Source organism: Melghiribacillus thermohalophilus, from assembly GCF_004342905.1.
GTDB lineage: Bacteria > Bacillota > Bacilli > Bacillales > Alkalibacillaceae > Melghiribacillus > Melghiribacillus thermohalophilus.
Genome location: NZ_SMAN01000024.1, coordinates 1 through 43,593 on the forward strand (window position 1 = coordinate 1; position 43,593 = coordinate 43,593).

Annotated in this window: 48 protein-coding genes and 1 riboswitch; of the genes, 20 read left to right on the top strand and 28 right to left on the bottom strand. The window is 41.3% G+C overall.

What is annotated here, in order from left to right; all coding sequences use genetic code 11:
* Nucleotides 1-771: 771 nt before the first annotated feature.
* The 6 genes from EDD68_RS13265 to EDD68_RS13285 form a co-directional block, all read right to left on the bottom strand.
* Entirely contained in the window at nt 772-2,163 is a 1,392-nt protein-coding gene (locus EDD68_RS13265) for a hypothetical protein (RefSeq protein WP_132372776.1), read from the bottom strand.
* A gap of 191 nt (nt 2,164-2,354) precedes the next feature.
* Nucleotides 2,355-2,732: a MaoC family dehydratase gene (locus tag EDD68_RS13270; protein WP_132372777.1), complete on the bottom strand. Its 378-nt coding sequence runs from the start codon at nt 2,730-2,732 to the stop codon at nt 2,355-2,357.
* Between the two features lie 579 nt (nt 2,733-3,311).
* Nucleotides 3,312-3,476 (bottom strand): hypothetical protein, encoded by a 165-nt coding sequence (locus EDD68_RS15345; protein WP_165902190.1) that lies wholly within the window; start codon nt 3,474-3,476, stop codon nt 3,312-3,314.
* The gene (locus EDD68_RS13275) at nt 3,473-4,342 is read right to left on the bottom strand and encodes an SPL family radical SAM protein (RefSeq protein ID WP_132372778.1); all 870 of its coding nucleotides are present in this window, start codon (nt 4,340-4,342) and stop codon (nt 3,473-3,475) included. Before EDD68_RS13275 ends, EDD68_RS15345 begins: the two co-directional genes overlap by 4 nt.
* Nucleotides 4,343-4,441: 99 nt before the next feature.
* Complete coding sequence (locus tag EDD68_RS13280) at nt 4,442-4,906, bottom strand: NUDIX hydrolase (RefSeq protein WP_132372779.1); 465 nt, start codon at nt 4,904-4,906, stop codon at nt 4,442-4,444.
* Nucleotides 4,907-4,908: 2 nt separating this feature from the next.
* Nucleotides 4,909-6,552, bottom strand: a complete 1,644-nt coding sequence (locus tag EDD68_RS13285; protein ID WP_132372780.1) for a DUF2339 domain-containing protein — start codon at nt 6,550-6,552, stop codon at nt 4,909-4,911.
* Nucleotides 6,553-6,719: 167 nt separating this feature from the next.
* Here EDD68_RS13285 and trhA point away from each other — a divergent pair, with 167 nt between their 5' ends.
* Nucleotides 6,720-7,355, top strand: coding sequence for a PAQR family membrane homeostasis protein TrhA (gene trhA, locus EDD68_RS13290; protein WP_132372781.1), 636 nt, complete (start codon nt 6,720-6,722; stop codon nt 7,353-7,355).
* 183 nt (nt 7,356-7,538) lie between these two features.
* On the opposite strand, the gene fadH is transcribed toward trhA, so the two are convergent.
* On the bottom strand, nt 7,539-8,306 hold the full coding sequence (gene fadH / locus EDD68_RS13295) for a 2,4-dienoyl-CoA reductase (protein ID WP_132372782.1): 768 nt from the start codon (nt 8,304-8,306) through the stop codon (nt 7,539-7,541).
* Nucleotides 8,307-8,481: 175 nt separating this feature from the next.
* Between fadH and EDD68_RS13300 the strand changes: the two genes are divergently transcribed.
* The 4 genes from EDD68_RS13300 to EDD68_RS13315 all read left to right on the top strand — a co-directional run bounded on the left by EDD68_RS13300 (nt 8,482) and on the right by EDD68_RS13315 (nt 11,110).
* Complete coding sequence (locus EDD68_RS13300) at nt 8,482-9,354, top strand: metallophosphoesterase (RefSeq protein ID WP_243646872.1); 873 nt, start codon at nt 8,482-8,484, stop codon at nt 9,352-9,354.
* Between the two features lie 225 nt (nt 9,355-9,579).
* Entirely contained in the window at nt 9,580-9,795 is a 216-nt protein-coding gene (locus EDD68_RS13305) for a hypothetical protein (protein ID WP_243646873.1), read from the top strand.
* 196 nt (nt 9,796-9,991) lie between these two features.
* Nucleotides 9,992-10,582: an SCO family protein gene (locus tag EDD68_RS13310; protein WP_132372783.1), complete on the top strand. Its 591-nt coding sequence runs from the start codon at nt 9,992-9,994 to the stop codon at nt 10,580-10,582.
* 63 nt (nt 10,583-10,645) lie between these two features.
* Complete coding sequence (locus EDD68_RS13315; RefSeq protein WP_132372784.1) at nt 10,646-11,110, top strand: YkyB family protein; 465 nt, start codon at nt 10,646-10,648, stop codon at nt 11,108-11,110.
* Between the two features lie 168 nt (nt 11,111-11,278).
* Here EDD68_RS13315 and EDD68_RS13320 read toward each other — a convergent pair whose 3' ends face one another.
* The 3 genes from EDD68_RS13320 to EDD68_RS13330 all read right to left on the bottom strand — a co-directional run bounded on the left by EDD68_RS13320 (nt 11,279) and on the right by EDD68_RS13330 (nt 12,347).
* Nucleotides 11,279-11,593 carry a YbjQ family protein gene (locus tag EDD68_RS13320; RefSeq protein ID WP_132372785.1) on the bottom strand — a complete coding sequence of 105 codons (315 nt, stop codon included), beginning with the start codon at nt 11,591-11,593 and terminating at the stop codon, nt 11,279-11,281.
* A gap of 19 nt (nt 11,594-11,612) precedes the next feature.
* Nucleotides 11,613-11,831 (bottom strand): PLDc N-terminal domain-containing protein, encoded by a 219-nt coding sequence (locus EDD68_RS13325; RefSeq protein WP_132372820.1) that lies wholly within the window; start codon nt 11,829-11,831, stop codon nt 11,613-11,615.
* Nucleotides 11,832-11,951: 120 nt separating this feature from the next.
* Entirely contained in the window at nt 11,952-12,347 is a 396-nt protein-coding gene (locus tag EDD68_RS13330; protein ID WP_132372786.1) for a hypothetical protein, read from the bottom strand.
* Nucleotides 12,348-12,528: 181 nt separating this feature from the next.
* On the opposite strand from EDD68_RS13330, the gene EDD68_RS13335 reads away from it, so the two are divergent.
* Complete coding sequence (locus tag EDD68_RS13335) at nt 12,529-13,455, top strand: DMT family transporter (protein WP_132372787.1); 927 nt, start codon at nt 12,529-12,531, stop codon at nt 13,453-13,455.
* Between the two features lie 171 nt (nt 13,456-13,626).
* Here EDD68_RS13335 and EDD68_RS13340 read toward each other — a convergent pair whose 3' ends face one another.
* Nucleotides 13,627-13,767 carry an FbpB family small basic protein gene (locus EDD68_RS13340; RefSeq protein WP_132372788.1) on the bottom strand — a complete coding sequence of 47 codons (141 nt, stop codon included), beginning with the start codon at nt 13,765-13,767 and terminating at the stop codon, nt 13,627-13,629.
* A 112-nt stretch (nt 13,768-13,879) separates the two neighbouring features.
* On the opposite strand from EDD68_RS13340, the gene EDD68_RS13345 reads away from it, so the two are divergent.
* Nucleotides 13,880-15,037: an aminotransferase A gene (locus tag EDD68_RS13345; RefSeq protein WP_132372789.1), complete on the top strand. Its 1,158-nt coding sequence runs from the start codon at nt 13,880-13,882 to the stop codon at nt 15,035-15,037.
* Nucleotides 15,038-15,131: 94 nt separating this feature from the next.
* Here EDD68_RS13345 and EDD68_RS13350 read toward each other — a convergent pair whose 3' ends face one another.
* Together EDD68_RS13350 and EDD68_RS13355 are read right to left on the bottom strand one after the other, a co-directional pair.
* Complete coding sequence (locus EDD68_RS13350) at nt 15,132-15,356, bottom strand: aspartyl-phosphate phosphatase Spo0E family protein (RefSeq protein WP_243646874.1); 225 nt, start codon at nt 15,354-15,356, stop codon at nt 15,132-15,134.
* A gap of 75 nt (nt 15,357-15,431) precedes the next feature.
* The gene (locus EDD68_RS13355) at nt 15,432-15,620 is read right to left on the bottom strand and encodes an aspartyl-phosphate phosphatase Spo0E family protein (RefSeq protein WP_132372791.1); all 189 of its coding nucleotides are present in this window, start codon (nt 15,618-15,620) and stop codon (nt 15,432-15,434) included.
* A gap of 239 nt (nt 15,621-15,859) precedes the next feature.
* On the opposite strand from EDD68_RS13355, the gene EDD68_RS13360 reads away from it, so the two are divergent.
* Nucleotides 15,860-16,669, top strand: a complete 810-nt coding sequence (locus tag EDD68_RS13360; protein ID WP_132372792.1) for an ATP-grasp domain-containing protein — start codon at nt 15,860-15,862, stop codon at nt 16,667-16,669.
* A 111-nt stretch (nt 16,670-16,780) separates the two neighbouring features.
* Complete coding sequence (gene lepB, locus EDD68_RS13365; RefSeq protein ID WP_132372793.1) at nt 16,781-17,287, top strand: signal peptidase I; 507 nt, start codon at nt 16,781-16,783, stop codon at nt 17,285-17,287.
* 45 nt (nt 17,288-17,332) lie between these two features.
* Here the strand turns inward: lepB and EDD68_RS13370 are convergent, their stop codons facing one another.
* The 3 genes from EDD68_RS13370 to EDD68_RS13380 all read right to left on the bottom strand — a co-directional run bounded on the left by EDD68_RS13370 (nt 17,333) and on the right by EDD68_RS13380 (nt 18,165).
* A complete protein-coding gene (locus EDD68_RS13370) occupies nt 17,333-17,467 on the bottom strand; it encodes a YvrJ family protein (RefSeq protein WP_132372794.1) in 135 nt (44 codons plus the stop codon).
* A gap of 201 nt (nt 17,468-17,668) precedes the next feature.
* Complete coding sequence (locus tag EDD68_RS13375) at nt 17,669-17,884, bottom strand: DUF2922 domain-containing protein (RefSeq protein WP_132372795.1); 216 nt, start codon at nt 17,882-17,884, stop codon at nt 17,669-17,671.
* Nucleotides 17,885-17,943: 59 nt separating this feature from the next.
* Complete coding sequence (locus EDD68_RS13380; RefSeq protein ID WP_132372796.1) at nt 17,944-18,165, bottom strand: DUF1659 domain-containing protein; 222 nt, start codon at nt 18,163-18,165, stop codon at nt 17,944-17,946.
* Nucleotides 18,166-18,720: 555 nt separating this feature from the next.
* Between EDD68_RS13380 and EDD68_RS13385 the strand changes: the two genes are divergently transcribed.
* The 5 genes from EDD68_RS13385 (at nt 18,721) to EDD68_RS13405 (ending at nt 24,342) form a co-directional block, all read left to right on the top strand.
* On the top strand, nt 18,721-19,884 hold the full coding sequence (locus EDD68_RS13385; RefSeq protein ID WP_132372797.1) for a zinc-ribbon domain-containing protein: 1,164 nt from the start codon (nt 18,721-18,723) through the stop codon (nt 19,882-19,884).
* 15 nt (nt 19,885-19,899) lie between these two features.
* On the top strand, nt 19,900-21,093 hold the full coding sequence (locus EDD68_RS13390) for a S1C family serine protease (RefSeq protein WP_165902191.1): 1,194 nt from the start codon (nt 19,900-19,902) through the stop codon (nt 21,091-21,093).
* 100 nt (nt 21,094-21,193) lie between these two features.
* Nucleotides 21,194-21,949: a sulfite exporter TauE/SafE family protein gene (locus EDD68_RS13395; protein WP_132372799.1), complete on the top strand. Its 756-nt coding sequence runs from the start codon at nt 21,194-21,196 to the stop codon at nt 21,947-21,949.
* Nucleotides 21,950-22,102: 153 nt separating this feature from the next.
* On the top strand, nt 22,103-22,498 hold the full coding sequence (locus EDD68_RS13400; protein ID WP_132372800.1) for a FixH family protein: 396 nt from the start codon (nt 22,103-22,105) through the stop codon (nt 22,496-22,498).
* Nucleotides 22,499-23,145: 647 nt separating this feature from the next.
* Nucleotides 23,146-24,342, top strand: coding sequence for a hypothetical protein (locus EDD68_RS13405; RefSeq protein WP_132372801.1), 1,197 nt, complete (start codon nt 23,146-23,148; stop codon nt 24,340-24,342).
* A gap of 60 nt (nt 24,343-24,402) precedes the next feature.
* Here EDD68_RS13405 and EDD68_RS13410 read toward each other — a convergent pair whose 3' ends face one another.
* On the bottom strand, nt 24,403-25,215 hold the full coding sequence (locus tag EDD68_RS13410; RefSeq protein WP_132372802.1) for a GNAT family N-acetyltransferase: 813 nt from the start codon (nt 25,213-25,215) through the stop codon (nt 24,403-24,405).
* A gap of 219 nt (nt 25,216-25,434) precedes the next feature.
* Between EDD68_RS13410 and EDD68_RS13415 the strand changes: the two genes are divergently transcribed.
* The 4 genes from EDD68_RS13415 to EDD68_RS13430 all read left to right on the top strand — a co-directional run bounded on the left by EDD68_RS13415 (nt 25,435) and on the right by EDD68_RS13430 (nt 30,295).
* Nucleotides 25,435-27,174 (top strand): B12-binding domain-containing radical SAM protein, encoded by a 1,740-nt coding sequence (locus EDD68_RS13415; RefSeq protein WP_132372803.1) that lies wholly within the window; start codon nt 25,435-25,437, stop codon nt 27,172-27,174.
* 178 nt (nt 27,175-27,352) lie between these two features.
* A riboswitch (cyclic di-GMP riboswitch) is annotated at nt 27,353-27,437 on the top strand.
* A 206-nt stretch (nt 27,438-27,643) separates the two neighbouring features.
* Complete coding sequence (locus EDD68_RS13420) at nt 27,644-28,096, top strand: chemotaxis protein CheW (protein ID WP_165902192.1); 453 nt, start codon at nt 27,644-27,646, stop codon at nt 28,094-28,096.
* A gap of 27 nt (nt 28,097-28,123) precedes the next feature.
* Nucleotides 28,124-29,878: a methyl-accepting chemotaxis protein gene (locus EDD68_RS13425; RefSeq protein WP_243646875.1), complete on the top strand. Its 1,755-nt coding sequence runs from the start codon at nt 28,124-28,126 to the stop codon at nt 29,876-29,878.
* 294 nt (nt 29,879-30,172) lie between these two features.
* Nucleotides 30,173-30,295, top strand: coding sequence for a YjcZ family sporulation protein (locus EDD68_RS13430; protein WP_132372805.1), 123 nt, complete (start codon nt 30,173-30,175; stop codon nt 30,293-30,295).
* A gap of 55 nt (nt 30,296-30,350) precedes the next feature.
* Here EDD68_RS13430 and EDD68_RS13435 read toward each other — a convergent pair whose 3' ends face one another.
* The 3 genes from EDD68_RS13435 to EDD68_RS13445 all read right to left on the bottom strand — a co-directional run bounded on the left by EDD68_RS13435 (nt 30,351) and on the right by EDD68_RS13445 (nt 34,435).
* The gene (locus EDD68_RS13435) at nt 30,351-32,321 is read right to left on the bottom strand and encodes a sensor domain-containing protein (RefSeq protein ID WP_132372806.1); all 1,971 of its coding nucleotides are present in this window, start codon (nt 32,319-32,321) and stop codon (nt 30,351-30,353) included.
* A gap of 24 nt (nt 32,322-32,345) precedes the next feature.
* Nucleotides 32,346-33,710, bottom strand: coding sequence for a TrkH family potassium uptake protein (locus tag EDD68_RS13440; RefSeq protein WP_132372807.1), 1,365 nt, complete (start codon nt 33,708-33,710; stop codon nt 32,346-32,348).
* A gap of 302 nt (nt 33,711-34,012) precedes the next feature.
* Nucleotides 34,013-34,435 (bottom strand): YwpF-like family protein, encoded by a 423-nt coding sequence (locus tag EDD68_RS13445; RefSeq protein WP_132372808.1) that lies wholly within the window; start codon nt 34,433-34,435, stop codon nt 34,013-34,015.
* 131 nt (nt 34,436-34,566) lie between these two features.
* Here EDD68_RS13445 and EDD68_RS13450 point away from each other — a divergent pair, with 131 nt between their 5' ends.
* The gene (locus tag EDD68_RS13450) at nt 34,567-35,313 is read left to right on the top strand and encodes an SDR family NAD(P)-dependent oxidoreductase (protein WP_132372809.1); all 747 of its coding nucleotides are present in this window, start codon (nt 34,567-34,569) and stop codon (nt 35,311-35,313) included.
* 115 nt (nt 35,314-35,428) lie between these two features.
* The gene (locus tag EDD68_RS13455) at nt 35,429-36,004 is read left to right on the top strand and encodes an FAD-dependent oxidoreductase (protein WP_132372810.1); all 576 of its coding nucleotides are present in this window, start codon (nt 35,429-35,431) and stop codon (nt 36,002-36,004) included.
* 214 nt (nt 36,005-36,218) lie between these two features.
* Here the strand turns inward: EDD68_RS13455 and EDD68_RS13460 are convergent, their stop codons facing one another.
* The 8 genes from EDD68_RS13460 to EDD68_RS15440 form a co-directional block, all read right to left on the bottom strand.
* Nucleotides 36,219-36,821, bottom strand: a complete 603-nt coding sequence (locus EDD68_RS13460; RefSeq protein WP_132372811.1) for an anthranilate synthase component II — start codon at nt 36,819-36,821, stop codon at nt 36,219-36,221.
* Between the two features lie 27 nt (nt 36,822-36,848).
* The gene (gene trpA / locus EDD68_RS13465) at nt 36,849-37,646 is read right to left on the bottom strand and encodes a tryptophan synthase subunit alpha (protein WP_132372812.1); all 798 of its coding nucleotides are present in this window, start codon (nt 37,644-37,646) and stop codon (nt 36,849-36,851) included.
* Nucleotides 37,643-38,839 (bottom strand): tryptophan synthase subunit beta, encoded by a 1,197-nt coding sequence (gene trpB, locus EDD68_RS13470; protein WP_132372813.1) that lies wholly within the window; start codon nt 38,837-38,839, stop codon nt 37,643-37,645. The genes trpA and trpB overlap by 4 nt, the downstream gene beginning before the upstream one ends.
* Entirely contained in the window at nt 38,826-39,476 is a 651-nt protein-coding gene (locus EDD68_RS13475) for a phosphoribosylanthranilate isomerase (RefSeq protein WP_132372814.1), read from the bottom strand. The genes trpB and EDD68_RS13475 overlap by 14 nt, the downstream gene beginning before the upstream one ends.
* Nucleotides 39,473-40,234, bottom strand: a complete 762-nt coding sequence (gene trpC / locus EDD68_RS13480) for an indole-3-glycerol phosphate synthase TrpC (protein ID WP_132372815.1) — start codon at nt 40,232-40,234, stop codon at nt 39,473-39,475. Before trpC ends, EDD68_RS13475 begins: the two co-directional genes overlap by 4 nt.
* Nucleotides 40,224-41,255 (bottom strand): anthranilate phosphoribosyltransferase, encoded by a 1,032-nt coding sequence (trpD, locus tag EDD68_RS13485; protein WP_132372816.1) that lies wholly within the window; start codon nt 41,253-41,255, stop codon nt 40,224-40,226. Before trpD ends, trpC begins: the two co-directional genes overlap by 11 nt.
* A 15-nt stretch (nt 41,256-41,270) precedes the next feature.
* A complete protein-coding gene (gene trpE, locus EDD68_RS13490) occupies nt 41,271-42,776 on the bottom strand; it encodes an anthranilate synthase component I (RefSeq protein ID WP_424399170.1) in 1,506 nt (501 codons plus the stop codon).
* A 628-nt stretch (nt 42,777-43,404) separates the two neighbouring features.
* Nucleotides 43,405-43,593, bottom strand: a 189-nt coding sequence (locus EDD68_RS15440; RefSeq protein ID WP_207902592.1) for a hypothetical protein, incomplete at its 5' end; no start/stop codon positions are given.

Consider the following 43,593-nt stretch of genomic DNA (forward strand, 5'->3'; position numbering starts at 1 on the left):
ACTTCCTCTCTATCGGTATTGGTTGGTTACTATTAACGATAGAGGAAGATTCTGCATTTTTCAATTTTCAACACACTTCATTGGGGAGAGCCAAACAATGGCTATTTTTTTTACTATACTAGATTTTGTTTTATAGTTAAACAGGATCATCATGAATTTATCTGAAATCATGTCTGGCCTTATGGATCTAATCCCGGGTATGTTTATGGAGCCTGACTGACACCCGCGGCAGTCCAGCAACATGAGTCCGGACATCGTTTCAAACTAGAATATTTTGGAATAACAAATTGATGGAGATAACGGCCAAGGAAGACGAAGAGATGATCGGTCGGGTATCCTGAAAGGGGCTGATACGCACCTGGAAGATGGAACCTTCTGGAAAATCGATCAAAGACAACATCAACATAACAGAATGATTGATTTGAAAAAAATCTATCGATGTAATCTGTGCAGCCAACACCAACAAAGAAGGAAAAGCGTTATATGCTCTCCCGTTATCAGAAAAGTCCGTTTCCGGCTTCCGAGAATGTCCAGGAGGAAAAATGGAGAAGGCGAATCCCCCAAACACGTTTCCATTACGGAATTGCATGAAGAACTAAGGTCTGTCTTCAACCACAGAGCATGACACACCTTCCGATCAGATCATCACGTAGATGAAGGTGAAATCGTGGAAGGAAATCCTCTTCCGTTAGAACATGATTTTTGCACGTTTGGAGGTCGACGCCATTTTTCATAGCATCTCTGTCGCTCAGATTTATAACTTTTGAATCATCAGTTTGTATGATTTTCCTCGGGTATTTCAAATGTACCTTTCCAGTCTGTAACGATTTCATAGTAGAGGTGGCTAACTTCAACGAATAGTTTTTCCGAGTTTTCTATATACTCTTTTTCAATATAGAAACCGTAATTCTCGACATCCGCAAACCTGCTGCCAAATTCAGGTGTCTCTCCTTTTTCGTTTTCGATATGAAACATAATCTTTGAAAATGTGTCATCCCGTACTTCATCTGAATGAACAGGCATGCCGCCGACAAGTTTCATATAGGGGACGTCCGCATGATCTGGCAGTTCGTAGGAAATAAATATTCCCATGTCTTCTTCTCGAAAAGTACTATTCAGGAAAATATCCGTATTTTTTATCGTCTCCAGAAATCGATTGATTTCGGGGACTTCATCAGTACTATTGTTTAAAAATGTCTTATAGGGTTCTGTATCCACTTCGAAGCTAAATTCATCTGATCCGACCATGGTGACTCCTTTCAGTTCAAGATCAATCGTATTCGGCCAGTGGTTAAAGGGATGAGTTTGAATAACATATGATCCGTCTTCGGTTTGTTCTATTCTGGCTCCAGCACTGTAATCCCGTATTTCTCCTTGATCAGTATTCATAACCAGTTGAATTCGATTCCCTAATCGATCTTCTGCAGGTTCAAAATGAAAATATAGCCGGTTATTCGTCGTGCCGAGTTCAAGCATTTCCCAGGTTAGTGTATGTCCCATTACCTCCACTTCCCGGTTTAAATCAATCGTTTTTACAATCTCATCATTTTCGTCAAAATGGACTGGCAGGCGAATGTCATCCAGTTCATAGTTTTCATCACCGATCCGTATCATGGCACCCGACAGGATGAGTTCTTCCATCGAGGAGATCCGTTCGTACCCTTCATCCGTTCTCTTGAGAAATTCCGGAAATTGGATTTGATGATACAGACGATTTTGATAGACTATCCCTTCAGTGATAGACCACCTTCCCCGTGAACTGCCCAACATGATTTCCTGATCATTGTCAACTAAACCCGGACTGATTATGAGCTCCGGAAAGTTTTCTTCAATATGTTCCCTGGTGAGGTTGAACCCATCCTCACCGAGATCAATACTGTAAAACAGATAGGAAAAATCTTTAGTAAACCAGATTTCATCTATGGACAACGTCCGGTTCGTGCCCGGAACATCGATTTTTATATCTTCATAATGGCGTGTAAGTCCCAGTTTTTCCGCTCGTTTGAGACCTGGAGTTTTTTCATATTGAAAGGCTTTGACATCTTCCCAGCTGTCAGCTACATATATTTCCGGTTCAACCCTGTCCCTGCTGCTATCAACATATACAATAATGATAAAAAGCAAAAATCCGATGATTCCTGCCATCCATTTCTTTTTCCTCATGTCCCAACATCCTCTGTCCTGTTTTATCTGTATTATTTTCGAATCGATCATCTACTTGTGGGAAAGGATCAAAATTGTGATGGGTTCTTTTATAGTGTCGTTGCACCCATTGGTGTTGGCCAAAAATAGAATGATCCCGACAAAGGCTAAGAAACACTTCTGTAAAATAAGATCCACCCTTCCCGGCCACATCAATCTTTGATGATTCCATGACTCGTCCCGGTTAAAACCTCTTTTCCGTCCTGATTGCGAAAAATAGATTTCATTGAAAGTTTTTTATACGTATCCCTTTGCTCGATATCAGTTATGGTTATTTCGCAGGTGATGGTGTCTCCTGAAAAAACAGGTCGCACATACTCAAAATTCATATTTCTTGCAATATAGTTTAAATCACCTCCAATTTTGGTTGCAATACTGGATGTTAGCAACCCGTGCACCATTAATCGTCCATGTTCATCCCGACTCATATGATGTTCCCCTTTGTCACCGGTCAGCTCCGCAAATTGCAGAATTTCCTCATCGGTAAACGTCCGCGTCCAGGTAAACACATCGCCAGCTTTCAGAACCATCCTGATCAACCCCTTTGTAAAATATGGAATTATACTATAACTATATCATAGGACCAGGAATAAATGAATAGTCATTCATTTTGCTAGAAGTTCCCAGCAGGGAGCACTCCAATTGAACTTTTCAACAAAAGATATCAGAGTTCGCACCCAAAAAATCAGGGCTTAAGCACGAGATATCAGGACTCAGATCTCAAATATCAGGGTTCACGCAAAAAATATCAGGACTCAGATCCCAAATATCAGGGCTCACGGAAAAATATCAGAGTTCAGATCCCAAATATCAGGGTTCACGTGTGCGATATCAGAGTTCGCACCCAAAAAATCAGGGCTTAAGCATGAGATATCAGGGTTCTGCTCCGAAATATCAGAGTTCACGCAAAAAATATCAGGACTCAGATCCCAAATATCAGGGCTCACGTGCGCGATATCAGGGTTCGCGCGTGAAAAATCAGGGTTCTGCTCCGAAATATCAGAGTTCACGTAAAAATATCAGGGTTCAGCACGAAACACCATCTCCCTCCTCTTTGAACTTAAAGAAGAGGTGGGATAAACGTGTAAGGTAAAAAATCCGAACGAGCTTCATTCGTACATGAACTCGTTCGGATTTTTCTTTTTGTCAATTTGCATCGCATCCCGCGAGGCTGCATGGGGCAGCTCATTCCTTTCTCTTTCAAAATTTCCCCGCTGGAGTCTACGCATGTCTGGTTCGTTTTTTTTATCTTGCATGATTGATTTAGCAATCATTCTTTCTGATCGAACGTTCCTTTGGTTTTCGATCCTATTCCATCACTGACCGGAGGCAAAAAGCCTTCCTGACTGATATAAATCTGGTCTTCATGAAAATACTCTTTAAACTGATCGAGGACTTTTTTGTAAGCTTCCGGGTGGAACCAGTCTTCTAGTCCGATTTTCTTATAAAGATCATAAACGCCGAGATTGCTGGTACGTTTTCCCCCGCTTCCATCCCCCATAAAATAATCATCGATGGTCACGCGGTCAACGACTGAATGGAGTTTGCCGGCAAATTCCCGGGAACAGGGCAACACTGGTGATACAGCTGCCTGTGCGGGAATTCCTACTTCTTTCAATTCAGCAAGGGTCCGCAGTCGTCCTGCAATTGGCGGAGCCTTCGGGGTAAATTGTTTGCGGATATCCTCCCTGTCGGTTTCTACTGTGATGCTGACGAGAAGACGATCTTTTAATGCCTGCAGAATGTCCATATCCCTGGTCACCAGTGGGCTTCTCGTTTGAAGCAGCAGAAAGTCCGGGGGAATCTCAACCATTGATTTCAGAATAGATCGGGTAATCCGTTCCTGAACTTCGACTGGCTGGTAGGGATCCGTACTGGAAGACATAAAGATCGTGATTATATTATGCTTTTTCCTTGCCCGTCTCATTTCTTTCACATAAAGCTCCGCTGCATTTTCCTTTATATCCACCCATGCCCCCCACTCTTCTTTCCGAAACCGATTAACAGGCATCTGGCGGACATAGCAATAGGAACAGCCGTAACTGCAACCTGTATAGGGATTGAGGGAATACGTATATCCTGTGAGATAACCGCTGGCTTTTGTCAAAATGGATCTGGCCTGTTTGCCTGCTATGTTCATTGAAACCTCCTCACTTCGATAGCTTTTTTTACGTTTATGGCTCGATATGGCGGGAACACACATCTTCGGCAACGTGTCTAGGTGAGAAATTGAACGCAGCTAAGAAGAAACGATATTGCCGGAATTTACATCTTCGACAACTTTCCGATGGCTTTTCACCATGTTTTCTGGAAGTTCATCAGGATGGAAAAATTTCAGATCAATCGTTTCCGAAGAATCGGTTTGTAGTATCCCCTCATATTCTCTAGTATAATAGGCGATCGTCACGACATAAAATTCATCACCGTTTTCAGCTTTGACAAAATGCTCCGGACCGGAGTACACGCTGGCAAGTTTGAGTTTGCCAGCAGACAGTCCCGTTTCCTCAAGCAATTCTCTCCGTGCGGTATCTTCGGTGGATTCGCCGAGTTCCATCAGACCCCCGGGGAGCCCCCAGATCCCTTCCGGATACGGACGCTGCTGAAGCAAAATCCGTTCCTTGTCATCCATGACAACGACAACTGCACCTGTCAGGATTACCGGACGTTTGCCAACCAGTTTCCTCAGTTCTTCTACATAGCCCATGATTATCCCTCTTTTTTTGATTGCTTTTCTTTCACATATATCATTCTCGATACACCGAGTCCGGTGGCGCCCAGAATTGTAAATAGCAGGGCCCGGAACTCCAGGGAAATATCGGACAGGTCTACACCGATAACTTTAACGAGGGTTGCGAACAACAACGAAATCCCGGTAAGACGAAAAGGTTTTTCCTGCCTGATGATCCCATAGGCAATAAATCCAACTGCATAAATTGACCACGCCAGCGAACTAAACAGATGCTGGACGTTGAGATCCCATTCCTTCGTTGCTGCATAACTGATTTGTGTCAGCCATATGAGAGGGAGGAGAATATTGGCATAGAATAGTCCCTTTAACAGATCGGTTTTCTGGAATGCATTATATCTCTTCATGGCATGAGTGACAAATAATAATGATCCAACCATTACTGTCCAGGACAGGGTTGGCCACGATAGCACCTGTTCGATCGGTTCAGTCAGTGTCAAAAATAGTCCAAATCCATATGGGAATAATGCCAGGATCGTCTGAAAATGAATGCTGAATCTGAACCCAATCCATAGGGCGATGGCTCCTTCAATGAGCAAAAGCACAGGCATGGTATCTGATTGAAATATCTCCATAACCGCGAACATGAAGGCAAAGGTTGCGATACCTGCTAATAAAGCAAACCGATCTTTGTCTTTCGATAAATACCATACTGCCCCTGCACCGTATAATCCCGCAAAACCTAAATAGTACCATTGCTGCTGCCATTCAGTGATCCCCAGTGCAATCCATCCGGCCATAAGCAGAAAACTGGAAAAACTGGAGATCGTCTGTGTAGGGTGGTTCAGTTTGTTGCCCATGAACAGCACGAATAAAAACATGTGCTGAACCATCGCGCCGTAACTAAACGCATCCAGCTCTGAAATCGGGTTAAAAACAAGGGATGCGATAAATGCTATATGTAGAAGCCAGAACGATACATAATGTAAAATCGTATACTGATTTCTCATTCCATAGTAGAGAAAGGCTCCGTACAATAAAACTTCATAAGTGACAAATAATCCTGTATTCAATCCTGTACTCTCCAGAAGAAAAGGGATGAATACCCCTCCCGCGGATGACAGGACAGCCAGTGCCTGCGAACGGTGCCGGTGTGCGAAAAAGACCCCGCCTGCAATCCAAAACAGATTCAATACAGCGGCTAAGACAAATGGAAAATAACCGTAAAGGACATGAGCAGCAAACGTAGACAGCATAAACAGAATGATGGAACCCGCCAACAGCACCTGTCCAAGTCTCTCTCTCTTCTTCCTTATCTGAAGCTCCCCTAAAATGACAAACCCGCAAGCTATGAAGTATCCCAGAGCAACCCGTACAGGCTCTGTAATGAAGCCTCTGTCGAAGGTGGCTTTAAATCCCCAGACCACCCCGATGATCAAGACAAAAATGAAGATTCGGGGCAGCCATACTTTCCCCAGCACGTGTTCCCAATCTACCGGCTCTTTGTGAGCAAATTCTGTTTTATCAGAATCGTTCTGAATGATAGTCGACTGTTTATATTCTGTGTTCCATTCATGATTTTTTTCTCCTTTTAACAGCTGGACTTCCTGTTCTAGCTGCTGAATTCGTTTTTCCAGTTGATCGATCCGAGTTTGTTCGTTCATTTTTTCACCCTTCCCATAAATGGCTTATCTCGTCATTCCACGCCAGAGGTTGTAAATGTAAGCCTTTCCAAACAAAATTTTCTACTTTTTTCATTCTATTTTACAGTATTTTTGCTTTGGATGGTTTATAATAAGAAAAAATAAATAGAAAGGCTGTTACAAATTATATGAGTGAACCTTATTCCAAAAGAGAAGAATTGGCCAATGCCATTACCCATGGTCTTGGGGTGTTGTTCAGTATTGCTGCCCTGATCATCCTGATCATTTATGCCAGTCAAAACGGGAGTGCCTGGCAGATCATATCGGTCACCATATATGGTGTGACCATGTTATTGATGTACCTGTCATCAACCATTCTCCACAGTTTGCCTCCCGGGAGATGGAAAAATTTTTTCTTGATGATGGATCATACATCCATTTATTTATTTATCGCCGGAACCTATACACCTGTATCCCTGCTGCTGATCAAAGGAACCATTGGATGGCTTCTGTTTGGCCTCGTCTGGGGGATCGCGTTATTGGGCATCGTTTTTAAAATGATTTTTTTGCAAAAGTTTATGATTTTATCTACCCTGCTGTACTTATTGTTAGGCTGGTTTGTGGTCATTGCCTGGGACCCTCTTGTGTCCAGCATGGCCTATAACGGGGTCGTCCTTCTTGTTCTCGGAGGAATATTTTATTCTGTCGGAAGCATTTTCTTTATGTTTCGTATATTCCCGTATCATCATGCTGTCTGGCATATCTTTGTCGTGATAGGAAGTGCCCTTCACTTCTTTTCCATTTTATTGTATGTAGTGGCATAAGTGGCATAAAGGGATTAAAACGATGGATTCTAACCATCCATCGTTTTTTTATGTATGCTTTTAGATTCTGATTTCGTGCTGATTCACGTCAAGCGACTCCTTTATCATACTTGTATAAAAAAAGCCGCCGAATTAGGCGTGACCCCTGTATAAGACCGGCGGCATTTTCTCGTTTATTCATCTTTAAAAAGGATGTTTATTGAGCCACTGTCCTCCATCAAGGGTAATGACTTCTCCGTTCATATAAGCAGCTTTGTCCGACAGCATAAAATAAGCAAGTTCAGCAATTTCCTCCGGTGTGCCTAACCGTTTCAATGGAACAGACTGAATGGTTCGTCTGGCAGCTTCTTCTGACTCCCATAAACGCTCGGCTCCTCCGGTGCGCTCGATCGGACCTGGGGCAATGGCGTTGGCACGAATACCGTATTTGCTTCCCCATTCAACAGCCAGGGTGCGGGTCATTGTCAGCACCCCTGATTTTGCAGCAGCCGAGTGTATGACACCGGCTCCGGCTCCCCAGGCATAGGTCGCAACCATATTCAAAATATTGCCTTTGATGCCGTTTTCGATCCAGTAATTCCCCACTGCCCTGCTGCAGTAAAAGGTTCCGTTTAACACAATGTCAATGACCGCATTCCAGCCGTTTACGGACAGATTTTCTGCCGGACAAATAAAGTTCCCTGCTGCATTATTGACCAGATGGTGAATGGAACCATATGTATCCAGGGTTTCCTCGACCATACCATCGACATCGTCAGGATTGCGCACATCCATGGAAACGGGATGAACATGCACATCTTTTCCTTTTACTATTTCTTCCCTGGCTTTTTGAAGCTTTTCTGGATCACGGCCGGTTATGACCACCTTCGCCCCTTCATGGGCAAATTTTTTCGCCATGTATTTCCCCATGCCACTTGATCCGCCGGTTACAATGACAACTTCATTTTTCATTTCTTTTCCCTCCCTTTGATAAAAAGTTTCCATATCAGCAGGGAAAAATCCTGTTTTTCTGGGAAGACTTTATGTCGAACCTGTCAAAAAAATCACAAAAGTCCCTGTATTTCTATTTCCATGACATGCTATAATGCTACTGCATGTTTAGAATATATAAACAAGGATGAAAACGATGAGCAAACCAATAAACCGCCGTTCCTTTTTAAAACGGACGTTTTATACCATTACTGGCATCATTGGGCTTTCTGGAGGAACATATTACTATGCAAAACATATTGAACCTTTTCTTCTGACGGTAAAAACCGACCAGATTTTTTCTGAGAAAATTCCCGCTCCGTTCGAAGGGTTTAAGATTTTGCAATTCAGCGACACCCATTTAGGGTTTCACTATCAATTGAATGAATTCCAGAAGCTCGTGAACCAGATCAATGACCAGCGCCCGGACCTGGTCGTATTTACCGGTGATTTAATTGATGCACCGAACCAGTATGACAAACAAAACCTTCAGCGATGTGCAGCCTTATTAAATCAAATCAAAGCTCCTTTCGGAAAGTACTGGATTTATGGGAATCATGATCACGGCGGATATGGAACCGAGATTGTTCGTCAGGTTATGGAATTGGGCGGATTTCGGCTACTGCAGAATGAAACGGTCATGGTTGAAAAGGATCAGGAACATATTGTTCTCGCCGGTCTCGATGATGTGATGCTTGGCCGTCCTGATCTTGATCAGACTTTTGACAATATAACTGATGACTTGTTTTCGATTTTGCTCTGCCATGAACCGGATTTTGCCGACAGAAGTCAGTATTATCCTGTAGATGTGCAATTATCCGGTCACAGTCATGGCGGACAGATACAACTGCCCTTTTTCGGTTATATTGTTACTCCCCCTTATGGAGAAAAGTATGTGGAAGGAAAATATCAGATAGGCGAAAAGCCTTTACAGCTCTTTGTCACGAGAGGGATCGGAACGACCAGACTTCCTTACCGGTTTCTTTGCAAACCGGAAATTCATCTTTATACATTAAAACAGCTTGTATAAAGAAGAGCGAACATCATAGAACTTCTCTGGAATGAAGGAATATTACTGAAAGAGCCAGTCGTTTTTATATGGTTTGATAAACCCGAATAGGAATGGCCCCTCACCAATCCGAATTCTCTTTATTTTGCCTGACTGGACATTCGCCCGGTGTGCATATGTACTGGCTCACATGTCCCTATCCTTTCATATACATGTATGGAATGTTATATGGAAGGAGTGACTGTGTTGAACTATCCTGCAATGTATCCCGCGTATCAGACAATGATGAGAAATCCCCAAGTCCATGACCAGCGCCTATTTCCTTATGGAGGTGCCATACCCTTCCTCACAGGATTAGCGGTAGGTCCTCTACTCTTTGGTGGATATCGTCCCTATCCGTTTTATGGTCCGTATGGAGGATTTGGCTATCCGGGATTTGGCCCACGCCCATTTTTCTGGTAAAACAAGCGCATGTGATAGATGCTATCACATGCGCTCTATCTATGTTTACCGTTTCCCTTTGACTTTCCTATTTTTCTTCGTTTCTTGTATGTTAGCTTTGAATTGTTAATATATTGTCAAACATGGATAGTAACACTCCTATTCTTCGACGTGTTACAATGAGACCATGAAGATTTCTTGATCAGGAGGAACGAATATGAACATACGAAAATTATTTTTTGCAGCCATTTTTTTAGGCATTTTACTAACAGGATGCAGTCTGTTTGGCGATACAAAGTATGAAGGGGACTTTTCATATAAAGTGGAGGACTTTTCCTATACCAATCAGGACGGGGAAACGGTATCCCTGGATGATTTGAAAGGTTCCTTCTGGGTTGCTGATATGGTGTTTACTAGCTGTAATACTGTATGTCCGCCTATGACAGCAAATATGGCAAGACTGCAAAAATTACTGAAAGAAGAAGGATTAGATGAGGTCCGTCTCGTATCTTTTAGTGTAGACCCTGAAGTAGACACTCCAGAAATGTTAAAAGAATTTGGAGATAAATTCGGTGCTGATTATTCCAACTGGGATTTCCTGACGGGTTATACGATGGAAGAGGCTGAAAAATTTGCCTTAAAGTCGTTTAAATCGCTGGTAGACAAGCCTGAAGGGCAGGATCAGGTCAATCATACGGTCAGATTTTTCATCGTTACACCTGATGGAAATGCCATCAAAAGCTATGATGGAAGACAGGCCGAGCAAATGCAACAGATTGTTGACGATTTAAAAGGCTATTTAAAATAATCGATCAGAAGATCGGGGCGCTCCTGCCCCCTTCTTTTCTGAATTAAGAAAGGTGATCTTATAATGAAACAGCATAAAAATTGCCGATACTCGACGAGGGAAATTGCCGAAGCGATATCCGTTGTTAACCGCCACGCCAAAACTGCTCCCCAGCCAAAACATCTCTATACCTTGAAAAAGAAAGCCATTCAAAAACTGATTCATCAAAAGAAAGCCAAAAAAATGGGCCTTCATTATTCTGAACACCCTACCCTCAGCAAACAGCACACAACATTACTAATTCAAGTGGAAGATTTTTACTTCCACTTACCACCTGAAAAAGAAGATTTGCAGTCCTTAGAACATTTTGGACGTGTGGATCAGGATTTTCGCAATCCCAAGCCGCAATTATCGCTGAAACGAGCAAAACAAATCCTCTATCATTATCTGGGATGGAAACCGGTGAAACAGGAACCGAAACGTAACGAGCTTCCCTCCATTTCTTCGTGGGTATCCGGACAGGACCAGCAAAACTGGAGGAGAAAATAAGAAGAAACGAACATGACGCTTAATCCTCCAGGGGATTGTCAACTATAAGGACCGCTCCAGGTTAACCGATTAGGCATAAGATTCGAACAAAAAAATACCAAAGTCCGATAAATATAAAATAAGCCCGCTGGACAGCGGGCTTATTTTGATTAATAGAGAACAACTGATTTATTTTGTGCGTACAGCCGTACCGGATGCAACCACCATCATCATGCCATCGCGAAGGGTTTCAAAATCAAGATCAACAGCTATCACTGCATTGGCACCCATCTGAGAGGCTTTTTGGGTCATTTCTCGAATGGCAATGTCCTTCCCTTCTGACAATTTGTTTTCATACGCAGAACTTCTTCCGCCAACAATATCGGAAATGCCAGCGAGAAAGTCCCTCACCACATTCGCTCCCATAATCGCTTCTCCTGTGACGATTCCTAGATATTCCTCAACTTCCTTATTTTGAAGTGTTTGTGTTGTCGTAACAATCATTTATGATTCCTCCTTCATATTAATCATTTCGGATAATCAGATAGACGATCAGGCCTAATATCGGGAAAAATAAAGTTCCAATCAATACAACGATCGCGTATTCTTTTGAATGGCCTTTTCTCAAAGAATCTCTGTAAGCCCAGATACTCGTAATAATGTTTAAAAAAAGCAAAAACAGACCAATAAAAATAAAAACAATGAAAAATGTCCCCACAGCGGCGAATCCTGCACCAATCATCTTCCGTAACACTCCCTTCCTCTCTCTTAATATATACGAATCGCTTTCTATGAAGTTTCATATTTTTAAAGCTATATGAAAGGAAGAGCCCAGTTACAACTGATGCAGGCCAGTTGTTTTTTATCTGACGGCACTTTTTCTGTATCGTCTTTTTACATATCTTTTTAATTCTGATGCCAGATGACTCACAAGGAGAATGATGCCAAAGAACACAATCGAAAACGAACTACTTGCCAGATCTGAAAATTCCATTTTACCCTGATCGGTAATTCCCTGATATAATTCGAACCACGTAAGAAAAAATAACAATATAAAACTGATTGAAAAATAGGTCAGTGCCCTGGCCCATTTCAACCTGATCAGCAGGGACATCAACGGTTGCAACAAATAATATAGAATAGCCATCCCGGCCAGCCCGATCAAAAATTGAAGGTGATCTGCCGTAATTCCATAGGATCCCAGATTTCCATTTTCAATGAGCAGCTCATACAAAAACATCAGGTCAGTTCCATTCATGACTGATCCCCCTTCCATCTGTTACCATTCTGGACAGAAAACGGATGATTTAAACCAGAACGGGGTGCTTTTTACTGATCGAAACGAAGAGTATAAAGAAATACTTTATAGATCTGTCATCTTCATTTATGATGATTATAATTGCACAATCATTCATTCGAATAAAGAGGGGCTTTTGCTTATGAGGCGTTCATTATGGTTGATTATGACAGGGGCAGCATTATGGGGGACGATTGGCTGGTTTGTGAAACATCTATATGCTTATGGTTTTACACCAATTGAGGTAGTTACCCTGAGAGCCGTGACAACCGTGATGTTTTTATTTACATATTTTATCATCACTGACAGGTCTGTCTTTAAACTGAAACAGTTTGCACATATCCGTTATTTTATCGGAACCGGTCTTTTCAGCATAGTATTTTTCAACTTTTGTATGTTCTCAGCCATCGAAGCTTCTACGATTCCTGTAGCAACTGCTCTTTTGTATACGGCTCCTGTTTTTGTCACTGTGATGTCCAGAATGTTGTTTAAGGAAACGTTTACGGTACAGAAAATGATTGCATTGATTCTTGCTCTGGGAGGGACCGTTTTAGTCATTGAGATGATCCCCCTGGACGTGCACCAGTTGAATATCCAGGCCCTCCTATTCGGCCTCGGCTCCGGTGTGGGATATGCTCTTTACAGTATTTTTGGAAAATACGCACTCGTTCATTACAACACAAAGACGATTACGTTTTTCACATTTGTCGTGGCCAGTGCAGCATTAATCCCTGCTTTTCCCTATGAATCTCTGCAAACTCTAATTGAGCTTGATGTATTGCTCTTCGCATTGGGTCTTGGGGTTTTGCCCACGGCTCTTGCATACCTCTTATACACAAACGGATTAAAACATGTAGAGGCATCAAAAGCATCGATTTTCACAACCATAGAGCCCTTTGTTGCCACTTTAATCGGCATTTTTGTCTTTTCCGAACCTTTTTCCCTCGCTCAAGGTGTGGGAATGTCCCTGATCATTGGAGCCGTAGTCATCCTGGAAGTCTTCCGAACGAATCAAAAGCAGTTGAAACAGGAAACACGTTCATCAGCATCACGAAACATCACCGACTGACTGCCCTTATCGATGTCAGAGGCAAAGAGGCTTAGTGATCTTCCTTCCATGAATGACATCGAGCTCCTGTCATGGCACAACGAAAACCCTGCTTTCCAAAACAGCAGGGTCCAAATCAACATATATGGTTATGATCAGTTGTGATATGATGGATAGGGATGAATGGAAGATCTAGTGTTTAGATGTTTTCTGTCTTTTTAATTGTTTATGTTCTATTCGTTTTTCAATCTTTACCATTTCTTTTTCATCCTGCATCAGCTGAGTCTTATATTCATTTACCAGTTCTTCAAATGCTGGACGGCGTGGGCGCATCTTTATCCACTCCTTACACAGTGTTAATCATTCCGATCCTATTGTAACAGACTTTATTCATCATTTGATTCAATTGTTTGAACATTTTGTTACCATTTTGGAGGTTAATACAATGGAGAAGTTGTTAAACAGTCAGGTTAGAAACCTTGAAATATCAGGCATTCGCAAATTTTTTAATCTAGTAGCGGATCAACAGGATGTCATATCCCTGACGATTGGCCAGCCTGATTTTTTTACGCCGGAGCATGTGAAAGAAGCCGGAAAACGTGCGATAGATGAAAATTATACAAACTATACCCATAATGCGGGGATGCTTTCTTTACGAGAGGGAATCAGTGATTATATCCGAGAAAAATATGCTTTGCATTACAGCCCTGAATCAGAAATCATTGTTACAGTTGGTGCATCACAGGCTATTGATATCACATTAAGAACCATTTTGTCACCTGGTGATGAAGTCATTCTCCCCGGTCCTGTATATCCGGGTTATGAACCATTAATTCGTATGGCAGGAGGGATTCCTGTTTTTGCAGATACTAGAAATACCCATTTCAAATTGACGGCAGCGGTCATTCAAAACCATCTAACATCAAAAACGAAAGCCGTCATTCTCCCCTATCCGTCCAATCCGACAGGAGTAAGTCTAAACGAAAAAGAATTGGTCGAAATCGCTCAGCTTTTGCAGGGTCAGCCTGTGTTCATTGTGGCAGATGAAATCTATAGTGAATTAACGTATACCCATCCACATGTTTCGATTGGTGGATTTCCAGAGGTTCGAAACCAGACGATTGTCATACAGGGGCTATCTAAATCCCATTCCATGACGGGATGGAGGCTAGGATTTCTAATGGCACCCGAAACGATTGCCAGGCATATTTTGAAAGTGCATCAATACAATGTTTCCTGTGCATCATCTATCAGTCAGATGGCTGCACTGGAAGCTGTCACGAACGGAAACAACGATGCTCATCAGATGAACCGGCAGTATAAAAAGCGGCTTAACTATGTTTATCAACGTTTAACGAAAATGGGGCTGGAGGTGGTAAAGCCTGATGGAGCATTTTATCTTTTTCCTAAATTTCCAATTCGAGAGATGACTTCTTTTGAACTGGGAATCAAAATGGTAGAGAAAGCCAGGCTTGCACTGGTGCCCGGGGATGCTTTTTCATCCTATGGACAGGGTTTCATGAGATTATCCTATGCTTATGATCTTGATACATTAAAGGAAGGCCTCCGTCGCCTTGAACAGTTTATTCAGGAGGAACTGTGAAGCATAAGAAATGCGAATCCTTTATTCAAACATATATTCCCCCTTGAATAGGCAACAAGGGGGAAATATATTTGAATCTTTAAAGAGCTTATGTTCAACATACGCCTCGATGTTCATCACTTTTCGTATTTTTTCTCATGTGATAAACATCCTTCCTCGCTATAAGTTTCTGATACCTGTTTAACAGCTTGTCCAATTCCTGGCTGACCTGGACGGATTCTTCACTTGTATACCCACTCAGCGAAGCCACCTCGATCAAATATTTCCGCAAATACTCAATTCGTTCCAATAACTCTTTGGCCTTATAACTAGACGCCACCAAATTACCTCCTCTAAAGCAAATGAACATTATCTACATTTTACCATATTCAGTGTGATTATGTAAAAAATGTCTTTAAAAATTTTTAGCCTCTTCGATTTTATTCTTTAAGTACATATTAATTAATTGATCTAATTCCTGACTCGCGGTTAATGTCTGATTGCTTTTAATCCCGAATTCGTTTGCTGACACATACATTTCCTTCTGTTTCTTTAAAATCTTTTCTTTTAATGATAACATGCATTCCTTTTTGACTGATTTCATCCACACTCACTTCCCCAGATTTATTTTGTATACCAAATGGTTTTTCGTTCGAACGATTATGATTATTGCAGAACTAACACAAATTGTAAATACTTTCGCAATATTAGACATTTTTTTCTGTTCATAAATAAAGTTTGACGTTTGAAGTCTCTTTTTTAACTTTTTCTTGCATTTTTTTATGTTCGTTTCTATAATTTTTAGGTCAGACTGTCTCATTTAAGAAATTGGGGGTGATCGATATGCGCTTTATTTCTTTCCATCCGTATCGAACAATTGGGATTCCAAATGTGAAATATATTAAACCTGAGCATACTTTTCCAGAAATTCACGCGATTAAACGTGCAGACTTTATATTGTTTCCTGAAAAATGGCAGCTCCCGATTCTCGTTCATGGCTTAAAGAAAAAGATTTTCCCAAACTACGACACCATTGTACTCGGTCATAATAAAATTGATATGACAAGAGCCCTTCAGACAGTTTGTCCAGATCATTTCCCTTATACCGAAATAAAGGGGAACACAGCCGAAAATCAGCGGGAAATGTTAGATACGTTTCCTTTTCCTTTTGTCGCAAAAGACCCCAGAAATTCAATGGGGCAAGGAGTGTTTCTCATTCAGTCTGAGGAAGATTTTGTAGCTTATGCCAGCAGGGTTGAAACACTGTACATTCAGGAATACCTCCCATCCGACAGGGAAGTCCGTGTCGTTGTGGTAGGGGAGGATATCTACTCCGCTTACTGGAAAATAGCAGAAGCCGAACAATTTTATCATAATATCGCCCGGGGAAGCCACATTTCATTCCATTCCGTGCCTGATGAAGCTCTTGAATTAGCTTTACGGGTATCCAGGGAATTAAATATCAATCATGCCGGTTTCGATATATTCATGATTGAAGGAAAACCAATCATTCTAGAGTTCAATGTGCTGTTTGGCAACCAGGGGCTGATGACTTCTGGAAAACGAGTTGAAGAAGCCATATACCAGTATATTATGGACACGTATTTTCAGCCAACACCAGGTGCACCAGTTGGAGGAAAACGCATATCGTGATGATATGTGTTTTCCTTATATCTATTTCATGCTTTTTTCATGCATATATCCCCGAAAAAATATGATAGTATAATATTGGATAGGTACTGGAGAAAGGAAGAACGCTTAGTGATGAAGGAAATCTGGGAATGGGGTAAAGCAATACTGCTGGCACTGGGACTGGCTATTCTATTACGTACCTTTGTTTTTTCCACTTCAATTGTGGAGGGGCCAAGCATGTTTCCCACGCTTGAGAACGGGGAATGGGTCATCTACAATAAGGCCATTTACTTTTTTAAAGATCCAGAACGCGGGGATATCGTCATCATCCGACGTCCTGATAAAAATTATGTGAAACGGGTAATCGGCATGCCCAATGAAACGGTGGAAATTAAGGATCATGTCCTCTATATCAATGGAAAGAAACATGACCAGCCTTATCTGACCAGCGAATCCATCATGGGCACAGACGATTATGGACCGGTTACCGTGCCCGAAGACAGTTATCTTGTGATGGGAGACAATCGTTCCATAAGCAAAGACAGTCGAAATGGACTTGGATTTATTAAGGAAAGTGAAATTGAGGGAAGGACGGAACTGGTCATTTTTCCTTTTCAGGAATTTGAACTGACCAGATAATTTCTTGACAGGAAAGGGAAGGGCCAGGCACTCGCTGATGTGGGATTACTTCATCTTTTCTGGCAAAGCATGAATGGATTCAATCACCTGATCGATTTTTCCTTCTATCCGGTGTAACAGGTAAAACGTCACCACAATCGGAAAACCGATTTCAGGAATCCAGTTCACCCATTGGTCCATGAGTAGGGTCCTCCCTTCATCCAAAAATATGGCAGGTTAATGAGGAAAAATGCCGTCAGCCTAGTTACGAAGACTGATGTCGATTGCCCCATCATCTTTGCTTGTCAAAGGAATTTCTAAGGAACAAAACCCTTGCTGCAGGTTGGCAGCAAGGGTTTTCGGTTTTATCGGTGCCTGACACTTTCAAACCAACATATTCTCTTATAACATGATCTCATAAACGTTTCGTTCCACAATCCGGGCCCCTTTTTTCTCTACCAGGTCGCCCCCTGAGGTTGTAAAAATGTTCTGGCTAATAATCTCATCCATGGCCTGATTGATCAGCTGTGGATCTGCGGGTTCAACAGGCTGATCCAGAGCAATCGTCACCGTTTTATTCTCTTCATTTAAAAATTTAAGTTCCAGACGCTTGCTCATCCCTTCTCCCTCCCTTCAGCAAATTTCAAGACATTTCCTTGCATAAAAAAGGACTTCCATTAGGATTCCATGATGACTGAAGCATCATTCCGTTCGATGGCGTGAAGGGGTCTCTGCTGCAACGGAACAAGTGCCTGAGAAACAGCATACAGTTGATCAGATGTCGCGGAACCCTTCACATTATTAAAGCTCCTGGTTGCCAGCTGATAGCTCCCGTCTTCCTTAACTCCATCCTGAAACACTAGCTGCAGCTGGGTACGTACGACATGAGCCGATGCCACTTCTTCCACCCCCTTTCACCCATAATATCGTTCGTAAATATCTTTCAGGTGTCTCAACATGAAACTTTTTTACCCCTTCATCCGTCTAAATATACAGAACCGGTCAACGTAAATGTTATCAAAGAGGCCTTGTATTTAACTAGATAAGGTCATCCTGATAAATCCTCTCTATGATACCCAATACACGGATATACTTCTCGCCGGTAAGATGACCGTTCGATCGGTTATGACATATAAAAAAGCGTCCGATCTGAAATGGGATACGGACACTTTCTCCTGAAACAGCCATATATGGTTTAAGAATGATCAAAAATGCAATACCCAATATTTAACAATAAAATCAGTATACTGGCCAGAGCTAAAACCGTACCGAGCAATTAGACCACCTCCTGCTGTTTGTTCCTTCGCTTTTAGTGTACCAAAAAGCAGGTGATCAACATACTATTTATTTGCATAATTTTGTGAAAAAGATGTGATAAAATTATATTTACATTTATATGAATATGTTAATATTTAGTATAGACTAATAGAGCTTGACACAAGCAGGTGATCTTTATGGCACATTGCCCGAACTGCGGCACAGAAGTGAAAAACGAGGAATTATATTGTGTGAAATGCGGAGAAAAACTTCCAGAAGACTTAAATCGTCGGGTCGCTGCCCCCTCGTCCACTGGTTTTAATAAGTGGTGGGTGATTCCCATCACGACTTTTGTGGTATCCATTTTATTAATCATTGGATACTACTTTTTGCTGGAAAACCAGATTACAAAAGCCAGACAGACATACGCTAAGGGAGTAGAACTGGCCGAAGACGGACAATTTTCAGAAGCAAGGGATACCTTTTTAGATGCCCTGAAATATAAAGACAAATTTCCAGCAGCCAGTCAGAATGCACAGTTTATGGAAATAGCAGAAGAAATAAGACGGCTGTTGAATTCCTCAGACCAATTAAAAAAAGATGGTGAGTATCAGGAAGCGCTTAATCTGATAACGGATGCAGAAGGAAAATTGAACAACTATAAAGGTACTGTAGTCAATCAACTGTTGGATCAAATCGTTCAGCAGCGCAATGACATTAAAGTTGCCCAGTTGACTTATAAACTGGAACAAAAACCTTCTGTGCAGGATCTCAAATCACTTCTCTGGCAGGCAGAAGCGATTCAAAGTGAAGAGGCTAATGAGATTGTTCAGAGCATCCGGAAACGAATTATCGACTACAGTTACTCTAATGCCAATGAAAAATTAAAGATGAATCAATTTTCTGATGCCCTTGCATTCGTAGAGGATGGTCTGAAATATGCACCCGACAGCAGCAAATTAAAAAGCTTGAAAACAACGATTGAAAAAGAAAAAGTAGCCTTTGAAACCGAACAGCAGCAGCGGATTCAGCAGGCATTAAATGCAGCTGAAAAAGAACGAGAAAGAAATAAAAACGATGCTGTAGAAATTGTGTCTGTACAAACCAAACTGGATGACTATGGTGATCTTGTCGTAAAGGGTGAAATCAAAAGTGTGGCTACGGTACCTATATATTCTGTCACTGTCATCTATCATTTAATTGACAAAGACGGACATACCCAGCTAACCAATGAGGTGTATGTTTACCCCGATACTTTATTCCCTGATGAAACCGGAAATTTTGAATTTACCCATTATGATATTGATGAAGAATTGAAAGCAGATGTTGAAAAAGTTACCTGGTTTTTAGATTCGCCATAAAAACGGAGTGAGATGATGAAACATAAACATATTTTCTGGCCTATAACAGTAACCATTTTGCTAGTCATCCTGACGGTTGCAACCATGGTACTTTATTTTCAATCATGGGATAAAAAAGCGCTTTCCGTACCGAATGAATCGGCACAAATCGTTAAAGAATCATCTGATAAAAATTTGGATTTTAAAACGATCATTCACGATGCCCAAAAATTTGTGGTACAGATTGAAGCTGAGGGAGAAAGCGGTCAGACAACCGGATCTGGATTTATCTATAACGACAAAGGTGATGTCATTACAAATGCCCATGTCGTTGAAGGGGCTGACTCGATCTATATCAAGACATCCGATGCAAGAACCTATCCAGGTGCTTTAATCGGAATCGGGACGGAACAAGATATAGCAGTCATCCGTGTTCCCCAGCTGGTCAACCGCAACCCTCTTCCGATCATTCCCTCGTTTGAAGCTGACATCGGGGATGAAATCATTGCGGTTGGAAGTCCGCTCGGCTTTCAAAACACGGTTACGCTGGGGATTATTTCCGGTAAAAACCGTTCATTTACAGTTGACGGATATGAATATAAAGATGTGTACCAGATTTCGGCTCCTATTTCCCAGGGAAATAGCGGTGGACCTTTAATCCATTCATCTACCGGAAGAATTATCGGCATTAACTCTGCGGGAACACCTAATGGCTCCATAGGATTCAGCATTCCGATACAACAGGTATATGATCTGATTAACATGTGGTCAGACAGGGCAGATCATCAAGAACTTGACTTTGATGGGTACACATCCCTCTATGAAACGATCGATTCAGACCAGCTAATTCAGGATGCCGAGTATATTGTCAATTATTTTTATGAAAGTTTGCAAATGCGGGATTTTTTTAATGCATACGCGCTTCTTGGCAGCCAGTGGCAAATGCATACATCTTACCAGGATTTCAGAGAAAGTTATATCCATATCACAAATATAACTGTCCGCAATGTAGAAGCCAGTCTTCTGGACAATGATCAGGTATCGGTTTCCCTGAACGCTGATTATGATTTACGAAAGAATGACCAATCGTTTATTACAGAACATTATAAAATTCAATATACAGTCGGTTATGAAAATGATCAGTTAAAAATACTTGATAGCAGTGAAGAACTTTTATCCACTACCGAGCATAAACCGCCCCAGGATACCGATGCAGAATCCAGTGAATAGATGAATGAAAACTCGCCATACCGGCGGGTTTTTTCTTTCGTTTTCATTTTTAGGAAAACCTGTTATAATAAAGTGATTTAACAAAGGAAAGGGTTAAATGATGTCTGCGGCTACAATTATCTTGATCCTTCTGGTAGGTATAATTGCAGGGTTTATTAACATACTGGCAGGAGGCGGATCTCTGCTTACCTTGCCCGTTTTAATTTTTCTCGGGCTCCCTTCTGCCCTGAGCAATGGAACCAATCGAATTGCCATTATGGCTCAGAACATTACCGCTATACTGTCATTTCGTCAAAGCGGTATCTTCCACTGGAAGCTGGGTTTATTGCTGGCTTTGCCTGCAGTGATTGGTTCCATTTTCGGAGCACATGCAGCTATCGATTTATCCGATGAAGCCTTTAACCGTATTTTATCCATTGTGATGATCATGGTTCTTTTGGTTTTAGTTTTTCGTCCCCATAAACAAATTCGATCCAGGGGGGTACAGCTTCAGCTTCGGCAAAAAGTAGCCCTCGTTTTTATTTTCCTGCTGATCGGATTTTACGGGGGGTTTATTCAGGCAGGTGTAGGCTTTTTGATCATTTCAGCCTTATCCCTATTCACACAATTAAACCTTGTTCATATTAACAGTTTAAAAGTGTTTATCGTCGGGATTTATATGTTTACATCACTAGCCGTATTTATCATCAATGATCAGGTTCACTGGCTATACGGGATTACCCTCGCCATCGGCACCAGTATCGGCGGATACCTCGCGAGTCGCTTTGCTGTTAAAAAAGGCGAAAAATGGGTCCGTATTATTTTAATCGTGGTTGTCATAGCCATGAGTATCCGCCTCTGGTATATCTCTTCGTAGGTTAATTTGATTTCCTGCGTCAAGAAAATTGCCCGTGAATCCGAGAAATCAACAGCAATCATGAATATTTTTTTACAAAATATACAGATTGGTTCCCTATATGAATGGAAGCTGATACAATAAAAGAAAGTTCCCATAAAAGGAGATCAAAAAATGAAGAAATGGTTATATCCTGTCATTTTCTTAATCATTTTTACATTCAGCGCATGCGCTGGTGAAGACCCTCATTCTAATAGCTCAATGCCGGAATTTGTCGATGTTGAAATTTTAATGCCTGATGAAATAGAGGTTGGAGAAACTGTACAAATTCAATGCCGTGTTACCCAGGGAGATGAAACGGTGAACGATGCAGATGAAGTCGAATTTGAACTGTGGAAAGACGGAGATCCAGATGATCAGCATCAGGAAATCGAAGGAACCCTGGAAGGCGATGGGATTTATTATATTGATTATACTTTTGATGAACCTGGCACCTATTATGTCATCTCTCACGTTACAGCAAGAGAGTACCATATCATGCCTCAGAAAGAATTTAAAGTAGTTGAATAAAAGCGCTGGAAAAAATAATGAATTTACGGCAGACTTTGTGAATGGAGATTGACTGATTAGAGGAAGGCGATGATGTTTTACATATAAGATCGCCTTCCTGTAACTGACGGATAGGAAAGCAGGCCTCTCCTCACTTTATCTTCATTCGATATCCCTCCAGTATATAGCCTTCATTTTCATATTAAACGAGTATTACAAATGATTGTCGTTATAAAATCACTTGATATTGATGTGAAACAGTTATTCAGAAACATGATGCATTGTTCAATGAAGAAATCAAATTAGAAATATAGTTTCCCCATTGCAAGAATCAACAAATGGGCATATGTTTCGGTCCTTTTCTTATGAAATAGAGGGTTGACAAAATATGTGAATCATCTATGCTTGTTTTATATTTGTTTATGATGGAAAGTTTTTCATACATGGATAGATTTACGGCATAATATGTTCAATAGGAGCCTGTAGCAGGGATAAATAAGTTACATGATAGTTGTAAATCCCCCTGTTTTCATTCAACTTACTTTATTCTTCAAAACATTTGCACCATATCTGTTCAAACCGCCTATCCCGAATTTTTTTATTCAATACAATTTCTTCCATATAGGCTTTACAATATAGACAAACCACCATATTTGGGAGGTCATTTCATGATCGAAAAGTGGTTGTCTGTATTGCTGGTTTTGTTCTGTCTGACACCTGATTTGTCAGGAAGCCTGGAAGCACAGACCAGAGAAGACATCCTGGTACAAGCAACACTTTTTCGCGGTCCCTATGTAGAAAACAACCAGCTTACATCCAGGTACTCCCTCCCGGTTACGGTTTTGGTAAACCATCTCCAGATTACAGGAAATCAACTAAACATTTCCGGCAGCATCAATAGAACCCCTTTTCAGTTCAGCGGTGATATTAAAGGAGATAAAATCATCGAAGCAGCTGATATCACAAATCATTTCCACCTTTTATCGATTTATGTTGTAAACCGTCAAGTTGAATTATATGTAAAAGCAGAGAACAATGATTATATCCGTATCCGCTTAACCTCTGACCAAAGCCGCAGTCCATTATATTATAATCGTTACTGGTATAACCAATTCATCCATACAAAAGCCAAAAACGTTACCTCCAGTCAAATTGTTACGAAGTCATACAATACCCATTATGATGAAGTTTATGAACGGACATTTTCGATTTTTGGCGATCAATGGACTGAAAGACTAACCTTAACCCATTACTATAACTGGCCTTCATCAACCGACGGAAATGGAAGATACTGGTTTGTTACAGCAGAGGTAACGGAAAACAAAACCACGATTGATTATTATGATCCTGAAAAAAAAGATATGACTGTTGAGGGCTCAAGCCTGGGAGTCGCAGGAGCTCAGGTGGCATTCGGAACAGATTCAGGTGAATACATGAAGCATGCGGTAGCTGATTTTTCCGGAACGAGGTATTCTGGAGGTTCGTCTATTAAACTGGAATATGGTTTAAGCATCCCCCATTCCCCTATTGGTGTCAAATTTGACTGGCCAGAAGCGAAATATATCGATGACGGATACGATCACCGTTTTTCCTTTAATTATAAAGGGGAGAAAAAAACTCAGGGCTATGTGTTAAACTGGGATCCGTATAAATATCATCTGAAAAAAACAGGGGATTTTTTTGAAGTGGCAAGCTGGATCATGACCGATGAATCTTATGCGGAGGAAGACAGAAAACGATTAAAAACAGAGTGGAAATATGAAATAGTCAGTGACGGTTTAAACCGCGGTACACCTGTTCCCTCCTATAATGAGTCAGGTGGCTTCAGCAACACCCTGTACTACGATTTGATTTTCAATGATTAACGTCTGCCACACTAAAACCCTTGCCTCGTTTTTAGAGCAAGGGTTTCTACAAATTTTCTGTCATTCACTGTTTTTTGATTTCATCATCATTTTATAAATACCAATTTCTCTGTAACCAAGACGCTGATAGATCCGCCCTGCTTCCGGATTATCATAGAATAGGCAGGCCGTCTTCCCCTCTTCCAGCAAATGAAAAGATAATTTCGAGACAAGTTTTGAAGCATATCCCCTGCCCCGATATTCCGGAAGGGTACAGACACTGACCACCATTGCGGAATATTCATTTTCCGCAGCTGTGCCGGCACAGGCAATCATTTCCCTCTGTTCATTTTCAATATAATATAGTCTGGAGTTTCCCTTTTCAATGTTGGATTTCCATCTTTCAGGGGTTGAAGATGAGTTCTGAAACTCTTTTATTTGACTTCTTAAGTTGAAAAACCGTTCCGCATCAGCGGCTGTTGCTCTCCTCACGGGCAATTGGTTAAAATCTTCCGGCTGAAAATTGTCCCCTGTCAGCTCAGCAAAATAAAAATCCCTTGATCTGGAAAAAGAGTGACTGGTTGCAGATGCGAGTTCTAAAACGACTCGGTCTTTACCGGTCAGCTGTTCAGCATGTTCATATTCATGGATGATTCTTGCATACTCTTCTTTTGCAAAATCCCCATATGCTGCAGGAAGAAAGTTATTTTCATATCGCAGTAAAACACTGCGTACATTACCCCTGTTGTCCGTTTCCTTCCATATCTCCTGAAATGGTTGATCAAAACCATGATTTTCAATATCGCCAATTAAAAATAAATGAAAAGATGGGTCCCTTCTTAAAAACTCCATCACCTGTTCTTGATCTTTGGACGTACACTTCCTGACAGCCACTGTTCTTTTCCCTCCATAGAATATAGAATTTTAAAAATTATAGCAAAAAACCGATCAGGTTGAAAAGATGATATGAATCATTTTTCTCTGATTGAGATAACCCTACTGCTTGCCTTCTCTTCCCTCTTGAGCTAACATGAAATTAGCTGAACAGGGACCCTTATGCAAAGGGTCTCTTCTTTCTTGTTGAACGAATCTAATAGATCCGGGGTGTAACCGATGAAAACAATTGTAGCTACCTTAAACGCCAAATATATTCATACCAGTCTAGCTCTTCGCTATTTAAAAGCTTATGCAGAGCCTGAGTTTCCGGTGGAGATAAAAGAATTTACGATCAAAGATGACCCATTGGACATTGCCAGCAAACTATACATGAAAAAACCCGATGTCATTGGGTTCAGCTGTTATATCTGGAATATCCGTGAGACCATTTCGGTGATATCTATTCTGAAAAAAATATCACCTGATACCATCATTGTAGTCGGCGGTCCTGAAGTAACATATGACAGTGAAGAATGGATAGATAGACTCCCGGAGGTAGATGTCATTGTCCGTGGGGAAGGTGAACAAACATTTAAATCGCTTTTGTATGCGATAAAGCATCAAGATCCATTTGACATGATTCCTGGAATTACCTATGCAAAAAATGGTGAAGTTCAGGTTAATCCTCCCGCTCCAAAACTTGAGTTAGATCGCATCCCATCTCCATATCGGTTCAAAGAAGACAAACCTGATCTGCCCAAAAGGATCACGTATGTAGAGACGAGCCGGGGCTGCCCTTTTCGCTGCCAGTTTTGCCTGTCAAGCATCGAATTCGGCGTCCGCTACTTTAACATTGACCGGATGAAGGATGATTTGTCTTATTTAATGGAAAATGGAGCAAAAACCATAAAATTTATTGATCGGACCTTTAACCTGGATAAAACGTATGCACTGGAGATTTTTGACTTCTTAATCCATCATCATCGGCCGGGCAATGTTTTTCAATTTGAAATAACCGCCGATATTATGAAACCCGAGGTGATGGATTTCATCAACAGAAATGCTCCGGAAGGTCTGTTCCGTTTCGAAATTGGGGTTCAGTCCACCAATGACCAGACCAACCGCCTGATTAAAAGATGGCAGGACTTTGGCAAACTGAGCCGGACGGTGAACATGATTAGGGAAGGCGGGAAAGTCGTGCAGCATCTCGATTTAATCGCAGGGCTTCCCGAAGAGGACTATGATTCTTTCAAAAAGACCTTTAATGACGTCTTTGAACTGAAACCTGAAGAATTGCAGCTAGGATTTTTGAAAATGCTCAGAGGAACAGGTTTAAGAATTCAGGCCGAACAATGGGGATACCAGTATATGGACGAAGCCCCCTACGAAGTATTGTCGAATCATGTGTTAAGCTTTGACGATGTCACAAAGATTAAGCAGGTTGAAGACATACTTGAGAAATACTGGAATAAACAATTTTTTAACCATACCGTCCCGTATATAACCGATCATGTTTTTCCTACTCCATTTGATTTCTTTCAGGAGTTCGGCATTTACTGGCATAAAAAAGGATGGAATAAAATTGGCCATCAGTTCACCGATCTGTTCAGAAGACTGCATCAATTTTTAAAGGAAAAGAGCGTTTCCAGCCTGGATATCATAGAAGGGCTGATGTATATCGATTTTTATAGAAACTTTAAACAAAAGCCCCATAAGCTATGGAACCATTCAATCACCCTCGACGAAAAGCAAACCATATATGATAAGCTATGGGAAATTTATCCCTTTGCTTCCTATGGCTTTCAAAAACGTGATATGAGAAAACATGTCCTCGTGCATCATACTACATTTGATGTTCAAACCTATCTTGGAAAAGGTGAAATCATCACGAAACCCGGCTGGATGCTTGTCATTTACCACCCAAAAAAGGATGAGCCTATTTTTGATTTTGTTTGTTCATCCGACGAAGTCAGGTGAATCACTTCAACCTAATTTGCCCCTGTCCCTTTCTCCAACAGGGGCTTTATTTGGGGCTCAAACGGTTTTTGTTGAATATTGACGAAAAAAATTCAAAATATTGTAGAAATATATACCTGTTTGTGATATAAATGGAATAGGTCAAATCTCACAGATTCAACAGTTGAATGACTAATTCTTCCGATAATGGCAAACCTATCGAAAGGTAGGGACGCAAAACCACGGGCCTAAGGTTCTACGAACTAGGGTAGCCGGCTACCGAAGAAGATGGATGTTAAGATCCACTTTTTTCGGTGGGTCTTTTTTCTTTGTGCTTTAAACGATCCACCAGACTTTGAGGAGGATGTAGCATGAAACTTAAAAGCAAAAAAAACATCACCAAGAAAGATATTGTCAATTTAATTAAGGAAATCGACAAACAGCTAAGTTACAAACATAAAAAGAAAAACCGCTAAAGGAGGTGATGAAGATGGAAAAGTACGTAACCTTTTGCGTCCATGAAGTCGAGTTTGCGTTACCGATTGATCATGTCAATTACATAGAACACCTTGAAGATATTACACAAATCCCGAAGACAAACCCCTTTGTACTCGGTGTATCCCATGTTCGGGGACAAATTATTCCTCTAATTGACCTGAAACATTATTTATTTTCCCAATCATGCAGACTGGATTCGACCACAAGGATCATTGGAATCTCATTTAACGAAAATCAACTGGGGATTGTCGTGGAAGAAGCGAAAGAAATCATGGATATATCACCGGATTCCATCCAGCAGGTATCCCATATTGATGAACATCATTTTCGTGTAGCCAGGCTTGAAAATCGATTAATTTTAATCATGGAGCCTGAAGAATTGCTTAACAATAGAGATATTGGAAAAATTCTAAACCAATTGAATTTAGAAGAAATCAAAAAATAACAGAGGTTTTTTTGGGGGATGTTATCAATGAATATGAAAAAAATGAATGCACATTCTATTCGGACCAAACTGATTGTAATCGGTTTAATATTGCTGATCATACCTTCGGTTACCATCGGAATGATTTCTTATCAATCCAGTAAAAATGGGCTGGATGATCTCGGTGCTACGAATCTCGAAAATAGTGTCAAAATGGCGGTCAAACTGATTGAATCACTAAATATGCAGGTTGAAGAAGGAGCCATCAGTCTTGAGGAAGCCCAGGAAAGAGCCAGGGAAATGCTGTTAGGCAAAAAACAGGACGATGGTACAAGAAAAATAGAGCAGTCGATAGATATAGGGAAAAACGGATACTTTTTTGCTCTGGATGAAAATGGAACAACTGTATTGCACCCAACAGATGAAGGCGTTGACATGTGGGAAGCTGAAGATAAAAAAGGAAACAAGTTCATTCAGGAAACGGTAACAACTGCTAAAAACGGTGGAGGTTTTACATATTACGAATGGCCGCTACCGAGTGATCCAGACTCTATCGAACCGAAAATCACCTATTCGGAACAGGATCCAAACTGGGGATGGATTATTGCGGCCAGTACATATATGTTAGACTTCAATCAAAAGTCTAATGAAATTTTCTACTCAACAGCTATTACAATTGGTGTTGCCCTTGTTGCAGGATTAATTGTTATCTGGTTGTTCTCGAATTCTATGGCAAAACCGATTTCAATCGTGACAAATCAAATGAAGGAAATGGCTAATGGAAATCTCGGCCAGGAAGATTTATTCATCCGCACCAAAGATGAAGTGGGCGAGCTGGCCAGTGCAATGAACACCATGAAAAATGGGTTGAAGCAAATGATTCGAAATGTTTCAGGCGCTTCGCAACAGGTCTCAAGCCAGAGTGAAGAGCTTACCCAGTCAGCCAATGAGGTTACAGAAGGCAGTGAACAAATCGCTTCTACCATGGAAGAATTATCAGCCGGGGCTGAAACACAGGCTAACAGTGCTACGAATTTGTCTGAAATGATGAAAGATTTCCTGGAAAAAATCGAGCAGTCCTATGAAAAAGGAGAATTGATTTCCGAGTCATCCAATGAAGTGGTTTCCATGACCCAGGAAGGACAGGCCCTGATGAATCAATCTGTTGAACAAATGGAGAAAATTAATCAAATCGTAAATGATGCTGTTGAAAAAGTAAAAGGATTGGACCAGCAGACACAGGACATCTCCAAACTGGTACAGGTGATAGAAGATATTGCTGAACAGACGAATCTCCTTGCCCTTAACGCAGCCATTGAATCCGCCAGAGCAGGGGAACATGGAAAAGGATTTGCTGTGGTTGCCGATGAAGTACGAAAGCTTGCCGAACAAGTTTCCACGTCCATCGGGGATATTACCCGTATCGTTTCCTCGATCCAGACAGAATCAAAAACCGTTGTGGACTCCCTGGAATCCGGTTACAACGAGGTTGAGTCCGGCACAAAACAAATCAGACTGACCGGCGAAACCTTTGAAAAAATGAATCAGTCCCTGACGGAAGTGGCGGCCAGTATTCAATCCATCTCTGAAAACTTGAGAGAAGTGAGCGACAACAGTAAAGAAATGAATCGCTCGATTGAGGAAGTGGCTTCTGTTTCTGAAGAAGCAGCAGCAGGTGTCGAACAAGCGTCAGCTTCTGTCCAGCAGACCAGCAGTTCGATGGAAGATATTGCGAACAGCGCAGAAGAACTCGCTAAATTGGCTGAACAATTAAATGAACAGGTGAAAGTATTCAAGTTGTAATGACATTTAAAGACGGCTCCCTCTCTCGTCTTGAGAGCAGGGAGCTTTTTTAAGGACTCTACATCTATCATTTTGGAGAACAACCAACCTGGTGGTACTGTTATGTCACACGGACCATTTAAAATCACTCTGGCCACGAGTTGCACCGACCGTCCTTTCTTAGCGACCGGAGGATGTGGGCTGTACCAGTCTTGCTAAGCTCATGTTTTCTTGCATTAACGGGCTATTCGTCTATACTCGACTTCCACGTTTGACATATGATAAAAGTGTAAACCATTCAGGGGGTGAATAACCATGCATGGATACGGGTATGGCTGGGGCACCTGTTATCGCCCATACGGTTATGGCGGAGGGTTCGCCTTGATTGTTGTACTGTTTATATTACTGATCATTGTCGGAACAGCTTTTTATAGATAAGGTGTTCGTTTAAAACGGCTGACAACATAAGTCAGCCGTTTTCCACATTCACGCATTATTTAATGATCTGGCTAAGCCACCGGTCTGCTTCCTCTGGATGAACGGGCTTACTAAAATAGTACCCCTGTATTTCATCACACATCTGGCTTCTTAAAAATTCCAGCTGCTCCTTTGTTTCTACCCCTTCTGCGATTACTTTCATATCGAGGGAATGGGACATGTGAATGATGGACTTAACAATCGCCTGATTTTGTTTCTTATCGTCACTGATAAACAATCGGTCGATCTTTAATTTACTGATGGGAAACTGACTTAAATATTTAAGGGACGAATACCCCGTTCCAAAATCATCAATAGATACGTGAACCCCCAGATTCCGCAATCCATGCAACGTATCCATGATAAATTCTTCATTTGAAACAGCCATACTTTCTGTAATTTCCAGTTCCAGATAGTGCGGAGACAATCCCGTTTCCTTCAAAATATCGGCGATTCTCTGTACTAAATTTTTCTGCAGAAACTGTTTAGCCGATAGATTTACACTGACTTTTACGGGCGGATATCCCTTTTTCTGCCATCTTTTATTTTGTTTGCATGCTTCTCGGAGGACCCAGTCACCCAGCTCCATAATTAAACCCGTCTTTTCTGCAAGGGGGATGAACACGCCCGGAGGAATATTCCCCTTCTCTGGGTGATGCCACCTCAGCAATGCCTCAAAGCCAATTAATTTCTCCGTCTGAATATCAATTTGAGGCTGATAGTGAATGTCGAATTGGTTTTCACGAAAAGCTTTTCTCAGTTCCGTCTCCATCTGAAGCATTTCTTTAAAATTCTCCGAAATGGATGATTCAAATAACTTATAATGGTTTCGCTGATTTTGTTTAATCACGTGCATAGCCGAATCAGCATGTTTGATTAGCTCATTCGCGTTTTCCCCGTCTTCAGGAAAAAGGCTGATACCAATGCTGACAGTTATATAAAGTTCATAATCCGCAACAAAAATGGGCTCTTCAAAAGCGGTAATCATTTGTAAAGCAAATTGTTCTGCTTCCTGTTTGGATTGAATGTCTCGCTGTAGCACCAAAAATTCATCATCACCCATCCGTGCAATAAACGTCTTCTCATCCAATAACTGTTTTAATCGATCCGAACATGCCTTCAACAATTGATCTCCAAAATGGTAGCCAAGTGTATCATTTATTTGTTTAAAATAATCCACATCCATGAAGTGGACAGCTAATTTCCCACCGGCTTGCTTTGTTTCCACAATCGTTTCTTTCAAAACTTGATTAAAATAATTGCGATTGGGCAAATCCGTTAGTTCATCATAATAGGCAATGAATTCCATCCTTTTTTCATGTTCAATCTGTGCCGTAATATCACGGATAAGTGCCATGCGCAACATTTCATCATCTTCCTGATAAGGCTGAGATAAAATTTCCACATATAACGTGCTTCCATCCTTTTTACGGCCTTTTAATTGATAAGAAGACTCTTCTGTCGCATTCACATTTTTCTCCAGTATTTTCTGGTACCTGGGATCCACCAGATCAAAAACTGACATATCCAGTAATTCTTTACGGGTATAACCTAACATTTTGGCAAAAGAACTGTCACATTCAACGATTTTACCGTTGTTATGAATCACCATCCCTTCGATGGGATCCACCCGCTTACTGTGTAATTCGTGGAACACTTTATTTCGGGACTCATTAAATCGGACAGGGTGCAGTAAAATACAGTACAATTGCTCCTGCACTTTAAACATTCTCAGCTGAAATAACCGTCTATCTTTTGTTTTCATTCTTGCTAATAATTGTATTTCCCGTTTTTCGTTGAGCTGATTGATATCAAAAAACTCATATATCGACCTTTTCGTTCCATCAGATTGTCCAAGCCATAAATCTGCTGCAGGGTTTAGTTGTAAAATTTCGCCGGACTCATTGATGAGAATCAGGGCGTCCTTTATATGTTTTAAGAGCCAGTCAAAAACTCCGGGATTGAATCCCTGGGATTCCATTGTCATTGATATTCCCCCTAGACTATGACTTTACCCAATAATAATTCTCTCTTTTGGATAGTGGTATTCACCCTGCTTCTTTTCGGTGTTAAACGAAAACAGGAAGGTAAGAATTCCAATTCTGCCAATAAACATTAACAGGATAATAATAATCTTACCCGTTGTGGTTAAATCCGGCGTTATGCCCATAGACAGACCTGTGGTGCCAAAAGCCGATGCTACCTCAAAAATGATTGGCATTAAAGGAAATGGCTCTGTTATTGTCAAGACAGTTGTTGCTCCAAAACAAATAAATAATGCCATGATTGTTACTGTCACTGCTTTAAACAAATCCTCATCATGTATTTCTCTCCGAAAAATATGAATCCTTCTTTTTCCTCTTGCAAAGGTGAGCAAAAAGATGATCATAAGTGCAAACGTAGTCGTCCGAATTCCTCCCCCAACACTACTTGGCGATGCTCCGATAAACATCAAAGCAGACATGATTAACTGAGATTGTTCCGTTAACATACTGACGTCCATTGTGGCAAGTCCAGCACTTCTCGTGGTTACAGACTGAAATAAACCATAAAAAATGATTTCATGCCATTTTTCACCTGCAAAATAGTGGTTCCATTCAAGTAAGATCAGAAAGAGAAAACCTACCACTACCAAAATAAAGTAAGTTAAGCTCGTTACTTTTGTAAACAATGAAAACCGTATATTTTTCCGTTTATCAGGAGCTGTTAATAAATATTGTTTCACTTCGACCAGGACAGGAAAACCTATAGACCCTAAAATAATAAGAATAATCTGAATGAACTGTACAAAGTAATCATTTTTAAAAGGGATTAATGACTGTCCAGTAATGTCAAAGCCAGCATTTGTTGTGGCACTAATGGATGCAAAAAAACCCTGTAAGAGAGCTTCTTCCCATGTTGGGAAATATCGTAAATAATAAGTGCTCAGAATAATAAATCCAATTAGCTCTATAAATATGATAATTTTCAAAATTTCTATCATTAGTCGTACCATTCCACGGAAAGTGACCTGGTTCTGGTCAGTCATAATTAATCGCCGTTCCCTGAGGCCGATTTTTTTTCCAATAATAATCCAGATAAAGGTGCCAAGAGTCATGATCCCAATACCGCCAAATTGTAAAACAAATGCCAATAAAAAGATCCCAAAAGTATTAAAGGTATCTACCACCGATATGACAGTTAAGCCTGTCACACTAACCGCACTCACGGAAGTAAATAACAGTTCTATAAAAGTCAAATCTACTCCGTCTTTATGTGCAACTGGCATTCCAAGCAGAATACATGAAATGGTTACAGCCATTAAATAAAATAGTGCAATCATTTGAAATGGGGATAGTTTATCAAGCCAGTTTTCACGGAAACCTTTCTCCTGCATATTCATTTCTCCTTTGATTCCTGAAATTCCTTTTTATTCTGACATTCTTCTACTATTATAGCAACATGATCTTAAGGATCTGTGAATGTTTGATAAATAAATATCTATATCTTTTCAAATGATTATCGGTTATAGGGCAAATGATATGTTTTTTGCATAACTGATTCTACCAAACAAAAATGGAACTCCGTTGCCCTTATCGGTCTTTTCGGACACATGCTCAACTATAGTACATTCCCTATTTCGTTACATTTATTTGAAAATAAAATAACCTCACCTATTTTCAGGTGAGGGCATTGATGTTACACTGAGCTTGTAAATTTCTTTCTAAACTTCTCCAGTAATTCCTGGCCCTGATACCCCTGGTCAATCAAGTCCTGTAAAACTTGTTCGATATACTCCTGCTTTTTGTTGACAATAGTTCCTGTGAACAGCACATTCATATTGTCTCCTATTTGATTGATATCCACTACTTTTACAAGAAAGGTTGCAGGCTGGTTGGTTTCCTTAGATATTTTTACCTGCAGGACAAGATCACGATCAACTTTTTTTGCATTTTGAAACAATTCGAGATATTCCTGATCTGTATATGCCTCAATCAACCAGCGGTTTTGATCGTCTTCGCGGTTAATAATTAATCCGTCTATCAGATCAACCGTTAATGTATGTAATTCTTCCCCCTGCTTCTCAAGGATATCGAGGTTGATCAGCTTAAATGTTTTCATGTCTTCCACCTTCCACTTCCTTATCCTTATTATAAAACGATAAACAAAAGCTTTCAAAATCCTTTTCTCGTTCTTTCTTGGTTATAATAAATTAGAGCTAATCCAACAGGAAAAAAGAGAGGGAGTAACGTATGAATTTTACTGGTGAAATCGTATTGATCACCGGTGCAAGCAATGGCATCGGCAAAGAACTTGCTCAACAATATGCAAAAAAAGGTTCCAGTATTATTATGGCAGATATCGATGAAAAAAACGGCAGAATTTTGGAAAATAAATTGAACAATGATGGTCAACGTGCCCTTTTTATGCCATGCGATGTAAGTCAACCAGAAGAAATCCAGAATCTGTTCCAGGAGGTTTGTACAACGTTCGGCATACCAACAATTGTAATTAATAATGCTGGAATTAGCCAATTTAAAAGCTTATTTGAATTAAGTGCAGATGAATGGGATGATATGTTGAGTACAAACCTGAAAAGTGTGTTCTTAATCTCCAAAGAAGCTGCAATAAGGTGGAAAAAGCATCATATTCACGGAAGAATTGTGAACATCGCTTCGACCAGGGCCTTTATGTCTGAACCAAATTCAGAAGCATATGCAGCTTCTAAGGGGGGGATTATTGCCCTGACCCATGCTCTTGCCTTATCATTGGGCCCTTTTCAAATCCGGGTAAATTCAGTCAGCCCTGGATGGATTGCAACCGACAATGATGCCTTTAGGAAAGTTGACCATCTTCAGCATCCTGTTAATAGAGTCGGGCGTCCTGAAGATGTTGCTAAAGCCTGTTTTTACTTAACAGATCCAGATAATTCCTTTGTAACCGGGGAGAACATTGTTGTCGATGGTGGAATGACAAGGAAAATGATATACGAAGAATAAAGCAAATTATTTATAAATAATAGTTGTATTCGTTATACTATCTATTGTAGGGAAATCAATGAATATATGGAACATTTCCCTCGATTCTGACTGAAATGAAAAGGAGAGATGCGGGATGTATGATGTTGCCATTATTGGAGCAGGACCTGCCGGAGCAAGTGCTGCTATTTTTCTAGCTAAAGCAGGCAAAAAAACGTTACTGATTGACAACGGAAACAGTATCACGAAAAAAGCCTGGATTAAAAATCATTATGGTGTCATGGACATAGAGGGTCCTCAGCTTGTTGATGTAGGATTGGAACAGGCGAAGAAGTTTGGAGCTGAATTTAAATCCGATGAAGTGACGGCTATTGAGGAACACAACGACCACTACGTTGTTAAAATGGGACAACACAACTATGAAACCAGACATATCATTTTTGCAACTGGACTATCTGTAAAATTAGCGGAGAAATTCGGCGTGGAGATTGTCGATGGCGAGGAACCCCGAATTGCCAAAAATATAAAAACAGATGAACAGGGACGGACAAACAAGAAGAATATCTGGGCAGCGGGAACGGTGGCCGGAAAAAGTGTGCATACGATCATTACTGCAGGACACGGTGCTGAAGTTGCCATTAACCTTATCAGTGAACTGAATGGCGAACGTTATGTAGATCACGATATATTAGACAGCAAACCTAAGAAGTAACAACAAGTACAGGCTCTCTGTTTAACGGAAAGGTTACCGGGAACTTTGCCAGCACGTTGGTCTATGGAAGAGATGCTTTGGTTAACCGCTATTCACTAATAGAAGTGAACTACGAAAGATCCATTGACCGATTGTTTTGATTAGAGCAGCTGGCTAGCGGAAACCATTCACACCAAACAGGTTCTGATTATAAAAACCGTGCCTGTTTGGTGTTTTATATACCTTTTCTCTGAATCTTTTCAACGGAAGGATAATAGCGGGACAACAAATGATTCAACAATTTTTTTCCTTCCATCGTAAAAAGGGATTCAGGATGAAACTGGACCCCTTCAACGGCATAGATGTGGTGCCGGATTCCCATAATTTCTCCGTTTTCAGTCCACGCAGATACTTCCAGACATTCGGGCAATGTTGAACGATCTACCGTTAACGAATGATAACGCATGACCGTCAGAGGATTTTCTACATCCTCATATATTGACCTGCAATCATGATGAACCAGTGAAGTTTTTCCATGAAAGAGTCTCGGGGAGGAAACAATTTTGCCGCCAAATGCCTCTGCAATTACTTGATGTCCCAGGCAGACGCCAAAAATAGGAATTCGGCCAGAAAAGTGATTCACCACATCCAGAGAGATCCCTGCCTGCTTCGGAGTGCAGGGACCAGGGGAAATAACGATCAGCTTCGGCCTCAAATTTTCTATTTCTTCCAGGGTCCATTCATCATTTCGCCTGACACAAATTTCATTTGTAAATTCCCCCATGTACTGGACCAGGTTATACGTAAAAGAATCATAATTATCAATAACTAAAATCATATGACGTCTCTCCTTTGTCTCTGCTCGTCACACCTCACCCTGCCAAAGTTTTCTGATTTCTTCTGCCAGGGCTTGCTTTTTATGTTCTTCAAGTATTTCACTGCTGTTCATATACTCTTCAACCATACGAATAATCCTGCTTCCGATAATGACTCCATCTGCATATTGTTGTACCATTTGTATCTGATCATGGGTTGAGATCCCAAAGCCAACAGCCACCGGAACATCACTGTATTGTTTAAGCTCTCTAATAAATCCTGCTATCCCAGAAACTAGAGATTTTCGTTCACCTGTTACGCCGAGGTCAGAAACAGCATAAAGAAATCCCGAAGCTTCCCTGGCTATACGTTGCGCCCTTTTAGCTGAATTAGGCGAGACCAGGGAGATAAGCTCTATGTTGTTTTTCAGGCAATGTTCCTTTATCTCAGTACTTTCTTCAAAAGGAAGATCCGGAATTAATAAGCCATCAATGTCTTTTTCCCGCAAGGTTCTGATCAGGTTTTCCTCTCCATATTGATGAACGGGATTAAAATACGTAAAAAGCACCACAGGTATGGTTAAACCCTGATTTCTCATCTGAGGAACAAGGTCCATTGCTTTTTTAAGGGTCATCCCCTGTTTGAGTGCCCTGTCTGCCGAACGTTGAATGGTCGGTCCATCTGCCAGGGGATCTGAATACGGAACTCCGAGTTCCAGGATATCCGCTCCCTCTTTCTCCAGCATACAGGCAAAATCAACGGTAAAGGACGGGGAAGGGTCTCCAGCCATGATAAATGGAATAAATAGGTTAGCGTTTCTTTTTAGTTTTCCATTAAAAGGTTTCATATCTTCTTCTCCCCTTCCAATACACTCATAATTGTATGCATATCTTTATCTCCTCTGCCCGACAAATTGATGACAATCACATCATCAACAGACAATGCTCGTGCTTCTTTCGTTGCGAGGGCAACAGCATGGGCACTTTCAATCGCGGGTATAATTCCTTCTGTTTCTGATAAAAGTTTTAAAGCCTCAATCGCTTCCTGATCGGTCACCGCCTCATAACGGACCCGTCCTGAATCAAATAAAAAGGCATGTTCAGGACCAATCCCCGGATAGTCCAGGCCGGCAGAAATAGAATAGGGTTCCACAATCTGTCCATCCTCATCCTGGATTAAATACGTGTAGGAGCCATGAATCACTCCTTTTGTTCCTTTCGATAAGGTGGCAGCATGACGGTTCGTGCTTAAACCAAGACCCGCAGCCTCTGCGCCGATCAGTTCCACGGATGGTTCATCCAGGAAAGGATAAAACATGCCAATCGCGTTGCTGCCACCTCCGACACACGCGTAAATCCGATCCGGCAGGCGATCTTCCCGAGCAAGTATCTGATTTTTCGTTTCTGCACCAATGACTTCCTGGAAATTCCTCACCATTAATGGATAAGGATGTGGGCCAACCACCGATCCAATTAAATAAAAATGATCATCGCAATGACTGACCCAGTAGCGGATAGCCTCATTCGTCGCATCTTTCAGAGTCCCATTGCCGCTTTCAACCGGAATCACTTCTGCCCCCAGCAGTTTCATTCGAAATACATTTAGTTCCTGACGTCTGATGTCTTCAACACCCATAAACACTTTGCAGCTCATATGGAATTTGGCAGCTACGGTGGCCGCTGCCACCCCATGCTGGCCGGCACCGGTTTCGGCAATTAAATGCTGTTTTCCCATTCGTTTGGCCAGCAATGCTTGACCAATGGCATTATTAATTTTATGAGCTCCGGTATGATTTAGATCTTCACGTTTTAAATAGATTTTTGCCCCCTCTAGTCGTGAGGTCAGGTTTTCTGCAAAGGTAAGAGGGGTTTCTCTCCCACTATATTCAGATAACATGTTCCTATATTCTTGGTTGAAGGATTTATCCTTCATGGCTGATTCCATTGCTTCCTCCAATTCTTGCAGAGGCATCATTAATGTTTCCGGAACATATTTGCCGCCAAAAATTCCAAATCTCCCAAAAGAATCAGGATACTTCATGTGTCATCACCCGGCTTATCATCGTTTTTATTTTTTCTGGATCTTTTCGCTCGTTCGTTTCAATTCCACTGGAGATATCTATGCCTATTGGATTATGTTTCAGTAAATCCCCGACATTTTCCGGCCGTATTCCCCCGGCAATGAAACAGGGAACCCCCTGCCTTTTCGCTTCCCGTGTATATTCAGGAACAGAATTCCAGTCGAACTGAATTCCTGTACCTCCCCACGCGCCTTTGACCTTTGAATCAATCACAAATCCGTCCACAAGACCTTCAAATGATTTCATAGATTCAATACCCTTTTCTTGATGACGAATCGCTTTCCATACAGGAATACCGGTTGTTTCTTTCACGTTTAATACATATGACGGCGTCTCATTACCATGGAGCTGGATTACGTTTAAAGACACTGTATCCAGGATGTATTCCACCTCTTTCATGTCCGGATGGACAAACACACCGACCAGCTTTTGCTGTGGCGCGAGGGGATATCGGAAAAGCCATTCCCGCAGCCGTTCAGGTTCTGCTTTGCGTTTACTTTCAGCGAATATCACTCCGATATAGTCTACATCCACAGTTCTTACTGTTTGTATGTCATGCAGCGAACGGTTACCGCAAAGTTTTACAAGAACAGTCATGCTTCTTCCCCCCTCATCAACTCCCGGATTCCTCTTTGTAAATCGGATTTCCTCATCAATGCTTCCCCGACGAGCACCCCGGCTGCGCCTGCACGTTTGACCCGAAGAACATCATCATGGGTAAAGATCCCGCTTTCACTGATTAGCACCGTTTCTTTTGGTACAGAAGATGCAATTGTTTCAGTCTGGGATAGATCAGTCTGAAAGGTTTCCAGATTGCGGTTATTGATACCAATGATTTCTGGGATCATGCATTTGAGAATTTTCTCCAGAGTAGTCATGTGGTGAACTTCTACTAATACCTCCATACCAAGTTCAGTTGCATACTGGTACAGCTCGTTTAATCGGGATATTTCCAGTGCCTCGCCGATCAATAAGACCGCATCAGCTCCAATACGCTTTGATTCTAGCACCTGTTTCGGATCAATGATAAAATCCTTCCGTAAAACAGGGATTTGAACCTGCTGTTTAATTTCCGATAAATACGAACGGTGTCCCTGAAAGAAATGCTGATCCGTCAATACAGAAACCGCACTGGCCCCTGCCTGTTCATACTGGCTGGATATACCTACCGGGTCAAAATCCTTTCTGATTACTCCTTTAGAAGGAGAGGCTTTTTTTACTTCAGCAATTAAACCGGCAGGATAGGGGCTCGACAATATCGACTCTTTTAAGGAATAATGTGGGTAAGAACCCGCAGGTGGCAATATTAATTGTTGGATTTCTTTTCTTTTATAATCAATCATTTCAGCCAGCATGGACTTCCCCGCCCTTTTGCCTGAGCACTCCTTCAAAGTATTGATGGACATGGCCACCATTCAACGCTTCTTTCACTTTCTCGACCCCTTCTGCGATGCTGGAAGATGCCCCTGATACATAAAGACCTGCACCAGCATTTAAGATTACAATATTACACGCACTTTCGCTGGCTTCTCCTTTAAAAATGGACTGTATCATTTCTGCACTTTCCTCTGGATTTTGCACTCTCAGGTCATTCAGGCTTCCTCTTTTCATTCCAAACATGTCCGGTGAAATGCTGTAGCGCCGAATGTCGCCGTCTTTCAGTTCCACCACATCTGTCGTGTCACAGATTGAAATTTCATCCAATCCATCCTTCCCTGACACCAGCAAAACATGCTCAGATCCGTGCTCTTTTAGTGCTTCGGCAATCGGCATTGCAAACGTTGAATCAAACAGTCCAATTAATTGCCGTTTGGTTTGAGCCGGATTGGCCAGCGGCCCGAGAATATTAAAGATCGTTCGAAAGCCCAGGGCTTTTCTGGCAGGAGCTGCATGTTTCATTGCAGAGTGGTACAATGGGGCATACAAAAACGTTAATCTTTTTTCCTTAAGTGCCTTTTGACCTTCTTCAGGGCTCTGTTCCACAGGTATGCCCAGCACTTCGAGAACATCAGCACTTCCGCTGGATGAAGACACCCCGCGATTTCCGTGTTTCGCAACCCGAACGCCCATCGATGACAGGACAATGGCTACCGCAGTAGAAATATTAAAGGTGGAAGCACCATCTCCCCCTGTTCCGCATGTATCCATAATCGGACCTTCTTCCGATAGATCGACCGTTTTCATGAACATTCGCATCGCCTGCAAAAAACCGCTAATTTCCTCTGCTGATTCTCCCCGAAAACGCAATATACTGATCAAACTTGCAATCTGTTCTGATGACAATCTCCCTTCAAGCATCCGTGTCATCACATCCGATGCTTCTTCTTTTGTCAGGGTCTCTCCATTTACGACCTTTTCTAACGTCTTTTGTATCACTTGCGCTCTCCTCCTCTAAACTCTTTTTAACTGGCTCTGCTCAGCTAATAAAACCGAATAAAACAATCCGTTTGCCTTATTGATTGTTTCCTGATATTCCTTTTCAGGATCCGAATCAGCAACAATCCCTGCTCCCGCCTGGATATGAATGACCTGATCCTGTATAGTTGCCGTTCGGATTGTAATACATGAATCAATATTTCCGTCAAATCCAAAATAAACGATTGCTCCTCCGTAGACTCCTCTTGCTTGAGGCTCTAATTCTTCAATAATTTCCATAGCCCTGATTTTGGGTGCACCCGTAAGCGTTCCTGCCGGAAAGGCAGCCACAAAAGCATCAATTGGATGAAGATCGCTGCGCAATGTTCCCCGCACCTTACTGACAATGTGCATGACATGGGAAAAATAGTTGATCTGAAGCTGCTCCGGGACATGAACACTCCCAAATTCAGAAACCTTTCCTACATCATTCCTCGCCAGGTCTACAAGCATATAATGTTCAGCTCGCTCCTTTTCATCCGCAAGCAACTGTTTGGCAATCCGGTCATCTTCATCTCTGCTCTTTCCTCTTCTTCTTGTGCCGGCAATCGGGTGCATTTCTATCAACCCATGGCTTACTTGAATAAAACGTTCCGGTGAACTGCCGACTACTTCTCGGTTCCGGTAGTTTAAATAAAACAAATAGGGAGAGGGATTGACCTGACGCAAAACCCGGTACAGCTCAAATCCGCTTATGGAAACACGTTTTCGAAAGCGCTGGCTCAAAACTGCCTGAAAAATGTCTCCAGCATGAATATACGCTTTAATCTTTTCGACATCCTTGATAAAATCACTTTTTTCATAATTGGACTGCATGTTCAGCGATTCAGGATCGTAATCTTCCGGATAAAGCATTAAATCATCGACGTTGATTCTTATCTGTATCCTGCGTTTAATCCCTTCAATCTTCGTCCGTGCATCATCATATATTTCTCTTAACGTTCCATCGTTCTTTTCTGAATTTATGCGGACGAAATGGATAATGGTAACCGATTGCTCCAGATGGTCAAAAACCAGAATCGTTTCACAAAACAAAAGATGGTATCGTGGTTGATCAGCGGAAGGTTTAAGTATAATTTGTTCAAAATCGGTTACTGCCTCATAGCTGACGTATCCCACACCACCGCCGGTAAAAGGCACAGGCAAGTCAGGTGTTTTGACTTTGAGTTTATCGGATATGCTCTGAACCCCTTCTTTTAATGACCGGCTTTCCGAAATGGTATGAAAGGTTAAATCTTTTAACAAAAAACGACCTGACTTTTCCTCCATTTCAAAAAATGGATTCAATCCAATAAATGAATAACGTATGGACGGGTCATGAAAAGCTTTGCTTTCAAGCAGAAAAACGGCTTCATTTTTAAGACTGGCAAACATCTGAATGGGCGTTAATGTGTCACTGTGGAAAACCTCTGTGACAGGGACAGTCCGATAGTGAAGACTGTCACGGGAAAAAATGTCAAACGAAGGATTCAATTGGCTCACCTCTCCATAAATTATGGAGAATGAGGCAGTTGAGGAAAATAATGAGGAAAAACAAAGGATGAATCTTCAGTTTCAAATCTCAGCTCTCTCCACTCGTCCTCAACTCACCTGACATTCTCAACTCATCTCTGCTCAGAAAAATAAGGTTTTAAATAGTGTAAGATAATTTCAAACATTTCGCAATCCTTTCCTGACAATTTTAAGAAATTTTTTTAATCCGCTCGTCGGATGGACCAAAAACGTTCGGACATAGTCTGAACCGCCCGGTTCGTCATCCCATATTCAATCATGGAGGTATCCCCCCTTCTTTTTTTCTTATCCCCGAATGAAACTGATTCAATCCTGTCTTTTCCATCGTGCTCCCGTTCATCATCCGAATCCATGGTTAAATCCCTGATAGACTTCAGTTTTATGCGACTACGATCGTATGGCTAAAACTTTTAGCCGCCCTGATTGTTCATCCTCTACTCAGGCACAATCAGTTTTGAGAGGATTTCAGCTAACAGAAGCAAGGTTCAAAAAATTGTGATATGACAAAAAAAAGCCGATTCCAAAAATGAACCGGCCGCCATAAAAAGACAAAATGGTTTACTCTTCGCAAAGAGTTGTACACTTATATCTTACGTGTTTAAATCCATGATGTAACCATGATAAGGGTGGATTTTCTGTCCGTCTTTAGACGGAATCCGATAAGGGAATGACAGGAAAATATAAAAATAACCGGTTCTCCGCAACAAAATGTGCTTGATTCTTCCTCTATCGTATGATTGCTTTCAAATGCTAGGCTGGTTGCTGACATTCCATGCGAATACGCATA

Excerpts from the sequence above, each read along its gene's own strand:
- EDD68_RS13395 (WP_132372799.1), top strand. The coding sequence starts at position 21,194 with ATGTCTGCGGCTACAATTATCTTGATCCTTCTGGTAGGTATAATTGCA.
- EDD68_RS13435 (WP_132372806.1), bottom strand. The coding sequence starts at position 32,321 with ATGACAATGGAATCCCAGGGATTCAATCCCGGAGTTTTTGACTGGCTC.
- EDD68_RS13310 (WP_132372783.1), top strand. The coding sequence starts at position 9,992 with ATGAACATACGAAAATTATTTTTTGCAGCCATTTTTTTAGGCATTTTA.
- trpC (WP_132372815.1), bottom strand. The coding sequence starts at position 40,234 with ATGCTGGCTGAAATGATTGATTATAAAAGAAAAGAAATCCAACAATTA.
- trpA (WP_132372812.1), bottom strand. The coding sequence starts at position 37,646 with ATGAAACCTTTTAATGGAAAACTAAAAAGAAACGCTAACCTATTTATT.
- fadH (WP_132372782.1), bottom strand. The coding sequence starts at position 8,306 with ATGAAAAATGAAGTTGTCATTGTAACCGGCGGATCAAGTGGCATGGGG.
- EDD68_RS13390 (WP_165902191.1), top strand. The coding sequence starts at position 19,900 with ATGAAACATAAACATATTTTCTGGCCTATAACAGTAACCATTTTGCTA.
- EDD68_RS13320 (WP_132372785.1), bottom strand. The coding sequence starts at position 11,593 with ATGATTGTTACGACAACACAAACACTTCAAAATAAGGAAGTTGAGGAA.
- EDD68_RS13455 (WP_132372810.1), top strand. The coding sequence starts at position 35,429 with ATGTATGATGTTGCCATTATTGGAGCAGGACCTGCCGGAGCAAGTGCT.
- trpB (WP_132372813.1), bottom strand. The coding sequence starts at position 38,839 with ATGAAGTATCCTGATTCTTTTGGGAGATTTGGAATTTTTGGCGGCAAA.
- EDD68_RS13420 (WP_165902192.1), top strand. The coding sequence starts at position 27,644 with ATGGAAAAGTACGTAACCTTTTGCGTCCATGAAGTCGAGTTTGCGTTA.
- EDD68_RS13385 (WP_132372797.1), top strand. The coding sequence starts at position 18,721 with ATGGCACATTGCCCGAACTGCGGCACAGAAGTGAAAAACGAGGAATTA.
- EDD68_RS13285 (WP_132372780.1), bottom strand. The coding sequence starts at position 6,552 with ATGAACGAACAAACTCGGATCGATCAACTGGAAAAACGAATTCAGCAG.
- EDD68_RS13275 (WP_132372778.1), bottom strand. The coding sequence starts at position 4,342 with ATGAACATAGCAGGCAAACAGGCCAGATCCATTTTGACAAAAGCCAGC.
- trhA (WP_132372781.1), top strand. The coding sequence starts at position 6,720 with ATGAGTGAACCTTATTCCAAAAGAGAAGAATTGGCCAATGCCATTACC.
- EDD68_RS13370 (WP_132372794.1), bottom strand. The coding sequence starts at position 17,467 with ATGGACCAATGGGTGAACTGGATTCCTGAAATCGGTTTTCCGATTGTG.
- EDD68_RS13375 (WP_132372795.1), bottom strand. The coding sequence starts at position 17,884 with ATGAGCAAGCGTCTGGAACTTAAATTTTTAAATGAAGAGAATAAAACG.
- EDD68_RS13335 (WP_132372787.1), top strand. The coding sequence starts at position 12,529 with ATGAGGCGTTCATTATGGTTGATTATGACAGGGGCAGCATTATGGGGG.
- EDD68_RS13330 (WP_132372786.1), bottom strand. The coding sequence starts at position 12,347 with ATGAATGGAACTGACCTGATGTTTTTGTATGAGCTGCTCATTGAAAAT.
- EDD68_RS13270 (WP_132372777.1), bottom strand. The coding sequence starts at position 2,732 with ATGGTTCTGAAAGCTGGCGATGTGTTTACCTGGACGCGGACGTTTACC.
- EDD68_RS13360 (WP_132372792.1), top strand. The coding sequence starts at position 15,860 with ATGCGCTTTATTTCTTTCCATCCGTATCGAACAATTGGGATTCCAAAT.
- EDD68_RS13475 (WP_132372814.1), bottom strand. The coding sequence starts at position 39,476 with ATGACTGTTCTTGTAAAACTTTGCGGTAACCGTTCGCTGCATGACATA.
- EDD68_RS13430 (WP_132372805.1), top strand. The coding sequence starts at position 30,173 with ATGCATGGATACGGGTATGGCTGGGGCACCTGTTATCGCCCATACGGT.
- EDD68_RS13315 (WP_132372784.1), top strand. The coding sequence starts at position 10,646 with ATGAAACAGCATAAAAATTGCCGATACTCGACGAGGGAAATTGCCGAA.
- EDD68_RS13450 (WP_132372809.1), top strand. The coding sequence starts at position 34,567 with ATGAATTTTACTGGTGAAATCGTATTGATCACCGGTGCAAGCAATGGC.
- EDD68_RS13300 (WP_243646872.1), top strand. The coding sequence starts at position 8,482 with ATGAGCAAACCAATAAACCGCCGTTCCTTTTTAAAACGGACGTTTTAT.
- EDD68_RS13280 (WP_132372779.1), bottom strand. The coding sequence starts at position 4,906 with ATGGGCTATGTAGAAGAACTGAGGAAACTGGTTGGCAAACGTCCGGTA.
- EDD68_RS13415 (WP_132372803.1), top strand. The coding sequence starts at position 25,435 with ATGAAAACAATTGTAGCTACCTTAAACGCCAAATATATTCATACCAGT.
- EDD68_RS13405 (WP_132372801.1), top strand. The coding sequence starts at position 23,146 with ATGATCGAAAAGTGGTTGTCTGTATTGCTGGTTTTGTTCTGTCTGACA.
- EDD68_RS13340 (WP_132372788.1), bottom strand. The coding sequence starts at position 13,767 with ATGCGCCCACGCCGTCCAGCATTTGAAGAACTGGTAAATGAATATAAG.
- lepB (WP_132372793.1), top strand. The coding sequence starts at position 16,781 with ATGAAGGAAATCTGGGAATGGGGTAAAGCAATACTGCTGGCACTGGGA.
- EDD68_RS13460 (WP_132372811.1), bottom strand. The coding sequence starts at position 36,821 with ATGATTTTAGTTATTGATAATTATGATTCTTTTACGTATAACCTGGTC.
- EDD68_RS13355 (WP_132372791.1), bottom strand. The coding sequence starts at position 15,620 with ATGAAATCAGTCAAAAAGGAATGCATGTTATCATTAAAAGAAAAGATT.
- EDD68_RS13325 (WP_132372820.1), bottom strand. The coding sequence starts at position 11,831 with ATGATTGGTGCAGGATTCGCCGCTGTGGGGACATTTTTCATTGTTTTT.
- EDD68_RS13425 (WP_243646875.1), top strand. The coding sequence starts at position 28,124 with ATGAATATGAAAAAAATGAATGCACATTCTATTCGGACCAAACTGATT.
- EDD68_RS13440 (WP_132372807.1), bottom strand. The coding sequence starts at position 33,710 with ATGCAGGAGAAAGGTTTCCGTGAAAACTGGCTTGATAAACTATCCCCA.
- EDD68_RS13400 (WP_132372800.1), top strand. The coding sequence starts at position 22,103 with ATGAAGAAATGGTTATATCCTGTCATTTTCTTAATCATTTTTACATTC.
- EDD68_RS13345 (WP_132372789.1), top strand. The coding sequence starts at position 13,880 with ATGGAGAAGTTGTTAAACAGTCAGGTTAGAAACCTTGAAATATCAGGC.
- EDD68_RS13445 (WP_132372808.1), bottom strand. The coding sequence starts at position 34,435 with ATGAAAACATTTAAGCTGATCAACCTCGATATCCTTGAGAAGCAGGGG.
- EDD68_RS15345 (WP_165902190.1), bottom strand. The coding sequence starts at position 3,476 with ATGATTGCTAAATCAATCATGCAAGATAAAAAAAACGAACCAGACATG.
- EDD68_RS13265 (WP_132372776.1), bottom strand. The coding sequence starts at position 2,163 with ATGAGGAAAAAGAAATGGATGGCAGGAATCATCGGATTTTTGCTTTTT.